The organism is Burkholderia sp. E168m22, assembly GCF_001319805.1.
Taxonomy (GTDB): Bacteria; Pseudomonadota; Gammaproteobacteria; order Burkholderiales; family Burkholderiaceae; genus Burkholderia; species Burkholderia orbicola.
In genome coordinates this window covers 56,242-113,039 of sequence record NZ_BBSK01000097.1, presented here as the reverse complement: position 1 = coordinate 113,039, position 56,798 = coordinate 56,242, and the positions used below count along the sequence as shown (strand labels likewise).

General features: G+C 66.8%; 45 protein-coding genes, 1 tRNA gene and 4 pseudogenes (1 of these 50 running past the window's edge). 31 read left to right on the top strand and 19 right to left on the bottom strand.

Going from position 1 to position 56,798, the window contains the following annotated elements:
* Positions 1-33 precede the first annotated feature (33 nt).
* Genes AP428_RS22335 through AP428_RS22325 form a run of 3 tightly spaced genes read right to left on the bottom strand, consistent with a single transcriptional unit; the run spans position 34 to position 3,132 of the window.
* Positions 34-999: an NAD-dependent epimerase/dehydratase family protein gene (locus tag AP428_RS22335; RefSeq protein WP_011548085.1), complete on the bottom strand. Its 966-nt coding sequence runs from the start codon at positions 997-999 to the stop codon at positions 34-36.
* On the bottom strand, positions 986-2,032 hold the full coding sequence (gmd, locus tag AP428_RS22330; protein ID WP_011548084.1) for a GDP-mannose 4,6-dehydratase: 1,047 nt from the start codon (positions 2,030-2,032) through the stop codon (positions 986-988). Before gmd ends, AP428_RS22335 begins: the two co-directional genes overlap by 14 nt.
* 35 nt (positions 2,033-2,067) lie before the next feature.
* Positions 2,068-3,132, bottom strand: a complete 1,065-nt coding sequence (locus AP428_RS22325) for an acyltransferase (RefSeq protein ID WP_011694680.1) — start codon at positions 3,130-3,132, stop codon at positions 2,068-2,070.
* A 469-nt stretch (positions 3,133-3,601) separates the two neighbouring features.
* Between AP428_RS22325 and AP428_RS22320 the strand changes: the two genes are divergently transcribed.
* The 3 genes from AP428_RS22320 to AP428_RS22310 are packed head-to-tail and all read left to right on the top strand — an operon-like array spanning position 3,602 to position 9,742.
* Positions 3,602-5,794, top strand: coding sequence for a hypothetical protein (locus AP428_RS22320; RefSeq protein WP_041489412.1), 2,193 nt, complete (start codon positions 3,602-3,604; stop codon positions 5,792-5,794).
* A 19-nt stretch (positions 5,795-5,813) separates the two neighbouring features.
* On the top strand, positions 5,814-7,280 hold the full coding sequence (locus AP428_RS22315; RefSeq protein ID WP_006479321.1) for a flippase: 1,467 nt from the start codon (positions 5,814-5,816) through the stop codon (positions 7,278-7,280).
* Positions 7,277-9,742: a glycosyltransferase family 4 protein gene (locus tag AP428_RS22310; protein ID WP_011548081.1), complete on the top strand. Its 2,466-nt coding sequence runs from the start codon at positions 7,277-7,279 to the stop codon at positions 9,740-9,742. The genes AP428_RS22315 and AP428_RS22310 overlap by 4 nt, the downstream gene beginning before the upstream one ends.
* Positions 9,743-10,123: 381 nt before the next feature.
* Here AP428_RS22310 and AP428_RS22305 read toward each other — a convergent pair whose 3' ends face one another.
* Positions 10,124-11,299, bottom strand: a complete 1,176-nt coding sequence (locus tag AP428_RS22305) for an acyltransferase (RefSeq protein WP_011548080.1) — start codon at positions 11,297-11,299, stop codon at positions 10,124-10,126.
* A gap of 219 nt (positions 11,300-11,518) precedes the next feature.
* On the opposite strand from AP428_RS22305, the gene AP428_RS37235 reads away from it, so the two are divergent.
* Both AP428_RS37235 and galU read left to right on the top strand, forming a co-directional pair.
* A complete protein-coding gene (locus tag AP428_RS37235; protein WP_006479318.1) occupies positions 11,519-11,662 on the top strand; it encodes a hypothetical protein in 144 nt (47 codons plus the stop codon).
* 230 nt (positions 11,663-11,892) lie between these two features.
* Positions 11,893-12,780, top strand: a complete 888-nt coding sequence (gene galU / locus AP428_RS22300; protein ID WP_011548079.1) for a UTP--glucose-1-phosphate uridylyltransferase GalU — start codon at positions 11,893-11,895, stop codon at positions 12,778-12,780.
* Between the two features lie 373 nt (positions 12,781-13,153).
* Here the strand turns inward: galU and AP428_RS22295 are convergent, their stop codons facing one another.
* Positions 13,154-14,272 (bottom strand): acyltransferase, encoded by a 1,119-nt coding sequence (locus AP428_RS22295; RefSeq protein WP_011548078.1) that lies wholly within the window; start codon positions 14,270-14,272, stop codon positions 13,154-13,156.
* Positions 14,273-14,539: 267 nt separating this feature from the next.
* Between AP428_RS22295 and AP428_RS22290 the strand changes: the two genes are divergently transcribed.
* From AP428_RS22290 to AP428_RS22285, 3 genes and pseudogenes are all read left to right on the top strand, one after another.
* Positions 14,540-14,989, top strand: coding sequence for an HU family DNA-binding protein (locus AP428_RS22290; RefSeq protein WP_011548077.1), 450 nt, complete (start codon positions 14,540-14,542; stop codon positions 14,987-14,989).
* Between the two features lie 220 nt (positions 14,990-15,209).
* A pseudogene (locus tag AP428_RS37230) lies at positions 15,210-15,299 on the top strand (ATP-binding cassette domain-containing protein); the annotation flags it as partial.
* Positions 15,300-15,347: 48 nt separating this feature from the next.
* A pseudogene (locus AP428_RS22285) lies at positions 15,348-16,116 on the top strand (AadA family aminoglycoside 3''-O-nucleotidyltransferase).
* Between the two features lie 175 nt (positions 16,117-16,291).
* On the opposite strand, the gene AP428_RS22280 reads toward AP428_RS22285, so the two are convergent.
* The 3 genes from AP428_RS22280 to AP428_RS22270 all read right to left on the bottom strand — a co-directional run bounded on the left by AP428_RS22280 (position 16,292) and on the right by AP428_RS22270 (position 19,675).
* Positions 16,292-16,765, bottom strand: a complete 474-nt coding sequence (locus AP428_RS22280; protein ID WP_011548076.1) for a VOC family protein — start codon at positions 16,763-16,765, stop codon at positions 16,292-16,294.
* Positions 16,766-17,156: 391 nt separating this feature from the next.
* On the bottom strand, positions 17,157-18,314 hold the full coding sequence (locus AP428_RS22275) for a porin (RefSeq protein ID WP_011694681.1): 1,158 nt from the start codon (positions 18,312-18,314) through the stop codon (positions 17,157-17,159).
* A gap of 416 nt (positions 18,315-18,730) precedes the next feature.
* Positions 18,731-19,675, bottom strand: a complete 945-nt coding sequence (locus tag AP428_RS22270; RefSeq protein ID WP_011548074.1) for a YihY/virulence factor BrkB family protein — start codon at positions 19,673-19,675, stop codon at positions 18,731-18,733.
* 142 nt (positions 19,676-19,817) lie between these two features.
* Here AP428_RS22270 and fdnG point away from each other — a divergent pair, with 142 nt between their 5' ends.
* The 7 genes from fdnG (at position 19,818) to AP428_RS22230 (ending at position 29,326) form a co-directional block, all read left to right on the top strand.
* Positions 19,818-22,889 (top strand): formate dehydrogenase-N subunit alpha, encoded by a 3,072-nt coding sequence (gene fdnG / locus AP428_RS22260; RefSeq protein ID WP_079999363.1) that lies wholly within the window; start codon positions 19,818-19,820, stop codon positions 22,887-22,889.
* Between the two features lie 10 nt (positions 22,890-22,899).
* On the top strand, positions 22,900-23,814 hold the full coding sequence (gene fdxH / locus AP428_RS22255) for a formate dehydrogenase subunit beta (protein ID WP_006479309.1): 915 nt from the start codon (positions 22,900-22,902) through the stop codon (positions 23,812-23,814).
* On the top strand, positions 23,811-24,437 hold the full coding sequence (locus tag AP428_RS22250; protein WP_011548072.1) for a formate dehydrogenase subunit gamma: 627 nt from the start codon (positions 23,811-23,813) through the stop codon (positions 24,435-24,437). Before fdxH ends, AP428_RS22250 begins: the two co-directional genes overlap by 4 nt.
* Before the next feature lie 389 nt (positions 24,438-24,826).
* Positions 24,827-25,762, top strand: coding sequence for a formate dehydrogenase accessory protein FdhE (fdhE, locus tag AP428_RS22245; protein ID WP_012338470.1), 936 nt, complete (start codon positions 24,827-24,829; stop codon positions 25,760-25,762).
* Positions 25,763-25,836: 74 nt separating this feature from the next.
* Positions 25,837-27,276 carry an L-seryl-tRNA(Sec) selenium transferase gene (selA, locus tag AP428_RS22240; protein ID WP_011694683.1) on the top strand — a complete coding sequence of 480 codons (1,440 nt, stop codon included), beginning with the start codon at positions 25,837-25,839 and terminating at the stop codon, positions 27,274-27,276.
* Positions 27,273-29,198 (top strand): selenocysteine-specific translation elongation factor, encoded by a 1,926-nt coding sequence (selB, locus tag AP428_RS22235; protein WP_011548070.1) that lies wholly within the window; start codon positions 27,273-27,275, stop codon positions 29,196-29,198. The genes selA and selB overlap by 4 nt, the downstream gene beginning before the upstream one ends.
* Before the next feature lie 32 nt (positions 29,199-29,230).
* Positions 29,231-29,326, top strand: a tRNA-Sec gene (locus AP428_RS22230).
* Positions 29,327-29,451: 125 nt separating this feature from the next.
* Here the strand turns inward: AP428_RS22230 and AP428_RS22225 are convergent.
* Entirely contained in the window at positions 29,452-30,507 is a 1,056-nt protein-coding gene (locus tag AP428_RS22225; protein WP_011694684.1) for an aldehyde reductase, read from the bottom strand.
* A 59-nt stretch (positions 30,508-30,566) separates the two neighbouring features.
* Between AP428_RS22225 and AP428_RS22220 the strand changes: the two genes are divergently transcribed.
* The 3 genes and pseudogenes from AP428_RS22220 to AP428_RS35655 form a co-directional block, all read left to right on the top strand.
* Positions 30,567-31,613 (top strand): AraC family transcriptional regulator, encoded by a 1,047-nt coding sequence (locus AP428_RS22220; protein ID WP_011548068.1) that lies wholly within the window; start codon positions 30,567-30,569, stop codon positions 31,611-31,613.
* Positions 31,614-31,658: 45 nt separating this feature from the next.
* Positions 31,659-31,805: pseudogene (locus tag AP428_RS35660) on the top strand (LacI family DNA-binding transcriptional regulator); the annotation flags it as partial.
* Positions 31,806-31,854: 49 nt separating this feature from the next.
* Positions 31,855-32,385 (top strand): annotated as a pseudogene (locus AP428_RS35655) (glycoside hydrolase family 3 N-terminal domain-containing protein); the annotation flags it as partial.
* Between the two features lie 78 nt (positions 32,386-32,463).
* Here the strand turns inward: AP428_RS35655 and AP428_RS22210 are convergent.
* Positions 32,464-33,282 carry a response regulator transcription factor gene (locus AP428_RS22210; protein ID WP_011548067.1) on the bottom strand — a complete coding sequence of 273 codons (819 nt, stop codon included), beginning with the start codon at positions 33,280-33,282 and terminating at the stop codon, positions 32,464-32,466.
* A gap of 175 nt (positions 33,283-33,457) precedes the next feature.
* Between AP428_RS22210 and AP428_RS22205 the strand changes: the two genes are divergently transcribed.
* Both AP428_RS22205 and AP428_RS22200 read left to right on the top strand, forming a co-directional pair.
* Positions 33,458-34,303, top strand: a complete 846-nt coding sequence (locus AP428_RS22205; RefSeq protein ID WP_011548066.1) for a carbon-nitrogen hydrolase family protein — start codon at positions 33,458-33,460, stop codon at positions 34,301-34,303.
* Positions 34,304-34,434: 131 nt separating this feature from the next.
* Entirely contained in the window at positions 34,435-35,775 is a 1,341-nt protein-coding gene (locus tag AP428_RS22200; RefSeq protein WP_011548065.1) for an APC family permease, read from the top strand.
* 41 nt (positions 35,776-35,816) lie between these two features.
* Here the strand turns inward: AP428_RS22200 and AP428_RS22195 are convergent, their stop codons facing one another.
* Entirely contained in the window at positions 35,817-36,170 is a 354-nt protein-coding gene (locus AP428_RS22195; RefSeq protein ID WP_011548064.1) for a helix-turn-helix domain-containing protein, read from the bottom strand.
* 65 nt (positions 36,171-36,235) lie between these two features.
* On the opposite strand from AP428_RS22195, the gene AP428_RS22190 reads away from it, so the two are divergent.
* From AP428_RS22190 to AP428_RS22175, 4 genes are all read left to right on the top strand, one after another.
* A complete protein-coding gene (locus tag AP428_RS22190; protein WP_227746107.1) occupies positions 36,236-36,589 on the top strand; it encodes a nuclear transport factor 2 family protein in 354 nt (117 codons plus the stop codon).
* Complete coding sequence (locus tag AP428_RS22185) at positions 36,589-37,368, top strand: SDR family oxidoreductase (RefSeq protein ID WP_011548062.1); 780 nt, start codon at positions 36,589-36,591, stop codon at positions 37,366-37,368. The genes AP428_RS22190 and AP428_RS22185 overlap by 1 nt, the downstream gene beginning before the upstream one ends.
* Before the next feature lie 28 nt (positions 37,369-37,396).
* Complete coding sequence (locus AP428_RS22180; protein ID WP_226292317.1) at positions 37,397-37,612, top strand: DNA-3-methyladenine glycosylase I; 216 nt, start codon at positions 37,397-37,399, stop codon at positions 37,610-37,612.
* 115 nt (positions 37,613-37,727) lie between these two features.
* On the top strand, positions 37,728-37,940 hold the full coding sequence (locus tag AP428_RS22175; protein WP_041489409.1) for a hypothetical protein: 213 nt from the start codon (positions 37,728-37,730) through the stop codon (positions 37,938-37,940).
* Positions 37,941-38,001: 61 nt separating this feature from the next.
* On the opposite strand, the gene AP428_RS22170 is transcribed toward AP428_RS22175, so the two are convergent.
* From AP428_RS22170 to AP428_RS22160, 3 genes are all read right to left on the bottom strand, one after another.
* A complete protein-coding gene (locus tag AP428_RS22170; protein ID WP_011548059.1) occupies positions 38,002-38,427 on the bottom strand; it encodes an NUDIX hydrolase in 426 nt (141 codons plus the stop codon).
* A 188-nt stretch (positions 38,428-38,615) separates the two neighbouring features.
* Entirely contained in the window at positions 38,616-40,004 is a 1,389-nt protein-coding gene (locus AP428_RS22165; protein WP_011548058.1) for a nucleobase:cation symporter-2 family protein, read from the bottom strand.
* 264 nt (positions 40,005-40,268) lie between these two features.
* On the bottom strand, positions 40,269-41,228 hold the full coding sequence (locus AP428_RS22160) for a LysR family transcriptional regulator (protein ID WP_041489408.1): 960 nt from the start codon (positions 41,226-41,228) through the stop codon (positions 40,269-40,271).
* A gap of 134 nt (positions 41,229-41,362) precedes the next feature.
* Between AP428_RS22160 and AP428_RS22155 the strand changes: the two genes are divergently transcribed.
* The 3 genes from AP428_RS22155 (at position 41,363) to AP428_RS22145 (ending at position 43,815) form a co-directional block, all read left to right on the top strand.
* The gene (locus AP428_RS22155) at positions 41,363-42,082 is read left to right on the top strand and encodes an SDR family oxidoreductase (protein ID WP_011548056.1); all 720 of its coding nucleotides are present in this window, start codon (positions 41,363-41,365) and stop codon (positions 42,080-42,082) included.
* A gap of 243 nt (positions 42,083-42,325) precedes the next feature.
* Positions 42,326-42,661 (top strand): putative quinol monooxygenase, encoded by a 336-nt coding sequence (locus tag AP428_RS22150; protein ID WP_011548055.1) that lies wholly within the window; start codon positions 42,326-42,328, stop codon positions 42,659-42,661.
* On the top strand, positions 42,658-43,815 hold the full coding sequence (locus AP428_RS22145; protein ID WP_011548054.1) for an iron-containing alcohol dehydrogenase: 1,158 nt from the start codon (positions 42,658-42,660) through the stop codon (positions 43,813-43,815). The genes AP428_RS22150 and AP428_RS22145 overlap by 4 nt, the downstream gene beginning before the upstream one ends.
* Positions 43,816-43,851: 36 nt before the next feature.
* Here the strand turns inward: AP428_RS22145 and AP428_RS22140 are convergent, their stop codons facing one another.
* A complete protein-coding gene (locus AP428_RS22140; protein ID WP_011548053.1) occupies positions 43,852-45,015 on the bottom strand; it encodes an MFS transporter in 1,164 nt (387 codons plus the stop codon).
* A 223-nt stretch (positions 45,016-45,238) separates the two neighbouring features.
* Positions 45,239-47,419 (bottom strand): ornithine decarboxylase, encoded by a 2,181-nt coding sequence (locus AP428_RS22135; RefSeq protein WP_041489407.1) that lies wholly within the window; start codon positions 47,417-47,419, stop codon positions 45,239-45,241.
* Between the two features lie 508 nt (positions 47,420-47,927).
* Here AP428_RS22135 and AP428_RS22130 point away from each other — a divergent pair.
* Positions 47,928-50,228: an Orn/Lys/Arg decarboxylase N-terminal domain-containing protein gene (locus AP428_RS22130; protein ID WP_041489406.1), complete on the top strand. Its 2,301-nt coding sequence runs from the start codon at positions 47,928-47,930 to the stop codon at positions 50,226-50,228.
* Positions 50,229-50,293: 65 nt separating this feature from the next.
* A complete protein-coding gene (potE, locus tag AP428_RS22125) occupies positions 50,294-51,679 on the top strand; it encodes a putrescine-ornithine antiporter (protein ID WP_011548049.1) in 1,386 nt (461 codons plus the stop codon).
* A 3-nt stretch (positions 51,680-51,682) separates the two neighbouring features.
* On the opposite strand, the gene AP428_RS22120 is transcribed toward potE, so the two are convergent.
* Positions 51,683-52,591 carry a LysR family transcriptional regulator gene (locus tag AP428_RS22120; RefSeq protein ID WP_011548048.1) on the bottom strand — a complete coding sequence of 303 codons (909 nt, stop codon included), beginning with the start codon at positions 52,589-52,591 and terminating at the stop codon, positions 51,683-51,685.
* A 198-nt stretch (positions 52,592-52,789) separates the two neighbouring features.
* Here AP428_RS22120 and AP428_RS22115 point away from each other — a divergent pair, with 198 nt between their 5' ends.
* Positions 52,790-53,374 (top strand): putative glycolipid-binding domain-containing protein, encoded by a 585-nt coding sequence (locus AP428_RS22115; protein ID WP_011548047.1) that lies wholly within the window; start codon positions 52,790-52,792, stop codon positions 53,372-53,374.
* Positions 53,375-53,378: 4 nt separating this feature from the next.
* On the opposite strand, the gene AP428_RS22110 is transcribed toward AP428_RS22115, so the two are convergent.
* Complete coding sequence (locus AP428_RS22110; protein ID WP_011548046.1) at positions 53,379-54,371, bottom strand: sulfonate ABC transporter substrate-binding protein; 993 nt, start codon at positions 54,369-54,371, stop codon at positions 53,379-53,381.
* A 199-nt stretch (positions 54,372-54,570) separates the two neighbouring features.
* A complete protein-coding gene (locus AP428_RS22105; RefSeq protein ID WP_011548045.1) occupies positions 54,571-54,978 on the bottom strand; it encodes a DUF427 domain-containing protein in 408 nt (135 codons plus the stop codon).
* A 367-nt stretch (positions 54,979-55,345) separates the two neighbouring features.
* Between AP428_RS22105 and AP428_RS22100 the strand changes: the two genes are divergently transcribed.
* Positions 55,346-56,798 carry the 5' portion of an ABC transporter substrate-binding protein gene (locus AP428_RS22100; RefSeq protein WP_011548044.1) on the top strand. Its footprint extends 209 nt past the window's final position, so 1,453 of the gene's 1,662 nt are visible here — the first part of the coding sequence; its start codon is at positions 55,346-55,348; the stop codon falls past the right edge of the window.

Genomic DNA, 56,798 nt, shown 5'->3' with positions numbered 1-56,798 from the left:
CGGCGTATGCCGTCGCGTGCGTTTCGCCAACGTTCAGCCAGCGGTGTGCCCGGGCGGTGCGGCACGCATCGCGTCCACCATCCAGCGCAGCGTTTCGTCGAGCGGCGTGACCGGCAATTCGCCCACCGCGCGCCGCAGCTTGTCGCGCGACCCGCTCAGGCTTTTCACTTCGTTGTGCCGCACGAAGCGCGGGTCGATCGTCACGTCGATCACGTAACCGGCGATGCGCGACAGCATCGCGAGCACTTCCTTCAGCGAATACGCGCGCTCCGAGCAGACGTTGAACGTCTCGCCGGCCGGCGCGGCTTCGATGAGCTTCAAATAGGCGGCCGTCACGTCGCGTACGTCGGAGAAATCGCGGCTCACGTCGAGGTTGCCGAGGGAGATCCGCGGCGCGTTGCTCGCATAGTGCGCGACGAGCTTCGGCAGCAAATAGGCATCGCTCTGGCCGACACCCGTGTAGTTGAACGGCCGCGCGATCACGATCGGCAGCCGGTCGGCCCAGAGCTTCGCCGCATATTCCATCGCGAGCTTGCTGACCGCGTAGTCGTTCGCCGGGGCAGGCGCGACGGTTTCGTCGAGCACGCCGGCCGTCGAATTGCCGTAGACGTTCGCACTGCTGGCCAGCAGCACCGCCGACGGACGGCGGTCGAGGCCGGCGAGCGCCGCCAGCAGGTTGCGCGTGCCGACGATGTTGACTGCGTAGGTTTGCGACGGCTCGTCCTGCGCGACGTGCGCACGCGCGGCGAGATGCACGACCGCGTCGGGGCGCGCATCGGCCGCGGCCGCGCGCATGGCCTCCGCGTCGAGCAGGTCGGCGGGCAGCAGCGTGCAGTGTGCGAACGCCGGATCGGCGGGGCGGGGCGTGCCGGGCGCGACCGTGCCCCAGACGTCATAGCCGGCCGCCTGCAGGCGTTCGGCCATGTAGCGACCGGTGAAGCCCGTCAGGCCCGTGACGAATGCACGGCGCGACGGACGCCCGGTTTCAGAACGTGTCATGGTGTTGGTTCCGCGTCAAATCCGCTTCGACCATCATCTGGCAAAGTTGTTCGAGCGTCGTCTTCGGTGCCCAGCCCAGTTTGCTTTTCGCCTTGTCCGCGCAGCCGATCAGCAGGTCGACTTCGGCCGGGCGGTAGAACTTCGGGTTCACTTCGACGAGCACGTTGCCGGTCGCGGCATCGAGGCCGCGCTCCTGCTCGCCCTTGCCGGTCCATTCGATCTGGTAGCCGGCCGCCGCGAACGCCATCCGCACGAAGTCGCGCACGGTTTCGGTGCGGTTGGTCGCCAGCACGTAGGTGTCGGGCTCGTCGGCCTGCAGCATGCGCCACATGCCTTCGACGTATTCGAGCGCGAAGCCCCAGTCGCGCTTCGCGTCGAGATTGCCGAGCTCGAGCTTGGTCGCCTTGCCCAGCTTGATCTTCGCGATCGTGTCGGTGATCTTGCGCGTGACGAATTCGCGGCCGCGCAGCGGCGATTCGTGGTTGAACAGGATCCCGCTGCTGCCGAACAGGCCATACGATTCGCGATAGTTCACGGTCATCCAGTGCGCGTACAGCTTCGCGACGCCGTACGGGCTGCGCGGATAGAACGCGGTGGTTTCCGTTTGCGGAATGGCCTGTACCTTGCCGAACATCTCGGACGTCGACGCCTGGTAGAAGCGCGTCTTCGGGCTCACGACGCGAATCGCCTCGAGCAGGTTCAGCGGGCCGATGCCGGTCACTTCGGCGGTCGTCGCCGGCTGGTCGAACGACACGCCGACGAAGCTTTGCGCGGCCAGGTTGTAGAGCTCGTCCGGCTGCGTGCGTTCGAGCAGGCGCAGGCTCGAGCCCGCGTCGGTCAGGTCGTGCTCGACGAGCGTCAGGTTCGGGTGCGTGTCGACGCCAAGCTCGGCGATACGCCAGAAGTTCACCGAGCTGGTGCGGCGGTAGGTGCCGGTGACTTCGTAGCCTTTGTCGAGCAGCAGTTTGGTCAGGTACGCACCGTCTTGCCCCGAAATTCCGGTGATGATGGCCTTTTTACGCGTTTGGCTCATGGCGTTGTCCTGGTAGAAGCGATGGATGATGAAATTCAGGCGGTCGTGCCGGCGGCAGCCGGCACCGCGCGGCGCGCCGGCCCGCGTGTCAGGCGCCGTTCGAAGCCGTACCAGCTCAGGGTCGCGTAAGCGAGCGTGATCGCGAGCGCGAGCACGGCCGTGACGAAGCGGTTCAGATGCAGCGGCCACAGCGCGTACAGCACGCTCAGGTGGATCAGGTAGACGGTGTAGCTGACGGTGCCGACGTAGACGAGCATCGGGTTCGTCAGCACGCGCTGAACGAGGCCGCGGCCGCGCAGCGCGATCACGACGATCGACGTGCACAGCAGCAGCGAGATGCTGTAGAGCGCTGCGTTCGACAGCGGCGTGTTCGCGGCGCGAAAGCGCGGGAACGACAGGTGCAGCCAGCCGAGGATCGCGAGCGACACGAGCGCGCCGACGATCGCGAGCGGATAGAACGGCTCCAGCGCGCGCCGGTCGCGGCGCAGCACGATCGCGAGCAACGCGCCGGCTGCGAGCAGGTCCATCCGGAACGGCGTCAGGTAGTAGATCGGCCAGAACGAATCGAACCACGGCGTCGCGATCGCGCGCAGCACCGGCGCCGCGACGATCAGCGCGGCGGCGACCCACAGCAGCGCGCGCTCCGAGCACCACAGCACGACGAACGGCCAGAAGATGTAGAACTGCTCCTCGACCGCGAGCGACCACAGCACGTTCAGGCTGTCATGGCCGATGCTGCCGAGCGACAGCCCGATATTGGTCGAGAAAAACGCGAACCACGGCCAGTGCGGCAGCCAGCTCGAGCCGAACAGCAGCGTCGACACCAGCAGCAGCAGCACGTACGGCGGCAGGATGCGCCGTACGCGACGTGCGTAGAAGTGGCTGAAGTACGACTGCCCGCGCGCCTTGCGATCGAGCAGGATGCCGGTGATCAGCAGGCCGCTCAGCACGAAGAACAGATCGACACCCATCCACAGCGGCGCCTTCAGTGCGTGCTGCAGGAATACGGCGCCCACGGCGATCGCGCGCAGCCCGTCGAGCTGCACGATCCGGCCGTGTTGCGGCGGGGCGAGGTCGGCGGGGCGCGCCAGGGCCGTCATCGCGCGGCTCCTTCACGACCCGCATCCAATGCGTGTACGTATTGCATGCCTTTAAATCGAATATGGAATCGAAACCGATTCTAGGGAAAAGAAATCGGTAAAAAAACGCGCGTCGGTTAGCGGGCGATAAATAGGCAAATGCCGATTATTACGATCACGGCATGAAAGGTTGGCGCCCGGACGGGCTCGCCAGGCGGCGCAGAGCGGAATTTTCTACGTGGCGGCGCGGGAGAGGCGGTCGTTATTGCCGTTTTTGGGCGTCATTTATTCGCTGTTCCGGCTCGATATTTCAGGCAGAAACATCCCCAAATATTTCCAAATTTCTTGTGATTATTTTTGCTTGTAACCTGCATCGCGACGTTTGAAACCCATTTAGCGACAGGGCGCGGCCGCGGGCGATCCGTGGCGGCGCCGGTCGCTGTTGCATCGAGTCTGGAGAAGCGCATTGCGACGTCTGATTCTGGTTGGCATGACGGTATGCGCGGTGCTGCTGACGAGCGCCGCGCCGGCCGAAACGGTGTTGCCCGCGACGACCTCGTGGATCGGCAACACGTTCGGCTATGGCGATGGCACATGGACGCAGATCGACATCCGCGCGATCGCGGTGACGCCCGAGGGCAAGGTGTATACGAATGCGCCGTGGGACGAGAGCGGCGCCGAGGCGAGCGTCTACCAGGACGGGAAGATGCTCGGCTTCGCCGGCGGCACGCACGGCTGGGGCAATCTCGGCGGCAGCGCGATCGCGGTGAACGGCAAGTACGCGTATGTCGCGATCGGCGTCGGCAACGAGCGCGGCCACCTGCAGTCGCCCGGCATCTGGCCGGACAAGGGCAAGCAATGGTTCGGCATCTCGCGGCGCACGATCGGCGACATGAAGCAGCCCGCGCCGTTTCGCGCGGCGCCGCAGGTCGCGCCGGGCGGGCGTGCCGATACCGGCCGCGCACGGATGGCCGCCAGCTTCATGATGATGAACGAGGTGCCGGCGCCCGCACGCTCGGAAGTGGGTGAGGCGAAGGCGGAAGTGGGCGGCCTCGCGGCCGACGACAAGACGCTGTTCGCGACCAATCCGTCGCGCGACGTGGTGGATGTGTACGACGCGGAGACGATGCAGCAGAAGGGCACGTGGAGCGCGCACGAGCCGGGCCGCATCGCGCTCGCCGGCGACGGCACGCTGTGGCTGCTGACCGATACGCTGGGTGGGCCCGCGCATCTCGTGCACGTGCGGGCCGACGGCCGCAAGCTCGACGACGCGCCGGCGCTGCCGGAAGGCACCGACGCGGTGGACGTGGCGGTCGACGCGAAAGGGCGCGTGCTCGTCGCGGACAACGGGCCGCGCCAGCAGATCCTGATCTTCTCGAAAGGCGGCAACGGCTATGCGCCGTCGGGCACGCTCGGCGAACGCGGGGGCATCTTCGCGGGCCCGGTGCCGGGCCGGCCGGGGCCGCAGCGTTTCAACGGGCTGACCGGCGTCGGCGTCGACCGCGCGGGCAACATCTATGTATCGATGAACGGGATCGGGCCGCGCCACGACACGATCGGCGCCGGGCTCGGCGCGGTGCTGGAGAGCTACACGCCGGACGGCAAGCTGCGCTGGCAGGTGCAGGGGCTGCTGTTCGTCGACGGCGCGTGGCTCGATCCCGCGCGGCCGAACAGCGTGTACACGGGCAACAAGCGCTTCGAGCTCGACCTGTCGAAGCCGCCGGGCCAGGACTGGAAATACGTCGGCTTCCTGTCGAACCGCTTCAAGTATCCGGACGACCCGGTGTTCCACACGGACCAGTATCCGGGCATGCCGATCGCGCGGCGCGTCGACGGCCGCACGTTCCTGTACCTGACCGACATGTACGCCGATCACCTGAAGATCTACCGCTTCGACGCGAAGCGCGACGGCGAGGTTGCGATTCCGTCGGGCCTGATCGCGGGCCGCGCGCGGCCGGTCGACAAGGTGCCGAACAAGCCGCCGGGCGGCGACTGGCTGTGGCGCGACGCGAACGGCAACGGCCGGATCGATGCCGACGAGTCCGAGATCAACACGACGGGCAAGGCGAAGGCGGGCGGCTGGGGCTGGTGGGTCGACACGAAGGGCGACATCTGGCGCACGAGCGACGTGCGCGGCATCCACCGCTTCCAGTACGGCGGCGTCGACAAGGCCGGCAACCCGATCTATTCGTACGACAAGGTCACGACCTACCCGATGCCGCAGCCGTTCACGCAGTTGCGCCGCGCGATCTACGAGCCGCAGACCGACACGCTGTACGTGACCGGCTACACGGCCGATGCGCCGCCGCAGCCGGGCATCAACAAGGAAGTGGGGCGCGTGCTGATCCGCTTCGACAAGTGGTCGACGGGCTCGCCGGTCGCGCGCTACCAGGTGGCGCTGCCGTGGAAGCTCGATGCGAAGCCGATCTTCGACCTGATCGGGATCACGGTCGAGGGCCGCTACATCTTCACGGTGGAGCCGGTCGGCAAGATCCACGTGTACGACAAGGAAGCCGGCAAGGAAGTCGGCGTGATGAGCCCGGGCGCCGAGGTCGGCAAGGCGTCGGGCTGGGTCGACGTGCCGTTCGGCATCAGCGCGTTCCGGCGCGAGAACGGCGAGTACCTGGTGTTCGTCGAGGAAGACGCGCGCGGCAAGGTGCTCATGTACCGCTGGAAACCTTAACGGGCCCATGGGCTAAAGCATGGACAAAGGCATACTCAAGAACGTTTCGATCAACTTCATCGGGCTGATCCTGCCGACCTTCGTGTCGCTGGTGACCGTGCCCGCGTACATCCACGCGCTCGGCGTCGAACGCTATGGCGTCGTAAGCCTCGTGTGGACGCTGATCGGCTATTTCGGGATCCTCGATCTCGGGATGAGCATGGCCGCGCAGAACCACATCTCGAAGGCGCTCGCGAGCGGCAACGCCGACGAAAGCGCACGCGTGTTCTGGAGCGCGTTCTGGCTGAATCTCGGCACCGGCATCGCGGGCGGACTGCTGATCTATTTCGGCGCGTTCGTCTACACCGCGTATTTCACGAAGGTGTCGGCCGCGATGCAGCACGAGGTGTATCTCGCGCTGCCGTGGCTCGCGCTCGCGATTCCGCTCGCGAACGTGTCGTGGGTGTTCGCCGGCGCGATCAACGGCGCCGAACGGTTCGGCGTGTTCAACACGAACCAGACGATCGGCACGTTCCTGTTCCAGCTGCTGCCGCTCGCCGCCGCGTGGTGGATCGCGCCGAACCTGCAGACGGTGCTCGCCGCGGCCGTCGTCGCGCGGCTGATCGCGGCGGTGATGCTCGGGCAGGCCAGCATCAAGGTGCTCGGCATCCGCCGCATCGATCCGCCGCAGTGGGGCACCGCGAAAGGGCTGTTCAACTTCGGCGGCTGGATGCTGATCGCGAGCACGACCAGCATGATCGCCGACACGCTCGACCGCGTGATGCTCGGCGCCGGCATGGGCGCGAAATTCGTCACCTACTACACGGTGCCGCAGAACCTCGTCACAAGGTTGAACATGCTGCCGAACGCGCTGGTGCGCACGCTGTTCCCGCGGCTGTCGGCGGTCGGCCGCGATCATGCGGATACCCTCGCGCGCCAGTCGCTCGAATTCCTGAACGGCGTATTCACGCCGGTCGGCATCGTCGCGATCTTCGCGCTCGCGCCGTTCCTCACGCTGTGGGTCGGCGCCGATCTCGCCGCGCATTCGGCGCCGGTCGGCCGCGTGCTGGTGATCAGCGTGTGGCTCGTCGGCCAGGCGAGCGTCACGCGCATCCTGATCCAGTCGCAGGTCAACCCGGCCCGCGCGGCATTCGCCGGGCTCGTCGAGATGCCGTTCTTCGTCGGCGGCCTGTGGTTCGGCATTCATCACTTCGGGCTGATCGGCGCGGCGGTGGTCGTCGCGGCGCGCGCGCTCGTCGACTACGGCGTGCTGCTGTACCTGTCGGCGATCCGAATGCGCGCGATCGTGCTCGACATGCTCGCCCATCTCGCCTTCCTGCTCGCGAGCCTGTTTCTGGCCCAAGCCTGGTCGGGGCTCGGCGAGTCGATCGGCATGTGCGCGGTCGTGCTGGTGCTGAACGTCGCGTGGTCGCTCACGATGACGCCGGGATTGCGCGCACTCGTGCGCGACCTGTTTGTCCGTCTCAATGCGAGGAAAACCATATGAATCGCGATCTGGCGGAACACGCCGTCCTGAATCTCGCCGCGGCCGATGCCGCCGTTGCCCACCCGGGCGACGCCGCGCTGCACCGCGCGGTGCCGGCCGAGCGCGCGGGCGCGCGGCAGCCGGCGCGTGCGCTGCGCGTGGCGATCGTCCACGACTGGCTCGTCACCTATGCGGGCGCCGAGCGCGTGCTCGAACAGATCGTCGCGTGCTTTCCCGACGCGGACCTGTTCAGCCTCGTCGATTTTCTCGACGACCGCGCATTCGTGCGCGGCAAGCCGGTGAGGACGTCGTTCATCCAGAAGCTGCCGTTCGCCCGCACCAAGTACCGCAGCTACCTGCCGCTGATGCCGCTCGCGATCGAGCAGCTCGACGTGTCCGAGTACGACCTCGTGATCTCGAGCAGCCACGCGGTCGCGAAGGGCGTGCTGACCGGGCCGGATCAGGTGCACATCAGCTACGTGCATTCGCCGATCCGCTATGCGTGGGACCTGCAGCACCAGTATCTGGAACAGTCGAACCTCACGCACGGGCCGAAATCGCTGCTCGCGCGGATGATCCTGCACTACATCCGCAACTGGGACACGCGCACCGCGAACGCGGTGGACGGCTTCGTCGCGAACTCCGCGTTCATCGCACGGCGCATCAAGAAGGTCTATCACCGCGACGCGGCGGTGATCTTTCCGCCGGTCGACGTCGACGCGTTCTCGCTGAACGCGGTGAAAGAGGATTTCTACCTGACCGCGTCGCGGATGGTGCCGTACAAGAAGATCGACCTGATCGTCGAGGCGTTTTCGCGCACGCCCGAGCGCAAGCTCGTCGTGATCGGCGACGGCCCCGAGATGCAGAAGATTCGCGCGAAGGCCGGCCCGAACGTCGAGATCATGGGCTACCAGCCGTTCGCGGTGCTGCACGACCGGATGCGGCGCGCGAAGGCGTTCGTGTTCGCGGCCGAGGAGGATTTCGGGATCTCGGTCGTCGAGGCGCAGGCGTGTGGCACGCCGGTCATCGCGTACGGCAAGGGCGGTGCGCTCGAAACCGTGCTCGACCCGCAATCGAACCTGCACCCGACCGGCCTCTTCTTCGACGAACAGACGCCGCACGCGATCGTCGCGGCCGTCGACGATTTCGAGCGTGCGCCGCAGCGCTTCACGCCTGACGCGTGCCGCGCGAACGCGGAGCGCTTTTCCGCCGACACGTTCCGGCGGCGCTTTCTCGACTACGTGGAGCAGGCGCTGCCCGGTTCGACCGCGCAGCGCGGCACGGCTGCCCCGCTGCCGGCCGCGCGCGGCCCGGCGACGCTCGTGCTCGACCAGAGCGGCGTGCTCGGCGGCGCCGAGCTGTCGCTGCTCGAGATCATGAAACACATGCGCGCGAACGCCGACGTGCTGCTGTTCGCCGACGGTCCGTTCCGCGCGGCGCTCGACGAGATCGGTGCGCGCGTCGACGTGGTCGAGCAGGGTGCGCTCGCGGGCGTGCGCAAGCAGGGCGGCGTGTCGTTCGGCGCGGTGAAGCAGCTCGTGCGGCTGGTGCGCGACGTCGCCCGGCGCGCGCGCCGCGCCGAGGTGATCTACGCGAACACCCAACGCGCGATGGTGGTCGCCGCGCTCGCCGGGCGGCTCGCGCGCAAGCCGGTGGTCTGGCACCTGCGCGACATCGTCAGCACCGATCATTTCGGCGGCAAGCAGTTGAAGGCGATCAAGTATTGCGCGCGGCTCGGCGTCACGCGCGTGATCGCGAACTCCGACGCTTCCGCGCAGGCGTTCCGCGCGCTGACGGGCTTCACGCCGCAGCACGTCGACGTCGTGTTCAACGGCATTTCGGCCGAACCGTTCGACGCGCTGGAAGGCGTGAGCCAGGCCGCGCTGCGCGCGCGCCTCGGGCTGCCAGCGGACGCCTGGCTGGTCGGCTCGTTCAGCCGTCTCGCACGCTGGAAGGGGCAGCACGTGCTGCTGGAGGCCGCCGCGCGGCACCCGGACATGCATGTGGTGCTGGTCGGCGCGCCGCTGTTCGGCGAGGACGACTATGCGGCGCAACTGCACGAATTCGTCGCGCAGCACGGGATGGACGAACGCGTGCATTTCCTCGGGTTCCAGCGCGACGTGGCCGCGTGCATGACGGCGGTCGACGTTGTCGCGCACACGTCGATCACGCCGGAGCCGTTCGGGCGCGTGATCGTCGAGGGGATGCTCGCGCGCCGGCCGGTCGTCGCGGCGCGGGCGGGCGGCGTCGTCGAGATCATCGAGGACGGCGACAACGGGCTGCTTTGCGAGCCGGGCAACGCGGCCGCGCTGGCCGATGCGCTGGCGACGCTCAAGCGTGACCGCGCGCTGCGCGAGCGGCTCGTCGCGAGCGGGCGTGCGACCGCGGTGCGCCGGTTCGGGACCGAAACCTACGTGGAGCGGGTCGAGAAGATCCTCGCGGATACGGCGAAAGCCGCCAAGGCCGCGAACGCGAAGAAGTAGCAGCCGGCGCGAGCCGGCGGGAAAGGGGCCCCCATGCGGCGTTGCGCTGCGCGGGGGCTTTGCTTTTCAGCGGGCGAGGTGTCTGGCTCCGGCAGACGGGTGTGTTTGCGTCGCGAATCCGCGGCGGGCGCGAGCGTGGCCGACCGTCATCTGAAACCCGGATCGAGCCATCGGCAACGCGAAGCGGGCAGGCGGACCGTTGAAGTCGTGCCGCGGCAAACCCCGCAGAGACGGCTTACGCGGGGCGTAGCGCGGTCGGAGAGCGGCAGGCTGCCGTTCCTTGTCGAACCGGCCCGCGACCGCGTGCCGGCCGTGAAAAAGCCCCCGCGCAGCGAGACGCCGCACGAGGGCTCCGAGACCGGACGGGCCGGCCGGCCCGCGTCAGACGGCCTGTTCGGGCGTCGACGCGACGACGCGGGCGGCGCGGGTCGGCTTGAAGCTGGCCGACCACATCATCGCCGGTCGTTCGAACATCCGGTAGAACAGGTACGCGACCGGAATCGCGACGGCCATGAACGCGAACGACGGCCAGATCGACAGTTGCAGTTCGGAGTGGAACAGCACCGAGCCGAGGCAGACGAACAGCGGCAGGTGGATCAGGTACAGCGAGTAGCTGAAGTCGCCGAACCAGCTCAGCACGCGCAGCGGCGGCGTCGGGCGCGGCGGGCGGGCGAGCGCGCGGTACAGGAAGCACGCGAAGCCGGCCGACCACAGCTGGAATGCACCGTACTGGCCGACATGGAACGCGCCGCAGCCGGCGGCCAGCAGCACGGCGGCCGCGACGTACCACGCGCGCGACGGCACGACGGCCGTGTCGCGTGACTGCTGCGCGCGCACGTCGGCGATCCATGCGCCGATCGTCCAGGACAGCCAGTACGACGTGAAGAACTGCAGGTCGTGCCGTTCGAGCAGCCACGCCGACGCGACGTTGACGAGCGCGACCGTGGCCACGACCGCCGGCATGCCGATGCGCCGGCGAAGCGCGAACAGCAGCGGATAGATCGCATAGAACTGCACTTCGAGCGACAGCGTCCACAGTGCGCCGTTCGACCCGTACGTGTAGCCGGCGACGCCCTGCAGCGAGAACAGGTTCACGAGGAACGCGACCAGGCCGACGTCGCGGATCTTGTGGCTGACGGGCTCGATCTGCAGGCTGACCGCGTCGAGCGCGAGCGTGAACAGCAGCGCGGCGAGCAGCACCGGGTAGATGCGCGCGAAGCGGCGCACCCAGAAGTTCGGCGCGTCGAGCCGGTACGCGGGGTTGGCCGCGAGCTTGAGCGCCGCGTTGCGGTGGATGCAGTAGCCGCTGATCACGAAGAAGATCGGGACGCCGGCGGAGCCCCATGCGAACGGGAAGGTCAGGTAGCCGGCGATCACGCCCGGGCTGAGTGCATGACCGTAAGCATGATGGAAGCTCTGCATGCCGACCCAGACGACCTGGCGGCAGTGGAAATAGGCGACGAGCAGCGCCGCGAAGCCGCGCATCGCGTCGATCACGTGTTCCTTGTGATCGGCGACGGGCGGCGCGGCCAGAGACGATCCGCTGAAAGCTTGCATGCGATTCGATTCCTTGCGACGGATGGACGGGAAGTTTGATCCAATCGTAATGCGCAAGAATTCGGTCAATGAATAAAAAAATCTCGCCCGGAAATATCGGTATTCCACATCATGGATTTATCCCGGCCGCGAAAGCGGTTCGTCGAGGGGCGCGAATTATTTGCCGATTTTTTTCTGATAGTTTGAAAGCTCCAGTTGATTGATGCAAGGAGCGGCAAGATGGACATGCATTGGATCGCGAGCGCTGCAGTACTGCTGGTCATGGCCGTTCTGTCGGCGTACCGCGAGGCGCTGAAGAACGAACCGATCCGCCCGGGCCTCGAGCGGGGCGGCGTGCCCTATATCGAGGAATTCGAATCGTAAGAATTTGTATCTGGAAAATCGGTAATTTGTTTCTGCTTCGGCAATCGGTTCGGCAATATCGACCGAATTGAAACGATTATATTTTTTCCGGAATAATTGGGCAATCAGTTCATATCGAAAATGAGCGGAGCGGAATTGGCAGTGCCGTCGATTCTCGATATGCCGTTCGGAACACAATCGCGCCGGGTCGCGGGTCGACGCGGCGCAGTCAACGCTATCAGGATGCGAACATGTTGAAAGTCACCAAGGCCGTGTTCCCCGTTGCCGGTCTCGGCACGCGGTTCCTCCCGGCAACGAAGGCGAGCCCGAAGGAAATGTTGCCCGTCGTCGACAAGCCGCTGATCCAGTACGCGGTCGAGGAAGCGATCAACGCCGGTATCACCGAGATGATCTTCGTCACCGGGCGCAGCAAGCGCGCGATCGAGGATCATTTCGACAAGTCGTACGAGATCGAGGCCGAGCTCGAGGCGCGCGGCAAGGAAAAGCTGCTCGAGCTCGTGCGCGGCATCAAGCCGAGCCACGTCAACTGCTTCTACGTGCGCCAGCCGGAAGCGCTCGGCCTCGGCCACGCGGTGCTGTGCGCGGAGAAGCTCGTGCACGGCGAGCCGTTCGCGGTGATCCTCGCCGACGACCTGCTGCACGGCGAACAGCCGGTGCTCAAGCAGCTCGTCGACGTGTTCGACCACTATCACAGCTCGGTGATCGGGGTCGAGACGATCCCGCGCGAGGACAGCCGCTCGTACGGCGTCGTCGAAGGCCGGGAATGGGAAGAGGACATCATCAAGCTGTCGGGCATCATCGAGAAGCCGGCGCCGGAGGATGCGCCGTCGAACCTCGGCGTGGTCGGCCGCTACGTGTTCATGCCGACGATCTTCGATCACCTGCGCAAGCTCAAGCCGGGCGCGGGCGGCGAACTGCAGCTCACCGACGCCGTCCAGTCGCTGCTCGCGAACGAACAGGTGCTCGCGTATCGCTACTACGGCACGCGTTTCGACTGCGGCAGCAAGATCGGCTATCTGAAGGCCACCGTCGAGCTCGCGCTCCAGCATCCGGAAGTGAGCCGCGAATTCGAGGCGTACCTGCGTACCTGCTTGCCCGCGCTGGCTGCCGTCGCTTAAAGCGGCCGCGCGCTCCGTCGTTTCAGGTGGTGGTTGTTCCGTTGGCCCCGGCCGCTCGCGCGCCGGGGCTTTTTTGTTTTTGCGGGCGCCCGAGCAGGATGCGCGACGTCTCGGTTGGCGTGCCGCGAACGTGCGGCAGGCGGTGTCCCGCGATGCGTGACGCGTACCGACGAGGCCGGACGTCGCGCGTGAAACCGGTGCCGAAGCATGCGCCGCGTGACCGGATCGGTGGAGGGGTTGCGCGGCATGCACGACACTCGCACGGGTGTCGCGCGATGACGCAGCGGCGGCTGCCATGCAGCCGGCCCTCGGGTGTCGCCGATATCGAAGCGTTCCCGTCCGGCTTTCGCCGTACGTCGCTTTCGCGTGCCGCTCAGCGCGGCGACGCGCTCGGCTGCGTGGCGAAGTGCCGGGCCAGCAGCGCGGCGATCGGCTTCTTGAAGTCGAGCAGCCGCTTTTCGAGATAACGCCAGGACAGGTGCGCGAGCAGCACGGCGAGCGCGAATTGCAGCATTTCCGGCAGCGCGTCGCGGACGATCTCCGGCATCGGCACGTGCGCGAAGGACGCGGGCAGTGCGCCGAAGCGCGCCGGAATCAGGTTGTGGAACAGATAGAAGCCGTAGCTGATCGTGCCGAGATAGGCGAGCGGCGCCCAGTCGAGCAGCGCGACGACGGGATGCTCGGGCGCGCTGACGATCCACAGCATCAGAGCGGCGAGCGACGCCGACAGGCCGAGATCCGCGAGCCCCGCGACCGCATCGGGCAGCGCCGTGAACGCCGGCAGCACGAGGAAGAACACGACGCCTGCCGCGCCGAGCCAGCCGGGCGGCACGCGGCGCGCGGCCGTCGCGCCGCGATCGGCGAGCGCCATCGCGCCGACGCCGCCGAGCGCGATCAGCGCGAAATTCCACGGGGAAAACGCGTAGATCAGCACCGGCGACGCGTCCGACAGGTAGAGCGCGAGATGCGCGATCGCGCACAGCACGACGGCCGCGACGCCGAGCGCGACGTGTCGCGCGGCGGGCACCGTGAGCAGCGCGAGCGGTGCGATCAGATAGAACTGCTGTTCAACGGCGAGGCTCCAGAAGTGCGACGTGGAGCCGGGCCAGCCGTCCTTGACGACGCCGATCCAGTAATTCGACAGGAACGCCGCGTGCCATGCGAGCCCGAGATTGACGCCGCGCTGGTAGAACAGCGCGTGTGCGATCGCGAGCGCGGCGAGCAGCAGGTAATACACGGGAAAGATCCGCAGCGCGCGCTTCGCGAGGAACAGCGCGAGTGCGTGACGGCGCGTCATGGTGCCGCGCTCGACCGCCTGGCGGTTGCGATGCAACTCGCCGACGATCAGGAATCCGCTGATGAGGAAAAACGTCCACACGCCGAGCTTGCCGACGTCGACGGCAAGGACATGGCCCTTGTGGGACAGGAAAACGAGGATGACGGCGAGGGCTCGCAGGCCGTCGAGTCCTTTGACGTATCTGACTTCGCGCATGGAGGCATCCGGGCATTGAGCGTGCCCAGTATAGGTGCGCAAATATCGAACGTAATTCGCGTTCGGACACGTTTGAGCCCATACGTGAAGGTGTTTTTGGATGCTCGAGCGTCGATGAAGTCGGTCGCGCGCAACAAAACCTGCGGGAAACCCCGCGAAAACGCATAAAAGTACTGCACGAAGCGTCAAGGCGCTTGTAGAATCCGGCGTTGAAGCGCGCGCGTTGCACGCTTCGTGTATCCAACGACCACACCTGGTAGGAGAAACATGGCGACTTCCGCAAAAAAGGTGGCCAAGAAGGCTGCCGCACCGGCGACCAAGAAAGTGGCTGCCAAAAAGGCTGCGCCCGCGAAGAAAGTAGTGGCCAAGAAGGCTGTCGCGAAGGCAGCACCGGCTGCTCCGACGCCGCTGAAGGACAAGTTCACGAAGGCATCGCTCGCAACGCACATCGCTGAGCGCGCAGCTGTCGAAGTGAAGGCGGTCAAGGCAGTGCTCGTCGCACTCGAGAACGTCGTGCTGGGCTCGGTCCACAAGAAGGGCGCAGGCGAGTTCACGCTGCCGGGTCTGCTGAAGATCACGGCGCAAGTCGTGCCGGCGAAGAAGAAGCGCTTCGGCAAGGATCCGTTCACGGGCGAAGAGCGTTGGTTCCCGGCGAAGCCGGCCAGCGTGCGCGTGAAGGCACGTGCGCTGAAGAAGCTGAAGGACGCGGCGGCGTAATGCCGCGCAACGACTGCCGAATGCATGTCGGCAGCCGTTGCGATGTCCCGAGATCCCCGTACGCGAAAGCGTGCGGGGATTTTTATTGCGCCGCGCAAAGCGCGCGGTAGCGAACAGGCGGCGTCGCGATGACGGGTTGCCTGACGCGTGGCACGCGGCGGATCGTATGTCGCGCATCTGCATCCCCATCGCCGAGCGGCGAGCTTCGTTCGCGCGACGCATGTCGGTGTCGGTGCGGCAGGGCGAAACGCTCGACATCGTCGGCGAATCGGGAGCGGGGAAGTCGACGCGCGCGATGGCGCTGCCCGGGTGTTGTTTCTTCGCGCTCCGTCGGGCGCGCATCGCCAGGTTTGTCGTCGTGACGGGCTTCATTCCGCACGACATCGCCGCACAGCTCGCCGCCGCGCGCGCCGTGATCGAACGGCACCTCGGTGCGACGCTGCAAGCGGTCCATCTGTTCGGATCGGCGCTCGACGGCGGCCTGAAACCGCGCAGCGACATCGATTTGCTGGTGACGGTCGCGGTGCGCCCGGACGAAGCGGTGCGACGCGCACTGCTGTCGGACCTGCTCGGCGCGTCGGCGCCGCCCGGTTGCAGCGGTGGCATGCGCGCGCTGGAGGTCACCGTCGTCGCGCACGACGACGTGGTGCCGTGGCGTCATCCGGCGCGACGCGAGTTGCAGTTCGGCGAATGGCTGCGCGGCGATCTGGAAGCTGGCATCGTCGAGCCGCCGCTGGTCGATCACGATCTGGCCATCCTGCTGACGAAGGCGCGGCAGCACGGTGTCGCACTGGTCGGGCCGCCTGCGGACGTGCTGTTCGAGCCGGTGCCCGCGCGCGACCGTTGCGCAGTGGGAAGCCGAACCGGACTGGCGTGGCGACGCGTGCAACATCGTGCTCGCGCTCGCACGCATCTGGTACAGCGCCGCGACCGGCGCGATCGCGCCGAAGGACGTCGCCGCGACGTGGGTGCTGGAGCGCCTGCCGGACGTGCACCGGCCGATCGTAGCCGCTGCGCGAGCGGCCTATCTCGATGGCGAAGCGGGCGCGGCAATCCTGTCGGGCGGACCGCTGGCCGAATTCATCGGCTACGCGCGGCGGACGGTCGAGTCGATGCTGTCGGCGTAGCGACGGGCGCCAGCGACGTACGCAAACGACGTACGCCAATGACGTACGCCACCGGGTTACCGGTCGGCCCACGGATAGCAAACGCATGCAAGCCCGCTACACGCGCAGCCCGTCGAGCCGAGCCCGTGCAGACGACCCGGCGCGGCGTCACGCGAGTGCGGCCCGACGCGCTCCGTCAGCCCGCGGTGCCCGCGAAGGCTGCCTTCAGCGCGGCGTCGTCGAACTTGGTCATCTGCATCATCGCGGCGGCCACGCGTCCCGCCTTGACCGCGTCGCGATCGGCCATCATCGGAATGAGCGCCTCCGGAACGATCTGCCATGACACGCCATAACGATCCCGCAACCAGCCGCAGCCGTCGGCCGTGCCGCCGTTGTCGAGCAGGGCGCTCCAGTAGCGGTCGAGTTCCGCCTGGTCCGCGCAGCTGACGAGCAGCGAGATCGTGTGGTTGAACGCCTCCGTGCGCGGGTGGCTCATCGCAAAAAATGGCTGCCCGAACAGATCGAATTCGACCATCCGCGTGCTGTCGGTGCCGGGCACCGCCGTGACGCGCACGATGCGCGAATCCGGAAAGATGCCGGCATAGAAGGCCGCTGCTTCTTCGGCTTCCGTCGAATACCAGAGAAAAGGCGTGATCTTCTGAATCGTCATGACGAGTCTCCTGTCTGTATGGGTCCGGGGCAAACCATGTGCCGCCATCGATACGACGGACGACGCCTGCCGAAATCGGCACGCGGCGCAAACAAATCCCGCTTCGGTTGAGCCGGCGATGCCGGCTGTGCGGATAGTAGTCGTCCTGCCGGGAAACGGCGACCTCGCCGGGCGTAGGAAACGGTGTCGCGGGCACCTTGCAGCCGCCAGGCGCCGCTGCGGGCGTGCCCACCTATGTCGGGGTGTCGGCTCGGGCGCGGCGGCCCTGCAGGCGATGTCGGCCTGCCACGGGGCGCGGACGAAAAAAAGCCAGCCGCGGCCGAAACCGGGGCTGGCTTTCCAGGTCGGCGGCAAGGCGTCGGAGACGCCAGGCACGCCGGATACTTCGTTTTTAGAACTTGTGACGCAGGCCGAGTGCGACGATTTCCTGCGAGCTCTTGCCGGCGATGCCGTACGAGCCGACCGACGCTTGCGCATCGGTACCGTCGGCGTTCTTGCCGCTTGCGTGCTGGTACGCGCCAACCAGGTAGATGTCCGTACGCTTCGACAGCGAGTAGTCCGCGCCGAGCGAAACCTGGTGGTACTTGGCGTCCGTCTGGCCGCTGCCCTTCGTGTAGATGTAGCCGACGCCCAGCAGCAGCGGTGCCGATGCCTGGTACGTGACGAATGCGCGACCCGTGTTGTACTTCTGGTTCGTGCCGAAGCCCGAGTTCGCATCCGCCTTGTATTGCGCGTTGCTGTAGCCGAGGCCGAACGTCACCGGGCCGAATGCGTACTGGCCAGCGACTTGCGCGATGCCGATCGACGATGCCGACGTGTACGCGTTGTTGATGAAGTTACCCGAGCCGTCGAAGATCGCGTCCGACGTGCCGGCCCAGCCGGTGCGCTGGCCAACTGCGCTCAGCGGAGCCGAGTTGTTCGCGTGGAAGTAACCTGCAGCCAGGCCGAGCGGGCCGTTGTTGTACGCTGCCGCTGCCGCCCACGTCTGACCCTTGCCGGTCGAGCCGGCGACGCCGCCGAGTGCGTACAGCGCTTCGACCTGGAGGCCTGCCCAGACCGGCGACGTGTACTTGATCGCGTTGCTGACGCGCAGGCTGTTGTCGTTGTTGTCGACGTCACCCGGCGTGGCGAACACGCTGCCGAAGTAGTTGTCAGCCGTGACTGCCTGGACCAGGTCGACCAGCGGGTCGTACTGGCGACCCAGCGTCAGCGTACCGTACTGGTCGCTTTGCAGGCCGACGAAGGCTTGACGACCGAACATGCGGCCACCCTGGCCCAGTGCGCCCGATGCCGAGTTGAAGCCGTTTTCCAACTGGAAGATCGCCTTCAGGCCGCCACCGAGGTCTTCCGAACCCTTCAGGCCGAAGCGGCTGCCTTGCAGGTTGCCGCTACCCATCGACCACGAATTGTTACCTTGACCATCGTTACCGTGAACATAGGTGATCGACGTGTCGATCACGCCGTACAGCGTGACGCTCGACTGAGCTTGAGCAGCGCCGGCCGCGCCCAGCAGGGCGAGCGAGAGGGTCGAGAGAGCAAGTTTCTTCATCGTTGAGTTTCTCCACGCAAGTGATTCATCGTTATTTGTTGCGGATTGGAGAATAGCTCAGTGCCATACACGCAAGAAAGCTTAAAAAATAAAGTGTCTCGAAAAGGTAACAGCAGGAAAAAGTCCATATATATCAAGCACATCAGAGACTGTTCCTGTTTATGAAATAGTTGACAATTGCTGCGCTGCGATTGTTTCAATAGCTGACGTGCATGGCGACACAACCCCTGTTTCGGCCCGTTGCAGCAAGGAAAAGAGGGTGTGCAAACGTTTGCGGTTGCAGGTGTGCGTGCGCCAACGTGTAAAGAAAGCGTCGACGCCGCGCGAATGCGCGGCGGACACCGGGGTTGCAAGGGAGCGGGAGGGTGTGCCTGGGCGCGCGAGATCGATGCGCGGCCCGTTTCAGGGCGGCGCAATCAGTCGTCGCGCGGGCGATCGTCGGCGTGACCGGGTCGAGCGGCTGGAGCCGGCGCGGCCGGCGCCGCATGCTCGGCCGGCCGATGCGCGTTGCCACGGGCCGCCGCGAACTCCGCGCCGAGCAGCAGCACGATCGCGGAGAAGTACAGCCACATCAGCAGGACCGCGAACGATCCGGCCGCGCCGAACGCACTCGCGGTGCCCGCATGCGCGAGATACAGCGCGAACAGCTTCTTGCCGCCGGAGAACAGGATCGCGGACACGATGCCGCCGATCGCGGCGTCGCGCCACGCGACGCGCGCATCGGGCAGGAATTTCATCAACGACGCGAACGCGGCGGCGAGCACCGCGATGCCGACGAAGAACTGCACGAGGTTCGTGACGACCACGTACGGCGAATCGCCCAGCAGCCAGGTGCCCACGAAGGTGATCGCGGTGTCGAGCACGAGCGACACGATCAGCAGGAACGCGACGCCGAGCACGAGCCCGAACGAGATCAGCCGGACCCGCACCAGTCCGAGCATGCTCGACCAGCGGCTTTCGGTGGCCGGCCAGATCACGCTGAGCGCGGCGCTGAGCGACGCGAACGTGGCCGACGCGCCGATCGCGAGCGCGGCGAACGAGATCAGCGTGGCGAGGCCGCCGCGCTCGCCGGCGCGGTGCGCGTTCTGCACGATCGTCTGGATGCTGGCCGCCGCGTCGTCGCCGATCAGCTGGTGCGCCTGTTCGAACACCTGGCCGCGCGCGGCGTCGTCGCCGTAGAACCAGCCGGCCACCGCGATCACCATCACGAGGGTCGGCGCGAGCGAGAACGCGGAGAAAAACGCGATGCCCGCGGCCATCGCGGAGCAGCGGTCGGACGAGAAGCGCTTGAACGCGGTGAGGGCCCAGTTGGCCTGCTGCTGGGCGAGGCGGGTGGCTTCGGAAGTGATCTGTCGTTTCATGACGGTTCGGTTGCGCGCGGAACGCGGATCATCTCAGTTAATCGGACAAATCGGTATTGATCCGAGGATTCGATCATAGTTGCCTGAACTGTCTATAATTCCTTTCAGTCGTACCCCACCCCACAATAACGCCGAGACCGCCATGCTACAAATGTCCCGGCGCCAGTTCCTGAAGGTGACGGCCACGTCGCTTGCCGGATCGAGTCTTGCCCTGATGGGCTTTTCTCCGTCCGAAGCGCTGGCCGAAGTCCGACAGTACAAACTGGCGCGCACCGTCGAAACGCGCAACACCTGTCCTTACTGTTCAGTGGGTTGCGGCATCCTGATGTACAGCCTCGGAGACGGCGCGAAGAATGCGCAGCCGAGCATCATCCATATCGAAGGCGATCCCGACCACCCGGTCAATCGCGGCACGCTGTGCCCGAAGGGCGCGAGCCTGATCGACTTCATCCACAGCCCGAACCGCCTGACGCACCCCGAGTATCGTGCGCCCGGCTCGGACAAGTGGGAACCCATTTCGTGGAACGACGCGCTCGACCGCATCGCGAAGCTGATGAAGGCCGACCGCGACGCGAACTTCGTCGAGACGGCCGAAGACGGCGCGAAGGTCAACCGCTGGCTCACGACCGGCATGCTGGCTGCGTCGGCGGGCAGTAACGAGGTCGGCTACCTGACGCACAAGACCATCCGCAGTCTCGGGATGCTCGCATTCGACAATCAGGCGCGTGTCTGACATGGCCCGACGGTGGCAGGTCTTGCCCCGACGTTTGGCCGTGGAGCGATGACGAACCATTGGGTCGACATCAAGAACGCGGACGTGATTCTCGTGATGGGCGGCAATGCAGCCGAGGCCCATCCGTGCGGTTTCAAGTGGGTAACGGAGGCGAAGGCGCACCGCAAGGCGCGGCTGATTGTCGTCGACCCGCGCTTCACGCGTACGGCCTCGGTGGCCGATTATTACGCGCCGATCCGCACCGGCACCGACATCGTCTTCCTGGGCGGCGTCATCAACTATCTGCTGACGAACGACAAGATCCAGCATGAGTACGTGAAGAACTACACGGACTTCTCGTTCATCGTGCGCGAGGATTTCGCGTTCAACGACGGCATCTATTCCGGCTACGACGCCGAGAAGCACGCGTACCCGGACAAATCGAGCTGGGACTACGAGCGCGGCGACGACGGCTTCGCGAAGGTCGATCCGACACTGCAGCATCCGCGTTGTGTATACAACCTGCTGAAGCAGCACTACGCGCGCTATACGGCGGAGATGGTCCAGCAGGTCTGCGGCACGCCGAAGGAGAAATTCCTGAAGGTGTGCGAGATGCTCGCGACCACGGCCGTGCCCGGCCGCGCCGGCACGGTGCTGTACGCGCTCGGCTGGACCCACCACTCGATCGGCGCGCAGATCATCCGCACCGGCGCGATGGTGCAGTTGCTGCTCGGCAACATCGGCATCGCCGGCGGCGGGATGAACGCGCTGCGCGGCCACTCGAACATCCAGGGGCTGACCGACCTCGGGCTGATGTCGAACCTGCTGCCGGGCTACATGACGCTGCCGATGCAGGCCGAGCAGGATTTCGACGCGTACATCAAGAAGCGCGTGCAGGAACCGCTGCGGCCGAACCAGCTCAGTTACTGGAAGAACTACAAGGCGTTCCACGTCAGCTTCATGAAGTCGTGGTGGGGCGACGCGGCCACCGCGGAGAACAACTGGGCCTACGACTACCTGCCGAAGCTGGACAAGCAGTACGACCTGCTGCAGGCGATCGAGCTGATGAATGCCGGCAAGATGAACGGCTACATCTGCCAGGGCTTCAACCCGCTCGCGGCGGCGCCGTCGAAGGTGAAGACGGCGGCGGGTCTCGCGAAACTGAAATGGCTCGTGATCATGGATCCGCTCGCGACCGAGACGTCCGAGTTCTGGAAGCACCACGGTGACTACAACGACGTCGATGCGTCGAAGATCCAGACCGAGGTGTTCCGTCTGCCGACCACCTGCTTCGCGGAGGAAAACGGCTCGCTCGTGAGTTCGAGCCGCGTGCTGCAGTGGCACTGGAAGGGCGCCGAGCCGCCGGGCGAAGCGAGGAGCGACCTCGAGATCATGTCGGGGCTGTTCCTGCGCATGCGCAAGCTGTACCAGAAGGACGGCGGCAAGTATCCGGACCCGATCGTGAACCTGACCTGGCCGTACGCGAACCCGGAGAGCCCGACGCCCGAGGAACTGGCGATGGAGTTCAACGGGAAAGCGCTCGCCGATCTGCCCGATCCGAAGGACCCGGCGAAGACGCTCGTGAAGAAGGGCGAGCAGCTCGCCGCGTTCGCGCAACTGAAGGACGACGGCACGACCGCGAGCGGCTGCTGGATCTTCTGCGGCGCGTGGACCCAGGCCGGCAACCAGATGGGGCGGCGCGACAACTCCGACCCGACCGGCATCGGCCAGACGCTGAACTGGGCGTGGGCGTGGCCGGCGAACCGGCGCATCCTGTACAACCGCGCGTCGTGCGACGTCGCGGGCAAGCCGTTCGACCCGACCCGCAAGCTGATCGGCTGGAACGGCAGCGCGTGGAAGGGCGCCGACGTGCCGGACTTCAAGGCGGACGAACCGCCCGAAAACGGGATGGGGCCGTTCATCATGAATCCGGAAGGCGTCGCGCGCTTCTTCGCCCGCGCGGGGATGAACGAAGGTCCGTTCCCCGAGCACTACGAGCCGTTCGAGACGCCGCTCGGCGCGAACCCGTTGCACCCGAACAACCCGCTGGCGCTGAACAACCCGGCCGCCCGCGTGTTCCCGGACGACCGCGCGTCGTTCGGCAAGGTGGCGGACTTCCCGCACGTGGCGACCACGTACCGGCTGACCGAGCACTTCCACTACTGGACCAAGCATGCGCGGCTGAACGCGATCATCCAGCCCGAGCAATTCGTCGAGATCGGCGAAGACCTCGCGAAGGAAGTCGGCGTCGCGCATGGCGAGCGCGTGAAGGTGTCGTCCAAGCGCGGCTACATCATCGCGGTCGCCCTCGTGACGAAGCGGATCAAGCCGCTGACGATCGACGGCAAGAAGGTCCAGACGGTCGGCGTCCCGTTGCACTGGGGCTTCAAGGGTCTGACGAAGCCCGGCTATCTCGCCAATACCCTGACTCCGTCCGTGGGTGACGGCAACTCCTATACACCGGAATTCAAGTCGTTCCTGGTGAAGGTCGAAAAGGCGTAAGGGGGAAGAGATGGCATTGCAATCGCTGGATATCAAGCGGGTCTCGGCCACCACGACGCCACCGCCCACGGTGCGCGAACCGGTGACCGGGAGCGTCGCGAAGCTGATCGACGTATCGAAGTGCATCGGCTGCAAGGCATGCCAGACGGCATGCATGGAGTGGAACGACCTGCGCGACGAAGTCGGCACCAACGTCGGCGTGTACGACAACCCGGCCGACCTGAGCGAGCATTCGTGGACGGTCATGAGGTTCTCCGAATACGAGAACCCGGCGGGCGACCTCGAGTGGCTGATCCGCAAGGACGGCTGCATGCACTGCGAGGACCCGGGCTGCCTGAAGGCGTGCCCGTCGCCGGGCGCGATCGTGCAGTACAACAACGGGATCGTCGACTTCCACGAGGAGAACTGCATCGGTTGCGGCTACTGCGTGACCGGTTGCCCGTTCAACGTGCCGCGGATCTCGAAGAAGGATCATCGCGCGTACAAGTGCACGCTCTGTTCCGACCGCGTCGCGGTCGGCCAGGAACCGGCCTGCGTGAAGACCTGCCCGACGGGCGCGATCGTGTTCGGCACCAAGGAGGACATGAAGCAGCACGCGGCCGAGCGGATCGAGGACCTGAAGGAGCGCGGCTTCGAGCATGCGGGGCTGTACGACCCGCAGGGCGTCGGCGGCACGCACGTGATGTACGTGCTGCACCACGCGGACAAACCGTCGCTGTACCACGGGCTGCCCGACAACCCGTCGATCAGCCCGATGGTGAAGCTGTGGAAGGGCATCGCGAAACCGCTCGCGGTCGCGGGCCTCGCGCTGACCGCGCTGGCCGGGTTCTTCCACTACACGCGGGTCGGTCCGAACGAGGTCACCGACGAGGAAGAAGCCGCTGCCCGCGACGAGGCACGACGCATCAAGGAGGACGCGAAATGAACCACGACGACCCCAACCTGATCGTCCGCTACACGCCGAACGAGCGCACGAACCACTGGATCACCGCGATCACGTTCGTGCTGCTCGCGTTGTCCGGGCTCGCACTGTTCCATCCGTCGATGTTCTGGCTGACCGCGCTGTTCGGCGGCGGCCAGTGGACGCGGATCCTGCATCCGTTCGTCGGCCTCGTGATGTTCGTGTCGTTCGCGATTCTCGTGGTGCGCTTCTGGCACCACAATGCGCTCGACGCGGACGATCGCCAATGGCTGAAGCAGATCGGCGACGTGCTGACCAACCAGGAAGACAAGCTGCCGGCGGTCGGGCGCTATAACGCCGGACAGAAGCTGCTATTCTTCACGCTGGTGGCGTGCCTGCTGCTGCTCCTGCTGTCGGGAATCGTGATCTGGCGGCGCTACTTCTCGTTCTACTTCCCGATCGGGGTGATCCGCGCGGCCGCTGTCGTGCATGCCGTGGCGGCCTTCGTGCTGATCGCGAGCATCATCGTGCACATTTACGCGGCGTTGTGGGTGAAGGGTTCGATCGGTGCGATGGTGCGCGGCACCGTCACGCTGGGCTGGGCCCGCAAGCATCACCCGAAGTGGTTCCGTGAAAGCGTGAAATAACGCAGCGGAGCGGGGCGGTACGCCGATTGCGGCGTGCTGCTCCGCCCCCGCAGGAATCGCCCGAAAGCGCCGATTCGTCGGCGCTTAGTTGGGGGCTGTTTGCGCATGGAACGCGCATGCGAATGCCCGAAATCGCCCGCAGGGCAAGGAGTGAGGAGCGCCGTTTGGCCGAGCCAAACAAGTGACGAGCGACGCCGCCATGTGGGCGATTTCGGGCATTCCCCTAAAATGGATAATTAGACACGGGTTGCCACGAGAAGGGCCGCTCGCCACGTTGCGCTCCTTGCGAATACGTCAGTATTCGCTGCGTCGCGCGCCTCGCGAGCGGCCCTTCTCGTGGCAACGCATGCGCGTTCCATGCGCAAACAGCCCCCTTGGAAGATATTTTCGTGACACAACGCATTCTGGAGCCGACCGAGATCTCGGCACTCGATCATTCGGCCATTCCGCGCTTTCGCCTGCCGGAGCGCGCGACCGCGTTCGCGGCGCGCGCCGCGCGGCTGCGCAAGCTGGCCGACCTGAACCCGATCAGCGGCTACCTGCGGCTGATGGCCACCGTCGCCGACGCGCAGCACGCGACGCTGCAGGCGCTGGAGCTGCCGCTGCCGTCGAAGGAAGCGATCGCACGCGCGCAGGAACATTCGATGCCGCTCGTGCCGGCGCTCGACGGCGAACGCGATGCGCGCTGGCGCGCCGTGCTGTATGAACTGCTCGACCGCGTCGAAAGCGCCGGGCTCGTCAACCCGCAGCTCGCGAAGCTGCTCGACCGGTTGCGCCTGATGGCGCCCGCCGAGCTCGACGCGCAGGCCGATGCGATCCTCGCGCTGCGCTTCGCCGAGGTCGATCCGGCCACCGCGCCGTTCCTGATGGCCGCGCTGCAGGTCGTATGGACTGACCTCGCGAGCCGCGTGACGCCCACCGATGTCCCGTATCTCGACCAGCCGGGGCTGTGCCCGGTGTGCGGCACGCATCCGGTCGCGAGCGTCGTGCGGGTCGGCGGCCAGTATCAGGGCTACCGTTTCCTGCAGTGCGGGCTGTGCACGACCGAGTGGCACATGGTGCGCACCAAGTGCTCGCACTGCGATTCGACGAAGGGCATCGCGTATCACGGGATCGAAGGCGGCAGCGAAGCCGTCAAGGCCGAATCGTGCGACGAGTGCAAGACCTATCGCAAGATCGGCTATCAGGAGAAGGACTACGAGTTCGAGCCGCTGGCGGACGATCTCGCAAGTCTCACGCTCGACCTGCTGATGAACGAGGCCGGCTACCAGCGCAGTTCGCCGAACCCGCTGCTGTGGCCGGACGTGTCGCGGGAAGCGGACTGACGGCACGGGGCCGGGGCGGTGCGCGAGCGCCGTCCCCGGCCGACTGCGAAGCATGAGACTGGAGCCACAACGACGTGACCGAACCGGGTGTGAATGAACTGAATGCCGTGCTGGCGCGTGTGCCGTCGGTCGAGCGCGTGCTGTCGTCGGCGCCGCTGCAGCCGCTCGTCGCCGACTATGGCCGCACGCGCGTGCTCAACGCCGTGCGCGCCGAACTGGAACGCTGGCGCACGGCCGCGCAGCGCGATCCCGCGGCGGCCGAGCCGCTCGACGAGCCGCGCATTGCCGCCGCCGTCGCGCGTACCCTGGCCGCGCAGAATGCGGGCGCCGTGCGCACCGTGTTCAACCTGACCGGCACCGTGCTGCACACGAATCTCGGACGCGCGCTGTTGCCCGACGACGCGGTGCGCGCGGTGGTCGACGTGCTCACGCGGCCCGTCAACCTCGAGTTCGATCTCGCTACCGGCCGTCGCGGCGATCGCGACGACCTGATCGACGCTCTGCTGTGCGAACTGACGGGCGCGGAAGCCGCGACCGTCGTCAACAACAATGCGGCGGCCGTGCTGCTGACGCTGTCGGCGCTCGCGACGAAGCGGGAAGTCGTCGTGTCGCGCGGCGAGCTGGTCGAGATCGGCGGCGCATTCCGCATTCCCGACATCATGAGCCGCGCCGGCGCGAAGCTGCGCGAGGTCGGCACGACCAACCGCACGCATCTGCGCGACTACGCGGATGCGATCGGTCCGCGCACGGCGCTGCTGATGAAGGTGCACTGCAGCAACTACGCGATCAGCGGCTTCACGAAGGAGGCGACGCTCGCCGAACTCGCGCCGCTCGCGCGCGAGCACGGCGTGCCGGTGGCCGTCGATCTCGGCAGCGGCACGCTGGCCGACCTGTCGCAATGGGGGCTGCCGCACGAGACGACCGTGCAGGAAACCGTCGCCGCCGGCGCAAACGTTGTCACGTTCAGCGGCGACAAGCTGCTCGGCGGCCCGCAGGCCGGCTTGATCGTCGGCGATCGCGCGCTCATCGCGAAGATCAAGAAGCATCCGCTCAAGCGTGCGCTGCGCGTCGGCAAGCTGACGCTCGCGGCGCTCGAACCGGTGCTGCGCCTGTATCAGTCGCCCGAATTCCTGCGCGAGCGCCTCACGACGCTGCGCTTGCTGACGCGCCCGCAGCGCGAGATCGCAGAAGCGGCCGAACGGGTGCGGCCTGCGTTGCAGGCTGCGTTCGGCAGCGGTTTCGACGTGACGGTCGAACCGATGTTCAGCCAGATCGGCAGCGGCGCGCTGCCGGTCGACCAGTTGCCGAGCGCCGGGCTCGTGGTGCGCTCGGCGGACGGCAAGCGCAGCGGCCGCGCGCTCGCACAGCTCGAGAAACGGCTGCGCGAATGGCCGCGCCCGGTGATCGGCCGCGTGGCCGACAACGCGCTGCGGCTCGATCTGCGCTGCCTCGAAGTAGCCGACGAAGCGGCGTTCGTCGCGCAATGCGTGCCGCTCGCGGGGCCCGCTGCATGATCGTCGGGACCGCGGGGCACATCGACCACGGCAAGACCACGCTCGTGCGTGCGCTGACGGGCGTCGACACCGATCGCCTGAAGGAAGAGAAGGCGCGCGGCATTTCGATCGAACTCGGCTACGCGTATACGCCGCTCGGCAACGGCGACGTGCTCGGCCTGATCGACGTGCCGGGCCACGAGAAGCTGATTCATACGATGGCCGCCGGCGCGTGCGGCATCGACTTCGCACTGCTCGTGATCGCCGCCGACGACGGCGTGATGCCGCAGACCCGCGAGCATCTCGCGATCCTGCAACTGCTCGGCGTCACGCATGGCGCCGTCGCGCTGACGAAATGCGATCGCGTCGATGCCGCGCGCGTTGCCGAGGTGCGCGACGAGATCGCCGTCTGGCTGCACGACTCGACGCTGGCCGGCGTGCCGATCTTCGAAACGCGTGCAACGGCGGCCGACGATTCCGGCGTCGCCGCGTTGAAGCAGCACCTGGCCGACGCGGCGATCGCGTGGCGCACGCGTCGCGACGACGGGTTGTTCCGGCTCGCGGTCGATCGCGTGTTTACGCTCGCCGGGCAGGGCACCGTCGTGACGGGTACCGCGTTCGCGGGCCGCGTCGCGACCGGCGACACGCTCGCGATCGTGCGCACGGGCGGCGCGGCCCGCGTGCGCAGCATCCATGCGCAGAACCGGCCGGTCGAGGCCGGCCGCGCGGGCGAGCGTTGCGCGCTGAACCTGGCCGGCGTCGACAAGGCAGACATCGAGCGAGGCGACACCGTCGCCGATGCGCGGCTCGTCGCGACGTCGCCGCGCCTGGACGTCGAGCTGACGTTGCTCGCGGACGCCGGGCTGACGCTGACGCACTGGGCGCCGCTGCACGTGCATCTCGGCACGCTGCATCGCGTGGCCCACGTCGCGCTGCTGGACGGCGACACGCTCGCCGCCGGCCAGCGGATGCGCGTGCAACTGGTATTCGACGAGCCGGTGTTCGCGCTGCCGGGCGACCGCTTCATCGTCCGCAATCCGCAGGCGACGCGCACCGTCGGCGGCGGCCGCGTGCTCGATCCGTTCGGGCCGGCCCGCAAGCGCCGTACGCCGGCGCGCCGCGCGTGGCTCGATGCGCTCGCGGCGTGGCTCGACGAAGGGCGCCTCGATGCGCTGCTCGCGCAGGCGCCGCTCGGCATGGCGCGCGCGACGCTCACGCATCTGACGGGATTCGCACCCGATGCGCTGGCGTTGCCGGACGATGCGCTGGCGATCGGCCAACGCGATGCCGCGGCGAACGAAGGCGCGGTGATTTCGCATGCGCACTGGCGGGCCTTGCAGACGCGGGCGGTCGACACGCTGCGCGCGTACCACGAACGCATGCCCGACGAGCAGGGGCTCGACGCCGCACGCCTGCGACGGATGGCTGCGCCGCTCGTCGGCGATACGCTGTGGCGCGCGCTCGTCGATGCGCTGGTGACGGGCGGCGAGGTCGCGCGCAGCGGGCCGTGGCTGCATCTGCCGTCGCATTCGGTGAGCCTCGAGCCGCGCGAGGAAGCGCTGGCGCGGCAACTGCTGCCGCTGATCCACGCGGGGCGCTTCGATCCGCCGTGGGTGCGCGACCTGGCCCGCGACACGGGTGCGGCCGAGGATGCGGTGCGCACGCTGCTGCGCAAGCTTGCGCGGCGCGGCGACGTGCACCAGGTCGTGCGCGACCTGTTCTATCACGCGGACATCGCGCGCGAGCTGGCGGAGCTGGTCGCGCATCTCGCGCCGTCGCGCGGCGGCGGGCTCGATGCCGCGACGTTCCGCGACGCGACGGGGCTCGGTCGCAAGCGCGCGATCCAGATTCTCGAGTTCTTCGATCGGGTTGGGTATACTCGCTTCCACCGCGATCTTCACTACCTGCGGCCTGACAGCGGTTGGGCGGGTATTCAGGCGTAGGCGCTCGTTGTTCTTCGGTTTCTTTTTCCCGCGGAAGGCATTCGTATCCGGTGGTACGGCCGGGCTTCAAACCCGGTTGGGGGTGTCAGACACTCCCGGGTCAGTTCGACTCTGGCTGCCTTCCGCCATTTCTGGCTTCCGACGACTTCAGTAAACGCCCCGCAGGTTGCTGACAGGCCCCGGCAGCGCATTCTATTGCCCGTCGTATCGTCAGGCCGAAACAAGATCTCGGCGGAGGCAGGTGGCGCGCATGCTATCGCCGGCCGGCATCGCGCAGTAGCCCGAGGCGCACGAGGCTTTCGGCCGTGGCGACGATGGCGTCCTCGCGCGGGCGGGGCGACCAGCCGAGCAAGCTGATGGCCTTCTGGCTGGTGGCGTTCAGATTGCGGCCGAGCAGCGGCAGCGATCCGCGCAGCGCGGGATCCCTGAGCGCGCCGATGCGTACCAGCCAGTCGGGCAGCACCCGGGTCGACACATGGCGCGCGGCGTCCCCCATGCGCGCCTTGAGCACTTGCGCGACTTCGGCGAGCCACATGCTTTCGCCTGCAATGGCAATGAAGCGCTCGCCGTCCGCGGCTTCGTGGGTCATGGCTCGCACATGCAGGTCGGCGACATCGCGCACGTCGACGAAGCCGGAATTGATTCGCGGATTGCCGGGCTGGCCGTCCAGCATGCCCCTGATCAGGCGGATGGAATGCGAATAGTCGTCGCCGAGCACGGGGCCGAGAACCGTCACCGGATTGATCGCGGACAGTTGCATGCCGCGTCCTTCTCGCGCGACGAAATCCCAGGCCGCGCGCTCCGACAAGGTCTTCGACTTCTGATAAGGCCAGACATCGGCGGCCGCCAGGTTGCTCCAGTCGGTCTCGTCGAAGGGGCGGCGCATTGGCCCATGCCCGGCGCAGATCGCGCCGAAAGCGGAGGTCAGCACGACGCGCTTGACGCCGGCGTCCCGCGCCGCACGCAGCACACGCAGCGTGCCTGCCACGGCGGGCTTGACCCAGTCGTCTTCGCTCGTCTGCGTGCCGGTGGGCGTGGGCGACGCGCCATGTACGACGTAGGTGCAGCCGGCAGTGGCCTGTTGCCAGCCGTCGTCGGCGAGGAGATCCGCCTCGACGAATGACAGACGGCCTCCGGGTTCCGCGCCGCCTCTTTCGAGCTGTGCGCGCACCTGCGTCTCGCGTGCGAGCGAGCGAACGGTGGTGCGTACCTGATAGCCTCGATTCAGCAGCGCCAGGATGCAGTGTTGTGCAATGAAGCCGGTGCCGCCCGTGACGAGAACCGATACATCGTGGGTATTGCTGTTCATGTCGTTGATTGTCCGGGACGAAGAACCGGAAGGTTAAGGCCCGGCCTGCAGCATTGTTAATGCTCTATAGTGCGATTTACTTGCGCGACAGTACGATGATGAGTGACGACCCCTTCTCCGACATCCTGAGGCTCACGAACGCCGAATCGCTGGCGACGGGAGGCTTCTCCGCCGGCGGCGCTTGGGCTGTGCGATTTCCGGCACCCGACAAGATCAAGTTCTTTGCGGTGGTGAAGGGCACGTGCTGGGTCTCCATCGACGGAGAAGAAACGCCTATCCGCTTTGGAAGCGGTGACGTCGGATTGTTGACGGCGAAACGCTCGTTCGTCCTCGCAAGTGATCCTTGCGTGCCACCCGTCGACGCGATGGCGTTGTTCTCGGGCGCCGGAAGGTCGACGGTGAAACTCGGCAACGGCGATGAATTCGCGCAGATCGGCGGGCACGTATTGCTCGATCCGGTCACCGGCAGCTTGCTGTCGGACGTTCTGCCGCCATGGATTCACGTACCGGCCGCATCGCCGCAGGCAGTGAAGGTCCGCTGGCTTCTCGAGCAACTCGTGGAAGAGCGTGCGGCCGATCTGCCCGGCGCGCAACTCGTATCGGCCCAGCTTTCACAGCTGCTCTTCATTCAGATATTGCGCGCCCATTTGAAAACGTCCGCGTCCTTGACGGGATGGCTGCGCGCGTTCGGCAACCCGCGCATCGCACCCGCACTGCGGTTGATGCACGGCGACCCCGCGCGTTCATGGCATCTGGATGAGCTTGCCGCCGCGTGTGCGATGTCACGGACCACGTTCGCTTCTCACTTCAGGGCGAGCGCCGGTGTCGCGCCGCTGACCTATCTGGGAGAGTGGCGCATGCGTCTTGCGGAGCGCCGTTTGCGCGACGAGGACATCCCGGTGGCCCTGCTTGCGCAGTCGCTCGGTTACTCGTCCGAAAGCGCATTCAGTAACGCGTTCAAGCGCATGTCCGGGCATTCACCGACCGCATATCGCCATATCGTACGGACTGCTGCTGAAGGCGCGGGCAGCGGGCGCGGCGGCGTTCGCGCGGCCGTGGAGGCTACCGGTGCGACTCCGCAGCCGTTTCCGTTGGAACCTCGGTGAAATGCTCGAGCGACTCGGCGTTCCCATACAAGACATTCCACACATATGAAAAAAGGCGCGAACGCGACGATCCGGGACGTGGCAATGGCAGCCGGGGTGTCTGTCGCGACCGTATCGAAATATGTCAACGGGACCAAGCGCTTCTCGCCGGAAGTGGAGTTCCGCCTGAAGCAGACCATCGAGAAACTGGGTGGATACGTCGTTGAAGCCTGCGCAGCGCGCCGCCTTGCTCGTGGCGGCAATGGCATTGCCCGACAAGGAGGCGCAACTGGTGGGCGGCCCCGGCGTAATCGCCGAGCTCCCGCAATGCTTCGGTGCACGTCACATTCCCGGGCTGCCGAAATACCACATCCCGACGCTGCGCATCACGAATGGCCCGGTCGGGATCGGCCAGAACGATTGCGTTCCCGCCGGCTCGGCGTCGAGCGGTGCGGCGGCGTTGACGAGTGCCGCGTCCGCGAAAGCCACTGCGTTGCCGTCCGCGATCGCGGTGGCGGCATCGTTCGACCATGCGGTGGCGACGCAATTCGGCGACGTGATCGGCAAGGAAGGCGCGAACCTCGCGCTTCATGTGTTCGAAGCACCGGGCATGAACCTGGCCCGATTGCCCGTCGGCGGCCGCAATTTCGAATACATGGGCGAGGACCCGTATCTGACCGGCACGCTGGGCGTCGCTGAAATTCAGGCGGTTCAGTCGCACGGGATGATCGCGATGGCGAAGCATCTCGTCGCGAACGAGCAGGAAACGAACCGGATGACCATCTCGGAAAACGTCGACGACCGGACGTTGCATGAACTGTACATGCTGCCGTTCGAGGCGGGTGTCCGAGCCGCGACGCCGCCGCTCGCATCACGCGGATTCACCGGCTCTCGCGGGATCGTAGAACAGCGCAAAGAGTTCCGACTGCGACCCGACACCGAGCTTTGCGTAGATGTGCTTCTTGTGCGCGCGCACGGTTTCGAACGAGATCGACAGCTTCTCCCCGATCGCCCGCGTGGAGAAGCCGCTCAACGACAGCATTGCCACTTCGATTTCACGCGTCGTCAACGCGCCGCGCCCGTGCTTTCCGGTCAGCATGCCGAAGCGCGTGTGCGGATCGGGCGCTTCATGTTCCCTCGCGCGCGGTGTTTCGTTCACGACGAACGTCTCGAAGCGCAGGCGCTGCTGCATCAACGACAGCACCCAGGGTGTGTAAAGCGTCAGCAATGCCATCTCGCGCTCGTCGTACTTGCTCGTCTTGCCGAGCGAGAAGCCCAGCGTGTGATCGCGATCGATTACGACGTTGAAATGCACTTCGTCGCCGACGATGTTCTTCTTGAAGTACCGCTGGTAGTACTCGGTCATCCGGAAATTGTCCGGTGCGACGTCGGCGAGCGTGTAGAAGCCCGACGCCTGCGTTTCGAACGCGGCGAGATAGAACGGATCGAGCTGGTAGAGCGCGGCCAGGTAGTCCTGGAACATCAGGTCGATCTTGCCGTCCGGCATCGCCTGTTCGGCGAGCACGAGCGGCGCCGCATCGCGCGCGAAGCGCAGCGCGACCCAGTTGTCGAAGTCGAGATGCCGCTCCAGCACGCGCGTGAGCCGCGCCCAGAAATGCGGGCCATCGAGGGCGTCGATGGCCGAGCCAATCTCCCGATGAAAGGCGAGATCTCGCCATTCGAGGTCCATCGTGTGCTCCGGTGAGGGTAACCCTGGCGGGGAATTTCAGGTCAAAAATAATAACCCGATAATCGGCCTCAATTCGACGGGCCGCGGGCTATGCACCGCTTCGCTCGACGCGCGTTGCATCCCGCATGCAACGCATACGACATGCCAATGAAAGGCGATTGGAAGGAGAGGCTTCATGCAGGTAGAACTCGCGCAACTGTCGCTCGTCGACGGGGATGTCGCACACAACACGCGCAAGGTGATCGACACGATCGAACGCGTCGACGTGGCCGGCGGCACGAAACTGATCGTGTTCCCCGAAACGACGCTGTCGGGTTTCCCGACGCGGGAGAACGTCGCCGAGGTCGCCGAGACGCTCGACGGCCCCCGGCTGCTGGCGGTACGCGACGCGGCGCGTCGCACGGGCGTGGCCGTTGCGGTGGGCCTCGCGGAGCGCGACGGCGGACGGTTCTACAACACCACGGTACTCGTCGACGAGCGGGGCGACATCATCCTGCGCTATCGCAAGACCCATCTGTGGGCGTCGGATGTCGGCGTATTCACGCCAGGCGACCGCTTCGCGACCTGCGCCTGGAACGGCCTGACGGTAGGCCTGCTGATCTGCTACGACATCGAATTCCCCGAGACGGCGCGCGCGATCGGCGCGCTCGACGCCGATCTGCTGATCGTCACCAACGGCAACATGGACCCGTTCGGGCCCGTGCATCGCCGTGCGATCGCCGCACGTGCGATGGAGAACCAGATGTTCGCGGTGATGGTGAACCGCTGCGGGGCCGGCGACGATGACCTGACGTTCGCGGGCCTGTCCACGCTGGTCGATCCGTTTGGCGACAGCACGATCGAACTCGGCCGGGACGAAGCCGTCGCACCGGCGAACCTCGATCTGACGCGCCTCGAAGCGAGCCGCGAGCATTACAGCTATCTGCACGACGCACGCGTGGCGCTCGGTCTGTCGCCTGTCGAACAGGCTGACGGCGGGCGCGTGCTCACGATCGACGCGTGCCGTCACCGCGCCGAGTAGTCACGATCCGCGATCCATCCAATGCATGGAGCAGGGCGCGATGCCCTGCACATGCCCGGTCGTCCCATTGACGTGCCGGCCCGTACGGCACACAGGCATTCGCATCGCCCCACAAGGGCCCAGGAGATCACATGCAAGCGTCGTCATCCCATGAACCGGCACGCCTGAAGCGCACGCTCGGCCTGCCGTCCGTGCTGCTGTTCGGCCTCGCCTATATGGCGCCGCTGATCGTCTACGGTACCTACGGTGTGCTCGCGAAGGCCAGCGACGATACGGCCGCGCTCGCCTATCTGCTCGCGCTGGTCGCCATCGCGTTCACCGCGCTCAGCTACGGCAAGCTCGCGCGGCTCTATCCGGCCGCGGGTTCGGCCTATACGTACACGCGCAGGACGTTCAACCCGCACCTGGGCTTCATGATCGGCTGGGCAACGCTGCTCGATTATTTCTTCCTGCCGATGGTGATCTGGCTGATCGGTGCGGCGTATCTGAACGCGGCATTTCCGCATGTGCCGACCTGGATCTGGATCGTCGCGTTCATCGTGCTGACGAGCGGGTTGAACATCGTCGGCATCGAACTGGCCGCGCGCTTCAACATCGTGTTGATGGTCGTGCAACTGGCGATCGTCGCGATGTTCGTCGTGCTGTGCTGGCACTATGCGTCGGCCGCGGCGGGGCCGGGCGGCATCGCGATGGCGGAGCCGTTCTTCAAGCCGCACGTGCCGTTCGGCGCGACGATGGCCGGCGCCGCGATCGCCGCGTATTCGTATCTCGGTTTCGACGCCGTCTCGACGCTGACCGAGGAAACGATCGATCCGAAGAAGAACATGCCGCGCGCGATCCTGCTGATTGCGCTGATCGGCGGCGCGATCTTCGTGATCGCGGCGTATACGATGCAGCTCGCGCACCCCGGCGTCGATTTCAAGGATACGGATTCGGCCGCGTTCGAAGTGGCGAAGATGATCGGCGGCGACCTGTTCGTCACCGTGTTCCTCGCGGGCCTGATCCTCGCGCAGTTCGCGTCGGGCATCTCCGCGCAGGCAAGCGTCGGGCGGCTGCTCTATGCGATGGGCCGCGATGAAATCCTGCCGAAGCGCATCTTCGGGTTCATTCATCCGCGCTTCAAGACGCCCGCGATCAACATCGCGCTGGCCGGCGTCGTCGGGTTGATCGCGCTGAAGCTGGATGTCGCCACCTCGACGTCGTTCATCAACTTCGGCGCGTTCCTTGCCTTTACCGCCGTCAATCTGTGCGTGATTCGGCTGTATTTGTCGGGCAATCACGGCGAGCGCCGGATCGGCGTGTTCGGCGGACTCGTCTTTCCCGCGATCGGTGCGGTGTCCGATATCTGGCTGCTCGTGAGCCTCGAGAAGACGGCGCTCGTGCTCGGCGTCGTGTGGTTCGCGCTCGGGCTCGTGTATCTGTGCTGGATCACGCGGCTGTTTCGCCAGGCACCGCCCGAAGTGGCGATTTGAACGGGGCGGGCAGCGTGCAGCGCATCAGCCGGCAGGCTCGGTCATTCTGCCGACTCGGGTGATGACGAGAAGCGCGCGCGTTGCTCGGCCCATTTCAGCATGGCGTCCAGTGCGGGGCACAACGCCTGCCCCCAATCGGTGAGTCGGTACTCCACCTTTGGCGGCACCTGCGGATAAAGCTTTCGCGACACGATTCCGTCGGCTTCCAGTTGCCTCAGTTGCTGCGCCAGCATCTTCTGGGAAATGCCAGGAATCAATCGTTCGAAATCCGAATATCGCTGCACTTTTCCGTCGAAGAGATGGAACAGGATGATCAATTTCCAGCGCCCTTCAAGCAGCTGAATCACCTGTTCTACCCCAAGCGCAGCCGTCGCCGGCGTGTATTCCTTTCCCATGGCTCAGTCACTTACTTTTTAGTGCGTTCTTGTGGAATGGTTAGTCTATGACGAGAATGTCCGTCATGAAAGCCCATAGCGAGAACGCAAACATGACGCTGTTACTGCCAGACCCGATTCACGCCTATTTCGAATTCAGCAACGGCGCCGATACGCGTCGGGCCGCGCACTGCTTCACGCCGGATGCGGTCGTCGTCGACGAGGGCCGGACGCACCGGGGGCACGACGCGATCGAGTCGTGGAAACGCACGTCGCGCGAGCAATTCGAGTTCACGGTCGAGCCTGTCGCCGTCTCCCGGGATGGCGATCGCGTGACGGTCAGAGCCAGGGTCGACGGCAACTTCCCGGGAAGCCCGGTGCAACTCGATCACGTGTTTGATCTGGCCGGCGACCAGATCCGGTCTCTGGAGATCCACTGATGGCCATGACGCTGGAATTGCAGGGCAAGCGCGTCCTGGTGACGGGCGGGACGATGGGTGTCGGAAAGGCCGTCGTCGGCTTGTTCCGCGAACTCGGCGCGAAGGTACTCACCACCGCGCGCACGCCACCGGCCGATACGCCCGCCGACATCTTCGTCGCGGCGGATCTGGCGACCCTCGAGGGCTGTGAAGCAGTGGCCGAGGCCGTGATGGCCAACTTTGGCGGCGTCGACGTGATCGTCCACGTCGTGGGCGGTTCACGATCGCCTGCCGGAGGTTTCGCTGCATTGAGCGAAGATGCTTGGCAGGACGAACTGAACCTGAATCTCCTGCCCGCGGTTCGACTGGACCGCGCATTGTTGCCGGGCATGCTGGCACAACGCGCAGGGGTCGTCATTCACGTCACGTCGATCCAGCGCGCGCTTCCGTTGCCGGAATCGACCACGGCCTATGCGGCAGCGAAAGCGGGGCTTTCCACCTATAGCAAGAGCCTGTCGAAGGAAGTCTCGCCCAAGGGCATTCGCGTGATCCGTGTTGCGCCCGGGTGGATCGAAACCGAAGCGGCCGTCGCTTTCGCGGAACGGCTCGCCGAGCAGGCGGGAACCGACTATGAAGGCGGCAAGCAGATCATCATGGATTCGCTCGGCGGCATTCCGTTGGGACGGCCGTCGACGCCCGGCGAAGTGGCGAATCTGATCGCCTTCCTGGCGTCCCCGCGTGCCGCGTCGATTACCGGCGCCGAGTATGTGATCGATGGCGGCACGATTCCGACTGCGTGAGCATGCGAGTGGCCATCGCCAACGCTGGATGCAGCGCACGATCGACAAGCGACCCGTCACGCGATGCGAGTGGGCTGACGGCGACCCGCCGATGCAGGCGTATCACGACCGCGAATGGGGCGTCCCGGCACGCGGCGAATTGGGCCTGGTGGTCGGCAATCGCGTCATGGCCGACGATTCGCCCCACGTGTCCGGCGCAGAAACGGTGGTGCGGCACGTTACGACGCCGATCGCCGGAACTTGATCGGGAAAAGCACCAGAAGCTTGCGGATTTTGTTCCGGTTATAGTGGAATGACTGAAGGTAGACGCGGCGCTTTTTGCCGATACCGTTCAGGTCATGACTGTAGACGGGTGCTGTATGAAAAACACAATCGACAAGACCGCCGGACCGATCTGGGGCGTGGCAGCAGGATTGCTTCTTGCTGGGGCAGGATTGAGTCTGGGTATTTTCCCCGCGGCGTTGCGCAGCGCGGGCAGCGCAAACGACTTCATGGCGTCGGGCGCCGCGATGCTGGGCATCTTCCTCGTCGTCTATTCGACGCACGAACTGCGAAGAAAACGCTCGCACTGAGCGTTCGCGCGCCGCCGATTCGCGGCGATCGACGCGGGCCGACGGACGGCTCGGGCGTGCGCTACGTCTTGCGGATTTCGTGGTCGTAGACGAGTTCGACGATTCGCTTCGTCGGAATACTTGCGCGCAGGCGGTCGACACCGTCGATCGGAAACCACTTGCATTTCGCGATCTCGTTGCTCGCTTGCGGCGTCTGGTCCGGCCCGACTTCCGCGAAGAACACGTGGTGGATCTTCGCGAGCCCGGTGAACTGCATCGAGTACACCAGATCCTGGCCGGTCATGCCGGTTTCTTCGCACAATTCGCGATGCGCGGCTTCGAGCGGGGTTTCCCCACGCTTGATCGTGCCGCCGGGAAGGGCCCAGCGCGACGCCGCACGCGTGACGAGCAACACGCGCTCATCGCGATAGCAGACGACGGTCGCGCGTTCCTTGATCGGGACGGCACTCGTTTCGGGGGCGTGGTCGGGCGTGAGGATCAGGGGCATGCCGTGATTCTAACCAGCCCAAATCGATCGGCCAAGGCGGCCTGACCGGGTTTGACGATCAGCGCCCGGCCGGGGCGCTCCCGCGATGGCGACGGCCATGCCGCGCCGGCACCCGGAGGCCGGTGCCGGCCGGCGCGACGCACGGTGCGACCCATCCCGCGCACCGCGCCGTCGCGCGGTTCCTTCGATTACTTCTTTTCCGGCAGGAACCAGTTCATCACGAGCGCACAGATGCCGCCCGTCGCCACGCCCGATTCCAGCACGTTCTTCAGTGCATGCGGCAGGCTGTTCAGGATGTCCGGCACCTGCGACACGCCGAGGCCGAGCGCCAGCGACACCGCGATGATTAGCAGCGCGCGACGGTCGAGATGGACGCCCGCGAGAATGTTGATGCCCGACGCGGCCACCGCACCGAACATCACCATCGCCGCACCGCCGAGCACGGGCTCCGGCACGGCCTGCAGCACGCCGGCGACGACCGGGAACAGGCCGAGCACCACCAGCATGCCCGCGATCCAGATGCCGACGTGACGGCTCGCGACGCCGGTAATCTGGATCACGCCGTTGTTCTGCGCGAATACCGAGCTCGGGAACGTGTTGAACACGCCGGCCAGCAACGAGTTCGCACCGTTGACCAGCACGCCGCCCTTGATGCGCTGCATCCACACCGGCCCCTCGACCGGCTCGTTCGAGATCTTGCTGGTGGCCGTCACGTCGCCGATCGCTTCGAGCGACGTGACGAGGTAAATGATCAGCATCGGCACGAACAGCGCCCACGAGAAGCCGATGCCGAAGTGCAGCGGCGTCGGCACCTGGAACAGCGCGGCCTGGTGCATGCCGGTGAAATCGAGGCGGCCGAGGAACGCGGCCGCGAGGTAGCCGATCGCGAGCGCGATGACGAGCGCGGTGCTGCGCACCCAGACGACCGGCACGCGGTTCAGCAGGATGATCGTGCCGAGCACGAGGCCCGACAGTGTCAGGTTCTCCGCGCTCGCGAACGTGCCCTTGGCCATCGCGCCGTAGCCGCCGCCCATGCTGATGAGGCCGACCTTGATCAGCGTGAGGCCGATCAGCAGCACGACGATGCCGGTAACGAGCGGCGTGATCAGGCGCTTCACGAACGGCAGGATGCGCGACACGCCCATCTCCACGAATGACCCGCCGATCACGACGCCGAAGATCGCGGCCATCACGGTCTCGACCGGCGTGCCTTGCTTGACCATCAGGCTGCCGCCGGCGATCAGCGGGCCGACGAAGTTGAAGCTGGTGCCCTGGACGATCAGCAGGCCGGCGCCCAGCGGGCCGAAGCGCTTGCACTGCACGAAGGTGGCGATGCCGGAAATCACCAGCGACATCGACACGATCAGGGTCGTATCGCGGCTGGACACGCCGAGCGCCTGGCAGATCAACAGGCCGGGCGTGACGATCGGCACGATGATCGCCAGCAGGTGCTGGAGGGCGGCGACGAACGCGACCATCGGCGCCGGCCGGTCGTTCGGGCCGTAGACGAGGTCGCGGGCCGCTTCTGCGGCGTCGGCGCCATGGGAGGCGGAGGGGGCGGAGGAGGCGGGTTGCATGGCGAGCGGGCCGGACAAGGTGGAAAGTGCGGCATTTTAGCCGAAGGGGCCGCCGGCGCTGCCCGGCTGGGCCGCGATAGGGGGATTCGGCGGCGCGCGGAAAAGGCGTCCGATCGGCGCCCGGCGATCAGCGCGTCGACCGAGTGGCGATCGCGGTCCTGTCGGGCAACCGATTCACGAATGGCGAAATGCTGCCTATCGACGGCGGCGGCCGGCTGATCTGAGCCGCGCGACATCAACCAGCCGTCAGCCGGCGGCGCGTGTTTACTTGCCGCGCGCCGCTGTGCGTGGCGGCCGGGCATCCGGATACGCGCGCTGGCACACGGCGATGACCGTATCGCGCAGGCGGCGATGCACGGGGTCGCCGTGCATGCGCGGATGCCACAGCGCGGATACGAGGATCGCCGGCAGGCGGGCCGGGATCTCGAAACTGCGCAGCCCGAGGGCTTCGGTGAGCCCCTGCGAGCACGCGTTGCCGAGGCTCGAGCGCGGCACCAGCGCGATCAGGTCGGTGCTGGCCGCGACACGCATTGCGTCCGGGTAGCCTGGCACGACGACGTGCACGGCGGGGCCGTTGCCCGTGTTGGCGGTCGAATCGTCGACCAGCCCGCCGAAATCGCCGAGCTGGACCGCCATGACGTGGCGGCAGGCTGCATAGCGCGCGGGCGTGATCCGGGCCGACGCGAACAGCGGATGGCCGGCGCGCGCCACCGCGACGTGCCAGTCGTGAAAGAGCATGCGCGTGTGCAGCTCGGGTGCGTCGTCGCCGCGCTTGCCGATTTCGAGGTCGACCGTGCCGTCGCGCAGCGCTTGCGGATCGCGGTCGAGCTTCGGGACGAAGCGGATACGCACGCGCGGCGCGACGTCGCCGAGTGCGGCCACCACCGGGCCGGACAGCATTTCCATGAACGACGCGGCTGCCCGGATCGTGAACGTGGCCGTGAGCGTCGCGAGGTCGACGTCGGCCGTCGCCGGCCGGAGCACGGCGCGGGCGTCGCTCGTGACGGCATGCACGCGGTCGCGCAACGCGGCTGCATGCGGCGTCGGCACGAGCTTGCGTCCGGCGCGCACGAGCAACTGGTCGCCGGTGGCAGTGCGCAGCCGCGTGAGCGTGCGGCTCATCGCGGACGTGCTCAGGCCCAGCCGGCGCGCGGCGCCGGTCACGCTGGCTTCCGACAGCAGCGCGTCGAGCGCGGTGACGAGGTTCAGGTCGATGTCTTCCATGCGGACAGGATACGCCACTGTGCGGTTTGACATGGCGTTCGGTGCAACGATGGATTGCATCCGGTGCGTCTGGCGCCTGTCGTGGTGCCCGCCTATAGTGGGCGTATCACGAAACACGGCAAAGGCGAAAAACCATGCAATCGACTGAATCGAATCGACGAAACGCCCCCGCGATCCTCCTCGTCGCGGCGTCGCGCGGCCTCGGGCTGGCGATGGCGGAGGCATTCCTGAACAAGGGCTGGCACGTGACGGGCACGGTGCGCGAAGGATCGGGACGCACGAAGCTGCACGACCTGGCCGACCGGTTCGACGGCCGGCTCGAGATCGGCACGCTCGACATCTGCGAGCCCGCGCAACTGGCCGCGCTGCGCGAGCGCCTGTCGGGCCGGCGCTTCGACATGCTGTTCGTGAATGCCGGCACGACCAACGATCCGAATGAAACGATCGGCGAAGTGACGACCGACGAATTCGTGCGCGTGATGATCACGAATGCGCTGGCGCCGATGCGCGCGATCGAGACGCTGCAGGATCTCGTGCCCGACGACGGGTTGATCGGCGCAATGTCGTCGGGGCAGGGCAGCGTCGCGAACAACGTGACCGGAATGCGCGAGGTGTATCGCGGCAGCAAGGCCGCGCTGAACCAGTTCATGCGCAGCTTCGCGGCACGTCAGGCCGATACGCGCCGCGCGCTGGCGCTGATGGCGCCCGGCTGGGTCCGCACCGAACTCGGCGGACCCGATGCACGCCTGACCATCGAGGAGAGCGTGCCGAGCCTCGTCGACGTGCTGCTGGCGAAGCGGGCGCGGCCCGGGCTCGAATACCTCGACTATCTGGGACGCACGGTGCCCTGGTAAGCAGCGTGGTGGCGCAAGCGCGCGGCGGCCGGCCGGGCTCCGGCTCGCCGCGCGCTTGCCGTGAGGGACTGGGTTCGAGGTTTTCGCGGCCGGTCGCGGCACTGCGAAGGCCGTGCCGATTCAATACAATGCAACGACGCGTCAGTGATACGGTGCCGCCTCATCGCGTTTGAATCCATCCGGTTCATCGCGGATGGGGTGCGCTCCCGTCATGACGGGCTTGTGTCGAACCTGGAGCGCAGCATGAACGAACCCTACCTGCAGGTCATCGCGCATTACTTCGCGAAGCCCGGCAACGGCGACCGCGTGATCGAACTGCTCGCGGAACTCGCGCCGGCCACGCGGGCCGAGCCGAAGAATCTCGACTACGCGTATTTCCGGTCGCCGGAGCACCCCGACCACATCGTGATTCTCGAACGCTATCGCGACGCCGACGGCCTCGACGCGCATCGGGAAACGCCGCATTTCCAGCGGATCGGAATCGGGGCGATCATGCCGTTGCTCGATCGCCGCGACGTGTCCCGCTACATGGTGCAGCCGGACACCGGCACGGCGACGCCACCGGGAGGCACCCGATGAACCCGTTTCAATTCCGTACCGTTCCGACCCAGATCGTCGAATTCGGCGCCGCGCGCCGGCTCGGCGCGCTGTTGCGCGAACGCTTTCCGGCGCTCGTGCGGCTGTGCGTCGTCACCGATGCGTTCCTGCATCGCAGCGGCGTGCTCGCGCCCGCGCTGGAGAGCCTCGCCGCGCATGGCTGGCAGGTCACCGTGATCGACGACGTGATCGCCGATCCGCCCGAGCACGTGGTGCTCGAAGCCACCGCGCGGGCCGTCGCGGCCGATGCCGAGATCGTGCTCGGGCTCGGCGGCGGCTCGTCGATGGACGTCGCGAAGCTGATCGCGGTGCTCGCGCCGGGGCAGCAGGCGCTGGCCGACATGTACGGCGTCGACAAGGTCGCGAGCGCGCGGCTGCCGCTCGTGCAGATGCCGACCACGGCCGGCACGGGCTCCGAGGTCACGGCCGTGTCGATCGTCACGGTCGGCGAGGCGCGCAAGATGGGGGTCGTGTCGCCGCATCTGTTCGCGGACGTCGCGATCCTCGACGCGGAACTCACGCTCGGCCTGCCGCGCGCGGCGACGGCCGCCACCGGCATCGACGCGATGGTGCATGCGATCGAGGCGTACACGTCCGCGCGGCTGAAGAATCCGGTGTCCGACATGCTGGCCACGCACGCGCTGACGCTGCTGTCGCGCAACCTGCTGCCCGCCTGCGACGACGGCCGGAACCGGCACGCGCGCGAAGCGATGCTGGTCGGCGCGATGTTCGCGGGGCAGGCGTTCGCGAATGCGCCGGTCGCGGCCGTGCACGCGCTGGCTTATCCCGTGGGCGGGATCTTCCATGTGCCGCACGGGCTGTCGAATGCGCTGGTGCTGCCGCACGTGCTGCGCTTCAATGCGCCGGCCGCCGCGCCGCTGTATGCGGAACTGGCGGCCATCGCCGCGCCGTCGGCCACGGGCAGCGACGAAGCGAAAACGCACGCGCTGATCGCCGAGATCGACCGGCTGATCGTCGCGACGGGCATTCCGCGCACGTTGCGGGAGGTCGGTATCGGCGAGGCCGACCTGCCGAGGATGGCGTCGGACGCAATGCTGCAGACGCGCCTGCTCGTGAACAATCCGCGCGAGGTGACCGAGGCCGACGCGCTGGAGATTTACCGGCAGGCGTGGTGATGCGGCGAGCGGGCGTGGCGCGTCGCCCGGCACGATTCAAGACGCGCGCACGGCCTGCCGAGTGGGCCGTGCCGCGACCCACGCGCATGCCAGCGCGACGGCCACCAGCACGCAGCCGGCCGACGGTGTAACGAGCAGCGCACCGTGCCCGACGAGCACGCCGCCGAGCGCCGATCCGAGCGCGACGCCCGCATGCATCGCCGATACGTTGAGGCCGACGCTCGCATCGGCCAGCGTCGGCCCGGTGTGAATCAGATAGTTCTGCACGATCGGCGAGATCGACCAGCTGATGCCGCCCCACAGCATCATCGCGGGGACGAACACGAGCGGCGACGCACCGGCCGCCGGCAGCGCGGCCATCGCAATGAGAAACACGGCAGGGCATGCGCACAGCGCGCGCGCTGCGCCGAGCCGATCCGAGCAGAACCCGCCGAGCCACGCACCGGTCACGCCGGCCATCCCGAACGCAACGTACAAGCCTTCGAGCGCCGCCGCGCCGGGCGACAGCACGGCCTGCAGATACGGCGTGAGATACGCGAACAGCGTGAAATGGCCGCCGATCATTGCGATCGACACACATTGCGCGGCGAGCAATCGCGGTTGCGACAGCACGGCGCGATACGACGGCATGCCGGGCGTGCCGGCCGCGGCAGGCGTCATGCGCGGCAGCCCACGCGCGAGCCAGATCCCGAGCGGCAGCGCGGCCACCGCGATCGACACGAACACCGCGCGCCAGCCGGCCCATTCGGCGATGCGCATCCCGATCGGCACGCCGAGCACGAGCGATGCGCTGATCCCCATGAAGACGATGCCGATCGCACGGCCGCGTTGCGACACCGGCGCGAGTTCCGCCGCGAACCGCGTCGCGACGAGGATCAGCGTCGCGCAGCTCGCGGCCATCAGCACGCGCGCGGCGAACAGGCTCGCATAGCCGGGGCTTGCGGCGGCGCACAGGTTCGCGGCCGCGAACGCGCCGAGCGCTGCGAGCAGCGCGGTGCGCCGTTCGACCCGTGCGACGAACGAGGCCGCCACCAGCGCGGCGAGCGCGAACACGGCGGAGAAGATCGTGGTGAGCTGTCCGGCAGCGGCGATCGAGACGTGAAGGCCGGCGGAGATCGCCGGCAGGATGCCGACGCAGATGTTTTCGGCAACGCCGGCCAGGAACACGGCGGCGGCCAGCAGATACACGCGAACGTCCAACGCAAACCCCTCCTGTACGCGCGATGCGACGGCGCCGGGCAGGGGCGCGGCCGCATCGGATCGAATCGACGGATGGGTTTCGACGCGAGGCTTCGGTTATCCCGGAAAGGAGGACGGTACCGCACGGTCGGAACGCGCGCAAGTGCCGGCGCGCGGTCGTGGCGGCGCCGGGCGGCGGATGCGAAGAACAGGACGGTGGGCGGCACGCCGCCGCCCACCGCGCTTACATGCGCGACGCGTCGGCGCCGGCCGCGACCACGTAGGCCGACGCCTGCTTCGTGCCGTCCGGCTTCGTCTGCAGGTACACGCCCTGGATTTCCGGCTCGAAGCCCGGCAGTGCGTTGATCCCGGCTTCGAGCGCGCGGAAGTAGTCGAGCGCCGGGCCGCCCCACGCTTCGCCGGGCACCACGCAGAAGATGCCGGGCGGATAGGGCAGCGCGCCTTCGGTCGCGATCCGGCCTTCGATGCGCTCGAGCGTGACGAGCTCGACGTTGTTGCGGATCAGCTCGGCATTCGCGGCCTGCGGCAGCATCGCCTGCTTCGGGAACTGCGCGCGCCGGAACATCTGTTTCTGCAGGTGCTTCATGTCGTGGCTGCGGTAGAAGTCGTGCATGCGCTGGCATAGCTGCCGCAGGCGCATCGTGCCGTACAGCTCCGGATATGCTTCGCACAGCGACGGAATCGCTTCGCGCAGCGGTGTGTCCTGGTCGAGATGGCGCTCGAACTGCGCGAGGTGCGCGACCAGATGCTGCAGCTTGCCGAAGCTTTCCGACGGCGTGAGCAGGAACAGGATCGTGTACAGGTCGGCCTTCTCGGGCACGACGCCGTGCTCGCGCAGGTAGCGCGCGAGGATCGGCGCCGGCGCGCCGAACGGCGCGTATTCGTGCGTGTCGCGATCGATGCCTGGCGTGGTCAGCAGCAGCTTGCACGGATCGACGAAATACTGGTCGTCCGCATAGCCTTCGAAGCCGTGCCACGTGTCGGCCGGATGGAAGCGGAAGAAACGCAGGTCGTCGACGATCTGCTCGGTCGGATAGTCGGCCCACGGGCGGCCATCGATCTCTTGCGGGACGAACGGACGGATCTGCCGGCAGGTTTTCAGCAGCAGCTTGCGCGCGTCGACGCCGTGTGCGACGCAGTCGCGCCACAGGCGCTTGCCGGCCGGGCCCGCATGCATCTGCGCGTTGACGTCGAGCGCCGCGAACATCGGGTAGAACGGGCTCGTCGACGCGTGGATCATGTACGCGTTGTTGAAGCGCCGGTGATCGCAGAAACGCTTCTGGCCTTCGATGTGGCGATCCTTCTTGTGGATCTGCGACGTCTGCGAGAAGCCGGCCTGTTGCTTGTGTACCGACTGCGTGACGAAGATGCCGGGATCGTCGGGGCCGAGCGTGAGCATCAGCGGCGAGCAGTCCTGCATCATCGGAATGAACTGCTCGTAGCCGACCCACGCCGAATCGAACAGGATGTAGTCGCACAGATGCCCGATCCGGTCGACGATTTCGCGTGCGTTGTAGATCGTGCCGTCGTAGGTGCCGAGCTGGATCACCGCGAGCCGGAACGGGCGCGGCAGGTCGGCGCGCTCGGGCGCGACGTCGCGGATCGCGTCGCGAATGCGCGCTTCGCCGAGCGCCGCGCTGTCGACGCCGCCGATGAGGCCCCACGCGTTGCGCGCGGTCTCGAGGTAGACCGGCCGCGCACCGGACAGCACGAGCGCGCCGAGGTGCACCGACTTGTGGTTGTTGCGGTCGAACAGCACGAGATCGTCGGGCGCGAGCAGCGCGCTCGTGACGACCTTGTTCGACGTCGACGTGCCGTTCAGTACGAACCAGGTCTTGTCCGCGTTGTAGATCCGTGCGGCGTTGCGCTGCGCTTCCAGCGCGGGCCCTTCGTGGATCAGCAGGTCGCCGAGCCGGACGTCCGCGTTGCAGAGGTCCGCGCGAAACAGCGTCTCGCCGAAGAAGTCGAAGAACATCCGGCCGAGCGGATGGTTCGAGAAGAACTGGCCGCCCTGATGGCCCGGGCAGTCGAATTCGACGTAGCCGCGCTGCACGTAGTCGCGCATGACCTTGAAGAACGGCGGCAGCAGGTTCTCGCTGTAGATGTCGGCGGCGGCGGAGATCTGCCGGCCGTAGTAATGGCGGCCGCCGTGCCGGAGCTGGATCACGCCGCTCGCGCGCGGCAGGACCGACGGCGGCACTTCCTGGTCGGGCTCGACCGCGACGAAGAACGGAATCGCGAAACCGGTTCTCTCGACGGTTTTCAGCACCTTTTCCGCGGCATCGATGCCGACGACGATGGCCGCGATATTCGTGAAATCGGTCTGAAATACGTCGACCTGTTCATGCGTGGTGAGAAAGGCGCCGATCAGCGCCGGCTCGACTGCGATTTTCAACAGGCTCACGCGAACTCTCCGGTAAATGACCTGAAACGGGAGCCGCATTCGCGCCGGGACGCAATCGTGAACCGATACGCGCTACAGCCGATTGAAAACGGTCCCGCGAATGCTGAATGCCGATTGCGCATTGCACCTGAAAGCCTTGCGCGGCGCGGCACGAGCGCGATGGGGCAAGGCCCGGCGCAGCCGATCGTAGCAACAAAAGCACGCGGATTCAATCGATCGGAATCAGCAATTCCATGGCGGCATGAGCATGATCAAGTCATCGGGAATTGGCGTGCTGCAGCGCACATAAAAATGATCCAATGATGAAAATCCGATTCGAAAGGGCCGATTGTTTCACCGAATCGTCGGCTTCTCATCGAAAGGCATCCATGGCATAGTCGGCTCCGAACTGGATGGCGAATCAAGCCGGAATTGCGCGCGTCTCATGCCGCTGCCCGTGACTGCTTCCCGCGTGCTCGTGAGACGAACGATACCAATCGAAGAGCAACGCAACAGCGAGGGCAACATCATGAATACTTCCGTCGGCGGCATTCGCCGTCTCGGCATGCGTGCGCTACTGGTCGACGACGAGATCGCGCAGGAAACCGCGACCGGGCGCGCGGTCCGCACGCTGAGCGCGGAGCTCGCGCAACGCGGTGTCGACGTGCTGACGGCCACGTCCGCCGACGATGCCATCGTGCTGATCCGCTCCGATCCGTCGATCCAGTGCGTGCTGCTCGACTGGGATCTCGGCGTGGACGGTCACGGGCCGTCCGAGGCGGTGGTCGACGCGATCCGGCATCGCAACGGCAGCGTGCCGATCTTCCTGCTGGCCGACCGCAGCGTCGCGTCGACGGTACCGGCCGCGGTGATGGGCAAGGTCGACGATTTCGTGTGGCTGCTCGAGGATACGGCCGACTTCATCGGCGGGCGCATTCACGCGGCGATCGAGCGCTATCGCTCGACCGTGCTGCCGCCGATGTTCGGCGCGCTCGCGAAGTTCTCGCGCGTCTACGAATACTCGTGGCATACGCCGGGCCACACCGGCGGCACCGGCTTCCTGAAATCGCCGGTCGGCCGCGCGTTCTTCGAATACTTCGGCGAATCGCTGTTCCGCTCGGACCTGTCGATCTCGGTGGGCGAACTCGGCTCGCTGCTCGACCACTCGGGCCCGATCGGCGAAAGCGAGCGCTACGCGGCGCGCGTGTTCGGTGCGCATCGCACGTATCACGTGACGAACGGCTCGTCGACGTCGAACCGCATCATCCTGATGGCGAGCGTGAGCCGCGACCAGATCGCGCTGTGCGACCGCAACTGCCACAAGTCGGCCGAGCACGCGATGACGATGTCGGGCGCGATTCCGACCTACCTCGTGCCGACGCGCAACCGCTACGGGATCATCGGGCCGATCGCGCCGGAGCGCCTCACGCAGGTGGCGATCCGCGAGGCGATCGCATCGAACCCGCTCGCGGCCGGGCTGGCCGATCGCCAGCCGAAGCACGCGATCGTCACGAACTCGACGTACGACGGTCTTTGCTACAACGTGACGCGCGTCGAGGAACTGCTCGGCGCGAGCGTCGACCGGCTGCACTTCGACGAAGCGTGGTACGGCTACGCGCGTTTCAATCCGATCTACCGCGACCGCCATGCGATGCACGGCGACCCGCGCGACCACCACAAGGATCGGCCGACGGTGTTCGCGACGCAGTCGACGCACAAGCTGCTGACCGCGCTGTCGCAGGCGTCGTACATCCACGTGCGCGACGGCCGCAGCCCGATTCCGCATGGCCAGTTCAACGAAACGTTCATGATGCACGCGTCGACGTCGCCGAACTACGCGATCATCGCGTCGAACGACGTCGCGGCCGCGATGATGGACGGCCCCGGCGGCGCCGCGCTGACGCGCGAGTCGATCGAGGAGGCCGTCGCGTTCCGGCAGATGATCGCGCGGATGAACGGCGAATTCGGCGCGAAGGGAGACTGGTTCTTCGAATGCTGGCAGCCCGACACCGTGCTCGAGGCACGCACGGGCCGCACGCTGCCGTTCCACGAAGCGCCGCCCGAGCTGCTCGCGAGCGACCCGGCGTGCTGGGTGCTGCGCCCCGGTGCGCAATGGCACGGCTTCGGCAATCTCGAGGACGGCTATTGCATGCTCGACCCGATCAAGGTGTCGATCGTCACGCCGGGCGTGGCGCCGGCCGGCGGCCTGATGCCGGTCGGTATCCCGGCGAGCGTCGTCACCGCATATCTCGATGCGCGCGGGATCGTCGTCGAGAAGACGACCGATTTCACGATCCTGTTCCTGTTCTCGATCGGTATCACGAAGGGCAAGTGGGGCTCGCTCGTCAGCGCGCTGTGCGATTTCAAGCGCGACTATGACGCGAACCTGCCGCTCGACATGGCGATTCCGTCGCTCGCGAAGGAGCATGGCGCGCGCTATGCGGGCATGGGGCTGAAGGATCTGGCCGACACGATGTTCGCGGCGATGGAGCAGCTGGGCACGACGCGCCTGATGTCGGAGGCGTTCTCGATCCTGCCGAAGCCGGAGATGAGCCCGGTGCATGCGTACGAGCACCTCGTGCAGGGCCGCGTCGAGCAGGTCACGCTCGACGAGCTGGCCGGGCGCACGGTGGCCACCGGCGTCGTGCCGTATCCGCCGGGTATTCCGCTGTTGATGCCGGGCGAGAGCGCGGGGCCGGCCGGCGGCCCGGTGCTCGGCTACCTGAAGGCGCTCGAGGCGTACGACCGGCGTTTTCCCGGATTCGCGCACGACACGCACGGCGTGGAGGTCGAGGACGGCACGTACCGTGTGTACTGCCTGACCGCCTGACACCCGACCGGGCGAACGAACGAGCGACCGGCCGCACGGCGGCCTCACATCGAAGGATCGACACCATGGAAAACGCAGCGCACCTGGCCGACGCAGCCCCGGCGGCCGCGCAGAAGCACCGGATGAACGTCTGGCAGCTCACCGTTCTCACCGCGGTCAACATGATGGGCTCCGGCATCATCCTGCTGCCGTCGAAGCTCGCGCAGGTCGGCACGATCTCGCTGCTATCGTGGATCGTCACGGCCGGCGGCTCGCTCGCGCTGGCCTATGCGTTCGCGCGCTGCGGGATGCTGAGCCGCAAGCCGGGCGGGATGGGCGGCTACGCGGAGTACGCGTTCGGCAAGGCCGGCAACTACATGGCGAACTATACGTACGGGCTGTCGCTCGTGATCGCCAACGTCGCGATCGGCGTCACGGCGGTCGGCTACGGCACCGTGCTGTTCGACGCGACGCTGTCGCCGCTGCAGACGGGCCTGTGGACGATCTTCCTGCTCGTGCTGACGACGGTCGCGAATTTCGGCGGCTCGCGCATCACCGGCCGGATCGGCGCGGTGACGGTGTGGGGCGTGATCATTCCGGTCGTCGTCGTGTCGCTGATCGGCTGGTTCTGGTTCAGCGGCGCAACCTGGGGCGCCGCGTGGAATCCGAACCACATGCCGTTCGGGCCCGCCGTCGGCAGCTCGATCGCGGTGACGCTGTGGGCGTTCCTCGGGCTCGAATCGGCGTGCGCGAACTCGGACGCCGTCGAGAATCCGGAGCGCAACGTGCCGATCGCCGTGCTCGGCGGCACGATCGCGTCGGCGATCTTCTACATCGTGTCGACCAACGTGATCGCGGGGATCGTGCCGAATGCGATTCTCGCGAAGTCGAACGCGCCGTTCGGCATCGCGTTCGCGACGATGTTCACGCCGACCGTCGGCACGATCGTCACCGCGCTGATGGTGATCGCGTGCATCGGCTCGCTGCTCGGCTGGCAGTTCACGGTCGCGCAGGTGTTCAAGAGCTCGGCGGACGTCGGCTACTTCCTGCCGGTGTTCGCCCGCGCGACGCGCACCGGCACGCCGATCGTCGGCATGGTGATCCTGCTGGTCGCGCAGGTCGCGCTGGCGCTGATGACGATCAGCCCCGAGCTGAGCAGCCAGTTCCAGAAGATCGTCGATCTCGCGGTCGTCACGAACCTGGTGCCTTACGTGATGTCGATGGCCGCGCTGATCACGATCCAGAAGGTCGCGAAGGTGCCGCCGGGCAAGGCGCTCGTGACGAACGTGATCGCGATGGTCGCGACCGCATACAGCTTCTACGCGCTGTTCAGCTCGGGCGAGCAGGCGCTGATGCTCGGCGGCCTGTGCGTGTTCCTCGGCTGGACGCTGTTCGGCTTCGTCAGCGCGCGCTTCTACCAGATGGAAGTCGACGCGCACGTGAAGGAGCCGGGGAAGTCGCTGCAGGCGTGACGGCTAGCGCTGACCTTGCGTCAGCAGCGGCGGGAGTTCGCTTTTCAGCAGATCGACGACGGCACGCACGCGCGGCGGCAGCGGCCGTTGCGCGTGCACCAGCACGTTGAGCGCGAAGTCGGGGACGTCGTAGTGCGGCAGCAGGCGCACGAGCCGGCCGTGCGCGAGCGCGTCGGCGCAAGCCGGGTGCTGGACCACGCCGATGCCGCCTCCCGCCGCGATCGTGTCGAACATCGGGCGCCAGTGGCTCGCGGTCATGACGGTGCGGATGCGTGCGTATTCGACTGCGCCGCCGTCGTGCCGCAGCGGCACCTGTTCGTTCGCGAACACGCCTTTCACGCGGATGAACGGATGGTTCGCGAGATCGGCCTTCGTATCGATCGGGCCGTGCCGCTCGAGATACGACGGCGCGGCCACGAGCATGCGGCCAACCGCGCCGAGTGCGTACGCGACGAATCCGCCATCGCCGAGCTGGCCGACCCGGATCGAAATGTCGACGCCCTCGGTGACCGGATCGACGATATCGTCGTTCAGCACGAGGTCGATGTGCAGCTTCGGATACGCGGTGCGGATCTGCATCAGCACGCCCGGCAGCACGACCTCGCCGAAACATTGCGGCGCCGCGAGCCGGATCGTGCCGTCGAGCGCATGCGCCGTCTTCGACACCGACGCAACGGCCAGCTCGGCCGCTTCGAGCAGCGCCTTGCTGCGTTCGTAGAAAATCCGGCCTTCCTCCGTGCACGCGAGGGTGCGTGCACTGCGCATCAGCAGCCGCGTGCCGAGATGCTTTTCGAGCTTCTCGATGCGCTCGCTGACGGCCGGTTGGCCCATGTCGAGATCCCGCGCCGCGCCGGACATCGTGCCGCGCTCCACGACCCTCACGTAGATGCGCATCGTCGCCAACAAGTCCATGAAGTCGCGCCTCGTGTCTTCCGGTTCGATTTTTACCGATCGACGGATGGTACCAAAGCGGTGGAGGGACGATGGTGTGCGTTGGGCCGATACTGACTATCGGCCAGTGCGTTCATGGCGCCGCCGAGGCCGCGTGCGTTCATTCGCACGGTGAGCGAAAATCGGCCTTCTTCCGCGCGACCCGACAGGAGCCCCGACATGACGCAACGCAATGAAGCCCGACGCACGCACTGCGTTGCCTGGCAGATCGTGCAGACGTGGCAGGCGGCCGAATGGTGCCGGCTCGACGCGTCGCAAACGGGCATCGCGCTGTCGGGGGCGGTGACGGGCGCGCTCGATGGCACGCCGTTCCGGATCGACTACGCGATCGCATGCGGCGCCGACTGGCTCACCCGTTCGGCGCGCGTGACGCATCGGACCGGCACGGCGCCGCCACGGCAATGGGACATCGCATGCGACGCGGGGCAGTGGACGATCGACGGCGTCGATGCCCCGATGCTCGCAGGCGCGACCGACATCGATCTCGGCTTCAGCCCGTCGACCAATACGCTGCCGATCCGGCGGCTGGGGCTCGCCGTCGGCGAATCGGCCGCGATCCGCACCGCGTGGCTGCGTTTTCCCGACTTCGACATCGTGCGCGGCGAGCAGCGCTATACGCGCACGGCGCCGCACGTGTATCGCTACGAGAGCGGCACGTATGCGGCCGACATCGAAATCGACGACGCGGGCCTCGTCACCGACTACGACGAATGGCGGCGCGTCGGCGCGGCGTCTGCGTCGTGACGGATCAGCGCGCGCTGGCGACCGACAGCTTGCCCGGAATCAGCTTCAGCGTGGTGAACGCGTCGGCGATGCTCTGCTGGTACGCGACCGTCGCGTCGGTGATCGGCTGCACGCCGTAGCCGGCGCGCTTGAGCGCGACTTCGAGCGTCGGCGCATCGAGGCCGACGAGCGGCGACAGTTGCGCGGCCACCTCGGGCACGTGATCGCGCGCCCAGCGATCGACCGCGTCGACTTCGTCGAGCAGCGCGCGCAGCACCTGCGGGTGGGCGGCCGCGTACTTGCGTGCGGCGAGGTAGTACTGCGTGTTGCGCACGAGCCCTTCGCCATTCGCGACCACGCGCGCGCCGAGCTGCCGTTCGGCGGCGGCCAGATACGGATCCCAGATCACCCACGCATCGACGCTGCGCTGCACGAACGCGGCGCGCGCGTCGGCCGGGGTCAGGTAGATCGGCTGGATGTCGGCATACGTGAGGCCCGCATGCTCGAGCGCCTTCACCAGCAGGTAATGGACGTTCGAGCCCTTGTTGAACGCGACCTTCTTGCCGCGCAGTTGCGCGAGGGTGCGGATCGGCGAATCGGGCAGCACGACGATCGCCTCGCCCTGCGGCGCGGGCGGCTCGTTGCCGATGTAGACGAAATCGACGCCCGCGGCCTGCGCGAAGATCGGCGGGGTTTCGCCGACCGTGCCCACGTCGATCGCGCCGGCGTTCAGCCCTTCGAGCAGTTGCGGGCCGGCCGGGAATTCGAGCCATTGCACCGTGACGCCCTGGCTCGCCAGACGCTTCTCGAGCGTGCCGCGCGCCTTGAGCACGACGAAGTTGCCGTATTTCTGGAAGCCGATGCGCAGCCGCGTGCCGCTGTCGTCGGCCCGGGCGGCTGCGGCCGCGAGCGGTCCGAGCGCGAGCCCGGCCAGCCCGGCGGCCGCGCCGTGCAGCCACTGGCGGCGGCGCGGGTTCACCGGGGTCGTTTCAAGGTCTGCGTGCGGTGTGTCGTTCATTAGGGCGTGTTCACGGGTCGCGCGCGAAGGTGGCGCGGGCGCAGGGCCGGGCCGGATGCGGGCGACGCGCGCAACGGGCCGGCCCACGCCGGAGTCGAGACGATACGGCCCGGCGGGACGACGGCCAACCAATGAATCCGCATATGCAAATCAGCGGCCGGACGATACGTGAATGGCGACGCGGCAGGGCGCCCCGCGCTCACGCGGTGACGAGCAGGCTTTCCTCGATCGAATCGACGCGGTCCGGATAGAACGCGAGGTGCCCGCGAATCGATTCGACGGCCGGATTCGGATGCTCGTATGTCCATACCGCGTTGGTCGAGCGTTCGCCGCCGGCCGGAATCGAGTAGTACGCGCAATCGCCCTTGTACGGGCAGTAGGTCGCGTGATCGGTGCGTTCGAGCAGCGACATGTCGGCGTCCTCGCGCGGAATGTACAGCACGGCCGGGTAGCTGGCCTCGCGCAGCACCAGCGCGTGGCGCGTATCGGCGACGACCTTGCCGGCGACCTTCACGACCACCCGCGACGAATGCGGTTCGATCAGGATCGGATGATCGGGGCCCGGCGACTTCACGGGACGAGAGGGCGTATCGGGGTTGATCGACATTCGTGGTCCTCCAGAAAGAGCGGCGCGCTCGGACGCGCCGTGCCGGCACCTGCGCGCCGGGCGGATTCCCGCGCGCCGGTGCCGGCGTGGGCCAACCGATACGATGCACCCATTTCGCGGAGCCTGCAGGGGGACGGAAGGGCGCCCGCGGCCGTGCGCGAATGGCGCGGTCTCATGACGGGGGCCGGGCGTCGCGGCGGGGTGCGCGAGCCTGTCCGCGGCGCTCGCATGGACATTCTCATGCAGCGGCAGCGGGATGCAGCCATGACGATAAGCAACGCGGAATTAATTGGTAAGCGATCGGCGGGCGGCGCGCGAAGATCGACGGTCGTCATTCGCATGGCACCTCTTTCTTTCCTCCGTCACCATGAAGAATCCTTTCGTTTCGTCAACCGCGCGCCGATCGCGCGGCGTATCGCCCGCCGGCGCCGCGCTTCGCTGCATCGCCGCGTCGTTGCTGCTGGCCGGCGCCGCGACGCACGCGCTGGCGGCGCCCACGGGCAAGACGCTCGTGTACTGCACCGAAGGCAGCCCGGCCGGCTTCGATCCCGGCCAGCACACGACGAGCACCGATTTCGATGCGAGCACGTACCCGGTCTACAACGGGCTCGTGCAGTTCAAGCGCGGCACGCTCGACCTCGAACCGGCGCTCGCGACGAGCTGGGACGTGTCGCCCGACCAGCGCACGATCACGTTCCACCTGCGGCGCGGCGTGAAATTCCAGACGACCGCATGGTTCAAGCCGACGCGGCCGTTCCAGGCCGACGACGTCGTGTTCACGTTCCGCCGGATGCTCGACCCGGACGATCCGTTCCGCAAGGCCTATCCGGTCAGCTTCCCGTATTTCAGCGATCTCGGCTTCGACCACAACATCGACCGCATCGAGAAGGTCGACGACTATACGGTGCGCTTCGTGCTGAAGTCGCCCGACGTCGTGTTCGTGCGCAATCTCGCGATGGCGTTCGCGTCGGTGCTGTCGGCCGAATATGCGGGGCAGCTCGCCGCGCGCCATCGCGAGTCGGACATCAACCAGTTCCCGGTCGGCACGGGGCCGTTCGTGTTGCGTACGTACCAGAAGGATGCGCTGATCCGCTACGACGCGAATCCCGACTACTGGAAGCCGGACGACGTGAAGCTCTCGCGCCTCGTGTTCGCGATCACGCCCGATCCGGCCGCGCGGCTGCAGAAGCTCGTGGCCGACGAGTGCCAGGTGTCGGCGTTTCCGCGACCGGCCGATCTCGAGACGGTGCGGCGCGACCCGAAGCTGACGCTGTTTTCCGGGACGGGCTTCAACGTCGGCTTCGTCGCGTACAACACCCGGCATCCGCCGCTCGATCGCGTCGACGTGCGGCGCGCGCTCGACATCGCGATCGACAAGACGGCGATCATCAAGACCGTGTTCAACGGCGACGCGACGATCGCGACGAACCCGATGCCGCCCGCGCAATGGTCGTACAACCCGCGCCTGAAGGACGCGCCGCGCGATCCGGCCGCCGCGAAGGCCCTGCTCGCGCAAGCCGGCTTCCCGAACGGCTTCGACCTGACGCTATGGGCGATGCCCGTGCAGCGCCCGTACAACCCGAACGCGCAATTGATGGCGCAACTGATCCAGCAGGACTGGGCGAAGATCGGCGTGCGCGCGAAGATCGTCAGCTACGAATGGGGCGAGTACAACCGCCGCGCGAAGCATGACGGCCAGCACGACGCGATCCTGTACGGCTGGTCGGGCGACAACGGCGACCCCGACAACTGGCTCGGCACGCTGCTCGGCTGCGAGGCGGTGCACGGCAGCAACCTCGCGAAGTGGTGCAACAAGGACT

Bases quoted from the DNA above. Each gene is read 5' to 3' on its own strand.
- gmd (WP_011548084.1), bottom strand. From the start codon at position 2,032: ATGAGCCAAACGCGTAAAAAGGCCATCATCACCGGAATTTCGGGGCAA.
- AP428_RS22165 (WP_011548058.1), bottom strand. From the start codon at position 40,004: ATGCAACCCGCCTCCTCCGCCCCCTCCGCCTCCCATGGCGCCGACGCC.
- AP428_RS22210 (WP_011548067.1), bottom strand. From the start codon at position 33,282: ATGGACCTCGAATGGCGAGATCTCGCCTTTCATCGGGAGATTGGCTCG.
- AP428_RS22205 (WP_011548066.1), top strand. From the start codon at position 33,458: ATGCAGGTAGAACTCGCGCAACTGTCGCTCGTCGACGGGGATGTCGCA.
- AP428_RS22290 (WP_011548077.1), top strand. From the start codon at position 14,540: ATGGCGACTTCCGCAAAAAAGGTGGCCAAGAAGGCTGCCGCACCGGCG.
- AP428_RS22175 (WP_041489409.1), top strand. From the start codon at position 37,728: ATGAAAAACACAATCGACAAGACCGCCGGACCGATCTGGGGCGTGGCA.
- AP428_RS22275 (WP_011694681.1), bottom strand. From the start codon at position 18,314: ATGAAGAAACTTGCTCTCTCGACCCTCTCGCTCGCCCTGCTGGGCGCG.
- AP428_RS22220 (WP_011548068.1), top strand. From the start codon at position 30,567: ATGCTCTATAGTGCGATTTACTTGCGCGACAGTACGATGATGAGTGAC.
- AP428_RS22335 (WP_011548085.1), bottom strand. From the start codon at position 999: ATGACACGTTCTGAAACCGGGCGTCCGTCGCGCCGTGCATTCGTCACG.
- AP428_RS22315 (WP_006479321.1), top strand. From the start codon at position 5,814: ATGGACAAAGGCATACTCAAGAACGTTTCGATCAACTTCATCGGGCTG.
- AP428_RS22160 (WP_041489408.1), bottom strand. From the start codon at position 41,228: ATGGAAGACATCGACCTGAACCTCGTCACCGCGCTCGACGCGCTGCTG.
- AP428_RS22120 (WP_011548048.1), bottom strand. From the start codon at position 52,591: ATGGACTTGTTGGCGACGATGCGCATCTACGTGAGGGTCGTGGAGCGC.
- AP428_RS22180 (WP_226292317.1), top strand. From the start codon at position 37,397: ATGCAGCGCACGATCGACAAGCGACCCGTCACGCGATGCGAGTGGGCT.
- AP428_RS22310 (WP_011548081.1), top strand. From the start codon at position 7,277: ATGAATCGCGATCTGGCGGAACACGCCGTCCTGAATCTCGCCGCGGCC.
- AP428_RS22200 (WP_011548065.1), top strand. From the start codon at position 34,435: ATGCAAGCGTCGTCATCCCATGAACCGGCACGCCTGAAGCGCACGCTC.
- AP428_RS22280 (WP_011548076.1), bottom strand. From the start codon at position 16,765: ATGACGATTCAGAAGATCACGCCTTTTCTCTGGTATTCGACGGAAGCC.
- AP428_RS22155 (WP_011548056.1), top strand. From the start codon at position 41,363: ATGCAATCGACTGAATCGAATCGACGAAACGCCCCCGCGATCCTCCTC.
- AP428_RS22150 (WP_011548055.1), top strand. From the start codon at position 42,326: ATGAACGAACCCTACCTGCAGGTCATCGCGCATTACTTCGCGAAGCCC.
- AP428_RS22250 (WP_011548072.1), top strand. From the start codon at position 23,811: ATGAACCACGACGACCCCAACCTGATCGTCCGCTACACGCCGAACGAG.
- fdxH (WP_006479309.1), top strand. From the start codon at position 22,900: ATGGCATTGCAATCGCTGGATATCAAGCGGGTCTCGGCCACCACGACG.
- galU (WP_011548079.1), top strand. From the start codon at position 11,893: ATGTTGAAAGTCACCAAGGCCGTGTTCCCCGTTGCCGGTCTCGGCACG.
- potE (WP_011548049.1), top strand. From the start codon at position 50,294: ATGGAAAACGCAGCGCACCTGGCCGACGCAGCCCCGGCGGCCGCGCAG.
- AP428_RS22190 (WP_227746107.1), top strand. From the start codon at position 36,236: ATGAAAGCCCATAGCGAGAACGCAAACATGACGCTGTTACTGCCAGAC.
- AP428_RS22115 (WP_011548047.1), top strand. From the start codon at position 52,790: ATGACGCAACGCAATGAAGCCCGACGCACGCACTGCGTTGCCTGGCAG.
- AP428_RS22130 (WP_041489406.1), top strand. From the start codon at position 47,928: ATGAATACTTCCGTCGGCGGCATTCGCCGTCTCGGCATGCGTGCGCTA.
- AP428_RS22270 (WP_011548074.1), bottom strand. From the start codon at position 19,675: ATGAAACGACAGATCACTTCCGAAGCCACCCGCCTCGCCCAGCAGCAG.
- AP428_RS22105 (WP_011548045.1), bottom strand. From the start codon at position 54,978: ATGTCGATCAACCCCGATACGCCCTCTCGTCCCGTGAAGTCGCCGGGC.
- AP428_RS22170 (WP_011548059.1), bottom strand. From the start codon at position 38,427: ATGCCCCTGATCCTCACGCCCGACCACGCCCCCGAAACGAGTGCCGTC.
- AP428_RS22110 (WP_011548046.1), bottom strand. From the start codon at position 54,371: ATGAACGACACACCGCACGCAGACCTTGAAACGACCCCGGTGAACCCG.
- AP428_RS22320 (WP_041489412.1), top strand. From the start codon at position 3,602: ATGACGGTATGCGCGGTGCTGCTGACGAGCGCCGCGCCGGCCGAAACG.
- AP428_RS37235 (WP_006479318.1), top strand. From the start codon at position 11,519: ATGGACATGCATTGGATCGCGAGCGCTGCAGTACTGCTGGTCATGGCC.
- AP428_RS22225 (WP_011694684.1), bottom strand. From the start codon at position 30,507: ATGAACAGCAATACCCACGATGTATCGGTTCTCGTCACGGGCGGCACC.
- selB (WP_011548070.1), top strand. From the start codon at position 27,273: ATGATCGTCGGGACCGCGGGGCACATCGACCACGGCAAGACCACGCTC.
- AP428_RS22145 (WP_011548054.1), top strand. From the start codon at position 42,658: ATGAACCCGTTTCAATTCCGTACCGTTCCGACCCAGATCGTCGAATTC.
- AP428_RS22185 (WP_011548062.1), top strand. From the start codon at position 36,589: ATGGCCATGACGCTGGAATTGCAGGGCAAGCGCGTCCTGGTGACGGGC.
- AP428_RS22305 (WP_011548080.1), bottom strand. From the start codon at position 11,299: ATGCAAGCTTTCAGCGGATCGTCTCTGGCCGCGCCGCCCGTCGCCGAT.
- AP428_RS22195 (WP_011548064.1), bottom strand. From the start codon at position 36,170: ATGGGAAAGGAATACACGCCGGCGACGGCTGCGCTTGGGGTAGAACAG.
- AP428_RS22325 (WP_011694680.1), bottom strand. From the start codon at position 3,132: ATGACGGCCCTGGCGCGCCCCGCCGACCTCGCCCCGCCGCAACACGGC.
- AP428_RS22295 (WP_011548078.1), bottom strand. From the start codon at position 14,272: ATGCGCGAAGTCAGATACGTCAAAGGACTCGACGGCCTGCGAGCCCTC.